The sequence below is a fragment of the Brachybacterium sp. GCM10030252 genome (assembly GCF_042666535.1).
Classification (GTDB): domain Bacteria; phylum Actinomycetota; class Actinomycetes; order Actinomycetales; family Dermabacteraceae; genus Brachybacterium.
In genome coordinates this window covers 57,494-102,725 of record NZ_JBHTDM010000033.1, presented here as the reverse complement: position 1 = coordinate 102,725, position 45,232 = coordinate 57,494, and the positions used below count along the sequence as shown (strand labels likewise).

Annotated in this window: 49 protein-coding genes and 1 tRNA gene (1 of these 50 only partly in view); 46 read left to right on the top strand and 4 right to left on the bottom strand. The window is 68.5% G+C overall.

Translation table 11 applies throughout. The features are described 5' to 3' along the window. Positions 1 to 94 precede the first annotated feature (94 nt). Positions 95 to 1,186, top strand: coding sequence for a lactonase family protein (locus tag ACFQRJ_RS14975; protein WP_377020016.1), 1,092 nt, complete (start codon positions 95 to 97; stop codon positions 1,184 to 1,186). Positions 1,187 to 1,336: 150 nt separating this feature from the next. Beyond that, on the top strand, positions 1,337 to 2,635 hold the full coding sequence (gene galK, locus ACFQRJ_RS14970; protein ID WP_377020015.1) for a galactokinase: 1,299 nt from the start codon (positions 1,337 to 1,339) through the stop codon (positions 2,633 to 2,635). 201 nt (positions 2,636 to 2,836) lie between these two features. On the opposite strand, the gene ACFQRJ_RS14965 is transcribed toward galK, so the two are convergent. Continuing rightward, a complete protein-coding gene (locus ACFQRJ_RS14965; protein ID WP_377020014.1) occupies positions 2,837 to 3,916 on the bottom strand; it encodes an adenosine deaminase in 1,080 nt (359 codons plus the stop codon). Continuing rightward, a complete protein-coding gene (locus ACFQRJ_RS14960) occupies positions 3,913 to 5,148 on the bottom strand; it encodes a pyridoxal phosphate-dependent aminotransferase (RefSeq protein WP_377020013.1) in 1,236 nt (411 codons plus the stop codon). Before ACFQRJ_RS14960 ends, ACFQRJ_RS14965 begins: the two co-directional genes overlap by 4 nt. A 245-nt stretch (positions 5,149 to 5,393) precedes the next feature. Here ACFQRJ_RS14960 and ACFQRJ_RS14955 point away from each other — a divergent pair. The 14 genes from ACFQRJ_RS14955 to tuf all read left to right on the top strand — a co-directional run bounded on the left by ACFQRJ_RS14955 (position 5,394) and on the right by tuf (position 24,674). Continuing rightward, positions 5,394 to 5,466 (top strand) — tRNA-Trp (locus ACFQRJ_RS14955). A 63-nt stretch (positions 5,467 to 5,529) separates the two neighbouring features. Then, positions 5,530 to 5,802, top strand: a complete 273-nt coding sequence (gene secE, locus ACFQRJ_RS14950; protein ID WP_377020012.1) for a preprotein translocase subunit SecE — start codon at positions 5,530 to 5,532, stop codon at positions 5,800 to 5,802. Positions 5,803 to 5,877: 75 nt separating this feature from the next. Continuing rightward, a complete protein-coding gene (gene nusG, locus ACFQRJ_RS14945) occupies positions 5,878 to 6,786 on the top strand; it encodes a transcription termination/antitermination protein NusG (RefSeq protein ID WP_377020011.1) in 909 nt (302 codons plus the stop codon). A gap of 189 nt (positions 6,787 to 6,975) precedes the next feature. Continuing rightward, complete coding sequence (gene rplK, locus ACFQRJ_RS14940) at positions 6,976 to 7,407, top strand: 50S ribosomal protein L11 (protein WP_377020010.1); 432 nt, start codon at positions 6,976 to 6,978, stop codon at positions 7,405 to 7,407. Between the two features lie 4 nt (positions 7,408 to 7,411). Next, entirely contained in the window at positions 7,412 to 8,131 is a 720-nt protein-coding gene (gene rplA / locus ACFQRJ_RS14935; RefSeq protein WP_377020009.1) for a 50S ribosomal protein L1, read from the top strand. Between the two features lie 464 nt (positions 8,132 to 8,595). Beyond that, positions 8,596 to 9,111 carry a 50S ribosomal protein L10 gene (gene rplJ / locus ACFQRJ_RS14930; RefSeq protein ID WP_377020008.1) on the top strand — a complete coding sequence of 172 codons (516 nt, stop codon included), beginning with the start codon at positions 8,596 to 8,598 and terminating at the stop codon, positions 9,109 to 9,111. A 145-nt stretch (positions 9,112 to 9,256) separates the two neighbouring features. Continuing rightward, on the top strand, positions 9,257 to 9,643 hold the full coding sequence (gene rplL / locus ACFQRJ_RS14925; protein WP_377020007.1) for a 50S ribosomal protein L7/L12: 387 nt from the start codon (positions 9,257 to 9,259) through the stop codon (positions 9,641 to 9,643). Positions 9,644 to 10,229: 586 nt separating this feature from the next. Next, positions 10,230 to 13,718, top strand: a complete 3,489-nt coding sequence (gene rpoB, locus ACFQRJ_RS14920; RefSeq protein WP_377020006.1) for a DNA-directed RNA polymerase subunit beta — start codon at positions 10,230 to 10,232, stop codon at positions 13,716 to 13,718. A gap of 124 nt (positions 13,719 to 13,842) precedes the next feature. Then, complete coding sequence (locus tag ACFQRJ_RS14915) at positions 13,843 to 17,727, top strand: DNA-directed RNA polymerase subunit beta' (RefSeq protein WP_377020005.1); 3,885 nt, start codon at positions 13,843 to 13,845, stop codon at positions 17,725 to 17,727. Positions 17,728 to 18,317: 590 nt separating this feature from the next. Next, entirely contained in the window at positions 18,318 to 19,562 is a 1,245-nt protein-coding gene (locus ACFQRJ_RS14910; RefSeq protein WP_377020004.1) for a resuscitation-promoting factor, read from the top strand. A 714-nt stretch (positions 19,563 to 20,276) separates the two neighbouring features. Continuing rightward, positions 20,277 to 20,651 carry a 30S ribosomal protein S12 gene (gene rpsL, locus ACFQRJ_RS14905; protein WP_377020002.1) on the top strand — a complete coding sequence of 125 codons (375 nt, stop codon included), beginning with the start codon at positions 20,277 to 20,279 and terminating at the stop codon, positions 20,649 to 20,651. Further along, complete coding sequence (gene rpsG, locus ACFQRJ_RS14900) at positions 20,651 to 21,121, top strand: 30S ribosomal protein S7 (protein ID WP_377020000.1); 471 nt, start codon at positions 20,651 to 20,653, stop codon at positions 21,119 to 21,121. Before rpsL ends, rpsG begins: the two co-directional genes overlap by 1 nt. 90 nt (positions 21,122 to 21,211) lie before the next feature. Next, positions 21,212 to 23,359, top strand: coding sequence for an elongation factor G (fusA, locus tag ACFQRJ_RS14895; protein ID WP_377019999.1), 2,148 nt, complete (start codon positions 21,212 to 21,214; stop codon positions 23,357 to 23,359). A gap of 127 nt (positions 23,360 to 23,486) precedes the next feature. Next, positions 23,487 to 24,674, top strand: a complete 1,188-nt coding sequence (gene tuf, locus ACFQRJ_RS14890; protein ID WP_377019998.1) for an elongation factor Tu — start codon at positions 23,487 to 23,489, stop codon at positions 24,672 to 24,674. 335 nt (positions 24,675 to 25,009) lie between these two features. On the opposite strand, the gene ACFQRJ_RS14885 is transcribed toward tuf, so the two are convergent. Next, a complete protein-coding gene (locus ACFQRJ_RS14885; RefSeq protein WP_377019997.1) occupies positions 25,010 to 26,053 on the bottom strand; it encodes a general stress protein in 1,044 nt (347 codons plus the stop codon). A 214-nt stretch (positions 26,054 to 26,267) separates the two neighbouring features. Between ACFQRJ_RS14885 and ngcE the strand changes: the two genes are divergently transcribed. From ngcE to rpsQ, 14 genes are all read left to right on the top strand, one after another. After that, positions 26,268 to 27,722, top strand: a complete 1,455-nt coding sequence (ngcE, locus tag ACFQRJ_RS14880; protein WP_377019996.1) for an N-acetylglucosamine/diacetylchitobiose ABC transporter substrate-binding protein — start codon at positions 26,268 to 26,270, stop codon at positions 27,720 to 27,722. After that, the gene (locus ACFQRJ_RS14875; RefSeq protein ID WP_377019994.1) at positions 27,722 to 28,702 is read left to right on the top strand and encodes a carbohydrate ABC transporter permease; all 981 of its coding nucleotides are present in this window, start codon (positions 27,722 to 27,724) and stop codon (positions 28,700 to 28,702) included. Before ngcE ends, ACFQRJ_RS14875 begins: the two co-directional genes overlap by 1 nt. Beyond that, on the top strand, positions 28,699 to 29,607 hold the full coding sequence (locus tag ACFQRJ_RS14870) for a carbohydrate ABC transporter permease (protein ID WP_377019993.1): 909 nt from the start codon (positions 28,699 to 28,701) through the stop codon (positions 29,605 to 29,607). Before ACFQRJ_RS14875 ends, ACFQRJ_RS14870 begins: the two co-directional genes overlap by 4 nt. 406 nt (positions 29,608 to 30,013) lie before the next feature. After that, on the top strand, positions 30,014 to 30,322 hold the full coding sequence (gene rpsJ / locus ACFQRJ_RS14865) for a 30S ribosomal protein S10 (protein WP_038371325.1): 309 nt from the start codon (positions 30,014 to 30,016) through the stop codon (positions 30,320 to 30,322). 11 nt (positions 30,323 to 30,333) lie between these two features. After that, entirely contained in the window at positions 30,334 to 31,014 is a 681-nt protein-coding gene (gene rplC, locus ACFQRJ_RS14860; RefSeq protein WP_377019991.1) for a 50S ribosomal protein L3, read from the top strand. 5 nt (positions 31,015 to 31,019) lie between these two features. Then, positions 31,020 to 31,799: a 50S ribosomal protein L4 gene (rplD, locus tag ACFQRJ_RS14855; RefSeq protein ID WP_377019990.1), complete on the top strand. Its 780-nt coding sequence runs from the start codon at positions 31,020 to 31,022 to the stop codon at positions 31,797 to 31,799. After that, the gene (gene rplW / locus ACFQRJ_RS14850; protein ID WP_377019989.1) at positions 31,796 to 32,098 is read left to right on the top strand and encodes a 50S ribosomal protein L23; all 303 of its coding nucleotides are present in this window, start codon (positions 31,796 to 31,798) and stop codon (positions 32,096 to 32,098) included. The genes rplD and rplW overlap by 4 nt, the downstream gene beginning before the upstream one ends. A gap of 46 nt (positions 32,099 to 32,144) precedes the next feature. Next, positions 32,145 to 32,981 carry a 50S ribosomal protein L2 gene (rplB, locus tag ACFQRJ_RS14845; protein ID WP_377019988.1) on the top strand — a complete coding sequence of 279 codons (837 nt, stop codon included), beginning with the start codon at positions 32,145 to 32,147 and terminating at the stop codon, positions 32,979 to 32,981. A gap of 18 nt (positions 32,982 to 32,999) precedes the next feature. Further along, on the top strand, positions 33,000 to 33,281 hold the full coding sequence (gene rpsS / locus ACFQRJ_RS14840; RefSeq protein WP_377019987.1) for a 30S ribosomal protein S19: 282 nt from the start codon (positions 33,000 to 33,002) through the stop codon (positions 33,279 to 33,281). A gap of 50 nt (positions 33,282 to 33,331) precedes the next feature. Continuing rightward, entirely contained in the window at positions 33,332 to 33,685 is a 354-nt protein-coding gene (gene rplV, locus ACFQRJ_RS14835) for a 50S ribosomal protein L22 (RefSeq protein WP_377019986.1), read from the top strand. A gap of 10 nt (positions 33,686 to 33,695) precedes the next feature. After that, on the top strand, positions 33,696 to 34,550 hold the full coding sequence (gene rpsC / locus ACFQRJ_RS14830; protein WP_377019985.1) for a 30S ribosomal protein S3: 855 nt from the start codon (positions 33,696 to 33,698) through the stop codon (positions 34,548 to 34,550). A 5-nt stretch (positions 34,551 to 34,555) separates the two neighbouring features. Continuing rightward, positions 34,556 to 34,975, top strand: a complete 420-nt coding sequence (gene rplP / locus ACFQRJ_RS14825) for a 50S ribosomal protein L16 (RefSeq protein ID WP_377019983.1) — start codon at positions 34,556 to 34,558, stop codon at positions 34,973 to 34,975. Further along, complete coding sequence (gene rpmC, locus ACFQRJ_RS14820; RefSeq protein ID WP_377019982.1) at positions 34,975 to 35,208, top strand: 50S ribosomal protein L29; 234 nt, start codon at positions 34,975 to 34,977, stop codon at positions 35,206 to 35,208. Before rplP ends, rpmC begins: the two co-directional genes overlap by 1 nt. Positions 35,209 to 35,228: 20 nt before the next feature. Continuing rightward, entirely contained in the window at positions 35,229 to 35,564 is a 336-nt protein-coding gene (gene rpsQ / locus ACFQRJ_RS14815; RefSeq protein WP_377019981.1) for a 30S ribosomal protein S17, read from the top strand. Positions 35,565 to 35,911: 347 nt separating this feature from the next. Here the strand turns inward: rpsQ and ACFQRJ_RS14810 are convergent, their stop codons facing one another. Beyond that, positions 35,912 to 36,436: a hypothetical protein gene (locus ACFQRJ_RS14810; protein ID WP_377019980.1), complete on the bottom strand. Its 525-nt coding sequence runs from the start codon at positions 36,434 to 36,436 to the stop codon at positions 35,912 to 35,914. Between the two features lie 405 nt (positions 36,437 to 36,841). On the opposite strand from ACFQRJ_RS14810, the gene rplN reads away from it, so the two are divergent. The 16 genes from rplN to rpsM all read left to right on the top strand — a co-directional run. After that, positions 36,842 to 37,210 carry a 50S ribosomal protein L14 gene (gene rplN, locus ACFQRJ_RS14805; RefSeq protein WP_193116799.1) on the top strand — a complete coding sequence of 123 codons (369 nt, stop codon included), beginning with the start codon at positions 36,842 to 36,844 and terminating at the stop codon, positions 37,208 to 37,210. Between the two features lies 1 nt (position 37,211). Next, on the top strand, positions 37,212 to 37,598 hold the full coding sequence (gene rplX / locus ACFQRJ_RS14800) for a 50S ribosomal protein L24 (RefSeq protein WP_377019979.1): 387 nt from the start codon (positions 37,212 to 37,214) through the stop codon (positions 37,596 to 37,598). After that, positions 37,598 to 38,167, top strand: coding sequence for a 50S ribosomal protein L5 (gene rplE / locus ACFQRJ_RS14795; protein ID WP_377019978.1), 570 nt, complete (start codon positions 37,598 to 37,600; stop codon positions 38,165 to 38,167). Before rplX ends, rplE begins: the two co-directional genes overlap by 1 nt. Position 38,168: 1 nt before the next feature. Further along, complete coding sequence (locus ACFQRJ_RS14790) at positions 38,169 to 38,354, top strand: type Z 30S ribosomal protein S14 (protein WP_377019977.1); 186 nt, start codon at positions 38,169 to 38,171, stop codon at positions 38,352 to 38,354. A 71-nt stretch (positions 38,355 to 38,425) separates the two neighbouring features. Continuing rightward, the gene (gene rpsH, locus ACFQRJ_RS14785) at positions 38,426 to 38,824 is read left to right on the top strand and encodes a 30S ribosomal protein S8 (protein WP_377019976.1); all 399 of its coding nucleotides are present in this window, start codon (positions 38,426 to 38,428) and stop codon (positions 38,822 to 38,824) included. Between the two features lie 19 nt (positions 38,825 to 38,843). Then, positions 38,844 to 39,386 (top strand): 50S ribosomal protein L6, encoded by a 543-nt coding sequence (gene rplF / locus ACFQRJ_RS14780; RefSeq protein ID WP_377019975.1) that lies wholly within the window; start codon positions 38,844 to 38,846, stop codon positions 39,384 to 39,386. Positions 39,387 to 39,388: 2 nt separating this feature from the next. After that, the gene (rplR, locus tag ACFQRJ_RS14775; RefSeq protein ID WP_377019973.1) at positions 39,389 to 39,775 is read left to right on the top strand and encodes a 50S ribosomal protein L18; all 387 of its coding nucleotides are present in this window, start codon (positions 39,389 to 39,391) and stop codon (positions 39,773 to 39,775) included. Positions 39,776 to 39,812: 37 nt separating this feature from the next. Beyond that, positions 39,813 to 40,508: a 30S ribosomal protein S5 gene (gene rpsE / locus ACFQRJ_RS14770; protein ID WP_377019971.1), complete on the top strand. Its 696-nt coding sequence runs from the start codon at positions 39,813 to 39,815 to the stop codon at positions 40,506 to 40,508. Continuing rightward, a complete protein-coding gene (rpmD, locus tag ACFQRJ_RS14765) occupies positions 40,505 to 40,687 on the top strand; it encodes a 50S ribosomal protein L30 (RefSeq protein ID WP_377020017.1) in 183 nt (60 codons plus the stop codon). The genes rpsE and rpmD overlap by 4 nt, the downstream gene beginning before the upstream one ends. 4 nt (positions 40,688 to 40,691) lie before the next feature. After that, positions 40,692 to 41,183, top strand: a complete 492-nt coding sequence (rplO, locus tag ACFQRJ_RS14760; RefSeq protein ID WP_377019970.1) for a 50S ribosomal protein L15 — start codon at positions 40,692 to 40,694, stop codon at positions 41,181 to 41,183. Positions 41,184 to 41,337: 154 nt separating this feature from the next. Further along, a complete protein-coding gene (gene secY, locus ACFQRJ_RS14755) occupies positions 41,338 to 42,642 on the top strand; it encodes a preprotein translocase subunit SecY (RefSeq protein ID WP_377019968.1) in 1,305 nt (434 codons plus the stop codon). Further along, positions 42,639 to 43,268, top strand: coding sequence for an adenylate kinase (locus tag ACFQRJ_RS14750; RefSeq protein ID WP_377019966.1), 630 nt, complete (start codon positions 42,639 to 42,641; stop codon positions 43,266 to 43,268). The genes secY and ACFQRJ_RS14750 overlap by 4 nt, the downstream gene beginning before the upstream one ends. Next, entirely contained in the window at positions 43,265 to 44,101 is an 837-nt protein-coding gene (gene map / locus ACFQRJ_RS14745; protein ID WP_377019965.1) for a type I methionyl aminopeptidase, read from the top strand. The genes ACFQRJ_RS14750 and map overlap by 4 nt, the downstream gene beginning before the upstream one ends. A 304-nt stretch (positions 44,102 to 44,405) precedes the next feature. Beyond that, positions 44,406 to 44,627 (top strand): translation initiation factor IF-1, encoded by a 222-nt coding sequence (infA, locus tag ACFQRJ_RS14740; RefSeq protein WP_010532507.1) that lies wholly within the window; start codon positions 44,406 to 44,408, stop codon positions 44,625 to 44,627. Between the two features lie 21 nt (positions 44,628 to 44,648). Further along, on the top strand, positions 44,649 to 44,762 hold the full coding sequence (gene rpmJ / locus ACFQRJ_RS14735; RefSeq protein WP_010532506.1) for a 50S ribosomal protein L36: 114 nt from the start codon (positions 44,649 to 44,651) through the stop codon (positions 44,760 to 44,762). A 310-nt stretch (positions 44,763 to 45,072) separates the two neighbouring features. Continuing rightward, a protein-coding gene (gene rpsM / locus ACFQRJ_RS14730; protein ID WP_377019964.1) for a 30S ribosomal protein S13 crosses the window boundary here: on the top strand, positions 45,073 to 45,232 show its 5' portion. It continues 215 nt past the right edge of the window; 160 of the gene's 375 nt are visible here — the first part of the coding sequence; its start codon is at positions 45,073 to 45,075; its stop codon lies beyond the right edge, outside the window.

Below are 45,232 nucleotides of genomic sequence, written 5' to 3'. Positions count from 1 at the left end.
GGCCGTCGAACGGCTCGCATCCTAGGCCATGCACCCGCCGGGACCGAGTGGTCACGACCCTACCGAACAAGGCCGCACTAAGGAGGGTCCCCCAGTGAGCATCCCCGCACTGATCGCCGTCGGCTGCTACTCCCGGAGCGGCACCGGCCGGGGCCCCGGTCTCGAACTGCTCCGGCTGACGACCGAGGGAACCGGCGTCCCCGGCGGAGCGGACGGTGCCCCGGCGCTGACGGTCGAACGCGGGGCGAGTGTGGAGCTGCCGGATCCGTCCTTCGTGCTGTGGAGCCCGGACGGGACGCTCCTGTATGCGGTGCTCGAGACCGATCCGGCCCGCGTGGTGGCGGTGCGCGTAGGGCAGGACGGCCGCAGCGCCGACGTCGTCGCTGATCATCGGCTGGCGGCCGCCGGTGGCTGCCACCTGGCCTTCGGGCGCTCCCCGTCGACCCTGCTGGTGGCCGGCTACGGCTCCGGCACCGTCGAGACCGTGCGCCTGGACGCCGAGGGCCTGCCCGTCGAGTCGGTCGACCGCGATGACCACCATTCCCTGGCCGACGGCGGCCGGCCGCACCCCCACCAGGTGGTGGCGCTTCCCGGCACCGACCTCCTGGCCGTTCCGGATCTCGGCCTGGACCGGGTGTTCCTCTATCGCCAGGACTCCACCGGAGAGGTCGACCTGGCGGGCGAGATCCCCCTGCCGCGCGGCAGCGGCCCGCGCCACCTCGCGCCCGACCATGAGTCCGAGCAGCTGCACATCTCGTGCGAGCGCTCCGGCATGATCGCGACCGCGGTGCGACGGGACGTCCCGGCCGAACGCCCCGGCGCGTCGGCTCCGCAGGGTGCGACGCGCGAGTGGAGCGTGCGCTCGAGCACCGCCGCCAGCGGCCGGGAGGGTGACAACGCGCTCTCGCACGTGGAGCTGTCGGCCGACGAGTCCGTGCTGCTGGTCGCCAATCGCGGGCCGGACACCGTCTCCGCGCTGTCGCTGGCCCAGATGCGGCCGCAGCTCGTCTCGGAGATCGAAGTCGGGGCGCACCCGCGCCACTTCACCCGGCTCGGCGACCTGGTGCTGGTCGCTGCCCAGGAGAGCGACCGCATCGACGTGCTGCGCCTGGAGCGGGACGAGCTCTCCGTGGCCGGGGACCCGATCCCCGCGCCGTCGGTGGCCTGCCTCGCGCTCAGGCCCTGACAGCGGCCGCGGCCGCTGCTCACGCGCGTGAACCTCACGCGCTGACGAGGGCCGCCGACGCCCCGGGGGTTACACTTTCGGTCGCCGTGCCGGGGCCTACCGCGCGGTATGGCCAGTGCCCCGGCCCTCAAGAGTTCCGGAAGGAAGACGATGACCTCTGCCGCAGACGCCGGCACCGCCGAGACCCTGACCGAGGGCGCCCGATCCGTCGGCGCCCGAGCGGCGGACTCCACGGCCGACGGATCCGCCGCGGTCGTGCTGTCCGCCGCCCCCGATCGCACCGAGGCCGCCGAGCGGGCGGAGTCGCTGTTCCTCGAGTCCTTCGGATACCAGCCCGACGGGGTCTGGTCGGCGCCCGGACGCGTGAACATCATCGGCGAGCATGTCGACTACCAGGACGGGCTGTGCCTGCCGATGGCGATCTCGCACCGCTGCTACGCGGCGGCCGCCCGGACGCCCACCGACCGGGTGCGCCTGCGCTCCGCTCAGGACGATCGGGTGCTCGATATCGACGCGCGCGACCTCGAGCCGGGAGCGATCGACGGCTGGCCGGCGTACGTCGCCGGCGTGCTGTGGGCCCTGCGGCCCTACATCTCCGGGGCCACCACCCAGGGCATGGATGTGATGATCGACGGCCAGGTGCCGCTCGGTGCGGGACTGTCCAGTTCCGCCGCGCTCGAATGCGCTGCGGCGGAGGCCATCGAGGCGCTGCTGAGCCTGGGGACCGGTCCGCTGGATCGGGTCAAGGCCGCCATCACCGCCGAGACCTCCTTCGCCGGGGCGTCCACGGGCGGGCTGGATCAGTCCGCCGCGGTGCTCTCCCATGCCGGCCACGCCCTGTTCCTGGACTGCCGTGACTTCTCCACCCGGGCCGTGCCGTGGGACCTCGCCCAGCAGGGCCTCGCGCTGCTGATCACCGACACCCGCGCGGAGCACTCCCATGTCGATGGCGAGTACACCGCGCGCCGCGCGGACAGTGAGCGCGCCGCCGAGGCCCTGGGGGTGGCGACCCTGCGTGAGGCCGATGCCGGTCGGCTCGAAGAGCTGCTGCCGCGCATCGAGGACGAGGTGGTCCGTCGCCGTGCCCGCCACTCCATCACCGAGATCCAGCGGGTCAAGGACTTCGACGCACTGCTCGCCTCCGGCACCGTGCGCGAGAACGTGGCCGAGCTGGGCCGGCTGCTGAATGCCTCCCACGATTCCCTCCGTGAGGACTATGAGGTCACCGTCGCCCAGCTCGATGTCGCGGTCGACGCGGCGCGTGCGGCCGGTGCCCACGGCGCCCGCATGACCGGCGGCGGTTTCGGAGGGTCGACGATCGCCCTGGTCGAGGCCGACGAGGCCCAGAGCGTGGCCGAGGCGATCGCGGCAGCGTTCGCCGAGCGCGGGTTCACCGCCCCGGAGTTCTTCCTGGCCCTGCCGTCCGAGGGCGCCGGCCAGGACCGCTGAGCTCTCCGGGGCCGGCCAGGGCCGCTGAGCTCCCCGGGGCCGGCGGCGCCCGTCTCCCTGCGGGTCCATTGCTCCCCGCGGGCCCATCCCGGTTCTTTCTCCGGGCCTATTCCGGCGGCCGGATGGGTTGGGTTCCGATACGTTCCACTCAGCTGGTACGGATCGGAACCCAACTGGGTCGAGGCCTCGGTCGGGTGGAGGTCAGGCCCGGTCGGGCGGGTCGCCTCCCGGCCAGTCACCCTCCGGCCGTACGCCCTCCAGCCAGTCGCGCACGCCGGCCAGGAGCCGCGTGCGGGTCGCGTCGTCCGCGCCCGAGAGCCTGATGGAGGCGGCGGCGAGATCGGCGAGCTCGGGGTCGGAGAGCCCGACGGCCCGGGCGGTCTCGTACTGGTCCAGGAGGCGGGAGCCGAACAGCAGGGGATCGTCGGCCCCGAGGGCGACCTGCGCTCCGGCGTCGACCAGCTGCCGCAGCGGCACATCGCCGGGCTCGGCGACGACACCGAGCGACGCGTTCGAGGCGGGGCAGACCTCCAGGCCGATATCGGCCTCGACGATGCGCTCGAGCAGGCGAGGGTCCTCGGCCGCACGCACCCCGTGGCCGAGACGATCGGGAGCCAGGTGCTCCACCACCTCCTGGACGTGGTCCGGTCCCAGCAGCTCCCCGCCGTGGGGCACCGAGAGCAGCCCGGCTCCGCGGGCGATGCGGAACGCCGGCCCGTACTCCTCGGTGGTGCCGCGGCGCTCGTCGTTGGAGAGGCCGAAACCGATCACTCTGCCCGCGTGACGCGCGGCGAGGCGCGCGAGGGTTCGGGCGTCCATGGGGTGCCGGGTACGGGAGGCGGCGACGATGATCCCGATGCTCACTCCGGTCGCCGCTTCGGACCGCTCCGCCTGGTCCAGCACGATCTCCATCGCCGCGGTGAGCCCACCGACGAACGGCGCGTAGCTGGTGGGATCGACCTGCAGCTCCAGGCGTCCCGAGCCCTCGGCGGCATCGTCCTGCGCCGCCTCGTGGATGATCCGGCGCATGGCGTCCTCGCCGTCGACGACGGCACGGGCCGCGTCGTACTGCCGCTGGAAGCGGAACCAGCCGCGGTGGGTCGGCTCGACCTGCAGTGCCACCTCATCGGTCAGTGACCGAGGCAGCAGGATCCCGCGCTCGCCGGCGAGGTCCCGCAGGGTCGAGGTGCGCATCGACCCCGTGAAGTGCAGGTGCAGATGCGCCTTCGGCAGAGCGGCGAGGTCGCGCGGGGTGCCCTCGTCCGGGCCCGCGGGGCTCACTCGGACAGCAGCGCGGCCAGACGGTCGATGCCCTCGGCGAGGTCGTCGTCGTTCAGTGCGTAGGAGAAGCGCAGGTGGCCGGGGGCCCCGAAGGCCTCGCCGGGAACGGCGGCGACCTCCGCCTCCTCCAGCATCACGGTCGCCAGCTCGGTGGACGTGGTGACCTGCCTGCCACGGATCTCGCGGCCGAGCACGCCGGAGACGTCCGGGAAGGCGTAGAACGCCCCGGTGGGGGTGGGCACGGTGAAGCCCGGCACGGCCGCCAGCTTCTCGACGATGGTGCGGCGGCGACGGTCGAAGGCCTCGCGCATGCGTTCGACGGGCTCCGTCGGCCCGGTCAGTGCGGCGATCGCGGCGCGCTGGGCGATGTTGTTGACGTTGGAGGTCAGGTGGGACTGCAGATTGCCGGCCGCGGCGACGACGTCCCGCGGCCCGACCATCCAGCCCACGCGCCAGCCGGTCATCGCGAAGGATTTCGCCACTCCGCCGAGGATCACGGTGGTCTCGGCGAGTTCGGGGACCGCCGCGAGGATCGAGGTGAAGGCGACGCCCTCGTAGGTGAGGTGCTGGTAGATCTCGTCGGTGATCACCCACAGCCCGTGCTCCAGGGCCCAGGTGCCCAGCTCGCGCAGCTGCTGCTGGGTCATGACCGCGCCGGTCGGGTTCGACGGGGAGCACACGACGATCGCGCGGGTGCGCTCGGTGCGGGCCGCCTCGAGCTGAGCGATCGTGGGCACGTAGCCCTGGTCCGCGCCCGCCAGGACCGGCACGTCCGCGGCCCCGGCCAGGCGGATCGCCTCGGGGTAGGTCGTCCAGTACGGGGCCGGCAGCAGCACCTCGTCGCCCGGGTCCAGCAGCGTTGCGAAGGTCTGGTACACGGCCTGCTTGCCGCCGTTGGTCACGAGGGTCTGGGCCGGCTCGACGGTCAGACCGGTGGAGGCGGAGACGCTCTCGGCCAGGGCCTGCCGCAGCGCCGGCAGGCCGACGGCGGGGGAGTAGCGGTGGTTGACCGGATCCGATGCCGCCTCGATGGCCGCGTCGACGATGTGCCGGGGGGTGGGGAAGTCGGGCTCGCCGGCGCCGAAACCGATGACCGGGCGCCCGGCGGCCTTGAGCTCCTTGGCCTTGGCGTCGACCGCGAGGGTGGCCGACGGGGCGATCGCGCCGACCCGCTGCGAGATGCGGGCGCGCTGAGGAGTGCTGGCAGAGGTGGGGACGTCGTCGGTGATCACCCGCCTATCGTGGCAGAGCTCTCCCCGCGGTGCCAGGTCGCCCGAAGTGTGGATCACCGGCGATGGCGGGCTGCGCGAGTCGGCTCTGCGGCCCGGGCGCAGCGGTGCCGAGCCGTGGGCCGATGTGATCTGGCGCGGGCGGATTCGCACAGGGTCGCCCCGGCTTGTATGCTGATCGCTGGTCAGATTCGTGCCCGTTCTTCGAGGCGGTACGGACCAACCTCACGGGGGACTTTCCCGCGTGGAGGGCAGTGGCGCAATTGGTAGCGCAGCGGTCTCCAAAACCGCAGGTTGCAGGTTCGAGCCCTGTCTGCCCTGCCGGCCCGGTCGGGTCCGCCCGGCCGGATACGGATGACCTCGAGGAGATCGGACAGTCCAGACGTGAATTCCAGCCAGAACGCCCCGTCGGCGCCCACCAGCGGCGACGCCCAGGGCTCCGGGTCCAGCAACCCGTTCGTGGCAATCGGTCTGTTCATCCGCCAGGTCATCGCGGAGCTCAGGAAGGTCGTCGTCCCGACCCGTAAGGAACTGGTCGTGTACTCGATCACGGTCCTGGTGTTCGTGATCGTGATGATCCTGCTGATCTTCGGCCTCGATGCCGGATTCAGCTGGCTGTCCCGGACTGCGTTCTCGTCTCCCGACGCGGGAGTCTGAGCGGGTCCGCGCCGAGCAGCACGCCGCACCGCGCCCGACCATTCCACAGCCGTCAGGAAGGCAGGTTCCCCGCTGATGAGCGACCAGACCTCATCCCCCGAAGAGTCCTACCAGGACGTCGACGACTCCCTGTCGTTCTCGTCGTCTCCCGAGACCGACGCAGCGCCCCAGGCGGCTGACGCCGAGGCGCAGAGCTCCGAGGCCGAGCTCGCCGAGGATGCCTCTGTGGATCAGCAGGCTCCCACCGAGGAGGGTGAGGACGCCGCGGAGACGGCCGCCGACCCGGACGACGGCGACGCCGAGCCGGCCACCGGTGACGAGGCCGCGGAGTCCGAAGCGCCCCAGGAATCCGAGGACTCCGAGGAATCCGAGCAAGAGGACCCGCTGGTCGAGCTGAAGCGTCATCTGCGCTCCGCTCCCGGCGAGTGGTACGTCGTCCATTCCTACTCCGGCCACGAGAACCGCGTGAAGTCCCAGCTCGCGACGCGTACCGAGACCCAGGACATGGAGGACTACATCTTCGAGGTCCAGGTCCCGATGGAGGACGCGACCGAGGTCAAGAACGGCCAGAAGAAGATCGTCCGCCGGGTGCGGGTGCCCGGGTACGTGCTGGTGCGCATGGACCTGACCACCGAATCGTGGCGTGTGGTCCGCGACACCCCGGGCGTGACCGGCTTCGTCGGCAACGCGACCGACCCGACGCCGCTGAGCTTCGACGAGATCTACTCGCTGCTGGAGCCCTCCGTCGGCCTGCCGGAGAAGAAGCGCTCCTCGGGCGGCACTCCGAGCAAGCCCGCCGCCGCGCAGAAGATGCCCGATTTCCACGTGGGCGAGTCCGTCACCGTCATGGACGGTCCGTTCGAGACCATGCCGGCGACGATCTCCGAGATCCACGCGGAGACGCAGAAGCTCCAGGTGCTCGTGTCCATCTTCGGGCGCGAGACCCCGGTCGAGCTCGGCTTCGATCAGGTCACCAAGATCTGATCGGACCCGTTCGGCGCCGCGGCCTGCGCCGCGGCAGTACGACCAGGATCACCCTTGATCCCGGTCGACGCCGACGCGACGTGCAGGTAGCGTCGCACCGGACCTGACGCCGCCCCCGGCGCGCCCAGGTCCTCGCAGTGGGAGGAGCATGATGAGCTCCGCCCGGACCACGACACAGAGAGAAGAGCAATGGCTCCCAAGAAGAAGATCGCGAGCGTCATCAAGCTCCAGATCCAGGCCGGCCAGGCCACACCTGCGCCGCCCGTGGGTCCCGCGCTCGGCGCTGCCGGCGTGAACATGATGGAGTTCGTCAAGGCGTACAACGATGCGACCGCCGATCAGCGCGGCAACATCATCCCGGTCGAGATCACGGTCTACGAGGATCGCTCGTTCACCTTCATCACGAAGACCCCGCCGGCCGCTGAGCTCATCAAGAAGGCCGCCGGCCTCCAGAAGGGCTCGGCCACTCCGCATACGGACAAGGTCGGCACGATCACCCAGGCTCAGGTCCGCGAGATCGCGGAGACCAAGATGCCTGATCTGAACGCGAACGACATGGATACCGCGGCGAAGATCGTCGCCGGGACCGCTCGTTCCATGGGCATCACGGTGGAGGACTGACGAGATGGTATTCCGTAGCAAGGGTTACAAGGACAGCGCGGCCAAGGTCGAAGCGGGCCGCGAGTACTCGCCGCTGGACGCCCTGCGTCTGGCCCAGAAGACCTCCCCGGCGAAGTTCGACGCGTCCGTCGAGGTCGCCATGCGTCTGGGCGTCGACCCGCGCAAGGCCGATCAGATGGTCCGCGGCACGGTCAACCTGCCCAACGGCACCGGTAAGACCTCCCGCGTCATCGTCTTCGCGACCGGTGCGCAGGCCGACGCGGCCCTCGAGGCCGGGGCCGACGAGGTCGGCGACGACGAGCTCATCGAGAAGGTCGCCGGCGGCTGGACCGACTTCGACTCGGCCGTCGCCACGCCGAACCTGATGGGCAAGGTCGGTCGACTGGGCCGCGTGCTCGGCCCCCGCGGCCTCATGCCGAACCCCAAGACCGGCACGGTCACGATGGACACCGCCAAGGCCGTGTCCGACATCAAGGGCGGCAAGATCGAGTTCCGCACCGACCGTGCAGCGAACCTGCACTACCTGATCGGCAAGGTCTCCTTCACCGATCAGCAGCTGGTCGAGAACTACGTCGCCGCCCTCGATGAGATCCTCCGGCTGAAGCCGTCCTCCTCGAAGGGCCGCTACATCTCGAAGATCACCGTGTCCACCACCATGGGCCCGGGCATCCCGGTCGACGTGAACCGCACGCGCAACCTCCTCGAGGACACCGACGAGGCCTGATCCGGCAGTCTGATCGGGCCTGATCGAGCTCCTGCGAGCTTGTGGCCGGTCGGAGATCAGTCAGTCCGGTCCGGCACGGCCGGCCCGTCGCGCCATAGTTCGGCACCTGGGATTCATGCTCACTCGAGCATGCGTCCCAGGTGCCGAACTGCATTCGTGGGGCGGTGCTGTGAGGCACTTCGCTCCACGCGGGGTAGTGGCTCGCGCCGCGTCCCGGTAGTCTGTAGGCACCGAAGACCGCCGGTCGTCGCCCTCGACCCCGAGAGCGACCGAAGAAATCCCGCACGGGATGGCCTGCGCAGGTGTAGAAGCGACCTCGCACGGTCGTGCCCATCCGGTATGTGCCGGAGCCCTCGCGGCGCGGGCATCACGTGCGAATGAGGCCTCGACACCTGCGTGTCGAGGCCTTTTCCGTGCCTGAGGACGACTTCACCCGTCGGCGAGAGACCTCTGGAAGGAGGGCCATGGCGAATCCCGACAAGGTGGACGCCGTCTCGGAGATCGCGGATCTGTTCCGCGAGTCCGATGCCGCCGTCATCACCGAATATCGCGGGCTCAGCGTGGGGGAGCTCCAGGAGCTCCGCCGCTCACTGGGTTCCGAGACGACGTACGCCGTGGTGAAGAACACGCTCACGGAGATCGCCGCCCGCGAGGCCGGCATCACCGCTCTCGATGGCACGCTCAGCGGTCCGACCGCTATCGCCTTCATCAAGGGTGAGCCGGTGGAGCCTGCGAAGGCTCTGCGTGACTTCGCCAAGACGCACGACAGGCTCGTGATCAAGTCCGGTCTCTTCGAGGGCAAGGCGCTCTCGAAGGAGGACGTCCAGAAGCTCGCGGACCTCGAGTCCCGCGAAGCGATGCTGGCCTCGGCCGCCGGCGCCATGAAGGCGTCGCTGTCCAAGGCTGCCGCAACGTTCGCCGCGCCGCTGTCCAAGACGGCACGCGCCGTGGACGCACTGCGCGCCAAGCAGGAGGCCTGAGGCCCTCGGGCCCCACGCTTCCGCAGTCCGCAGCCTCAGGGCTGCACCCGGAGCCCCTGAGCGGGGCACCGGACCGCAAGACCTGGCGCAGTGCGCCGCCTTACACCGCAGGGACCACGTCCCGCTTACAGGAAGGAACGCCACCATGGCGAAGCTCAGCAACGACGAGCTCATCGAGGCTTTCAAGGAAATGTCCCTCATCGAGCTCTCCGAGTTCGTGAAGCAGTTCGAGGACGTCTTCGACGTCACCGCCGCCGCTCCCGCGGCCGTTGCCGCCCCGGCCGGCGGTGGCGGCGAGGCTGCACCCGCCGAGGAGGAGAAGGACGAGTTCGACGTCATTCTCGATTCGGCCGGGTCCGCCAAGATCGCCGTCATCAAGGAGGTGCGCGCCCTGACCTCCCTCGGTCTGAAGGAGGCCAAGGCGCTCGTCGACGAGGCCCCCAAGCCCATCCTCGAGGGCGTCAAGAAGGACGACGCCGAGGCCGCCAAGGAGAAGCTCGAGGAGGCCGGCGCGACCATCAGCCTCAAGTGATCACCGGCGCTCGCCCTGGCGAGCGCCTGGCTTGAGGGCGGTCTCACCGCCTGCAGACTCGCTCTGCTGCCCGAAGGGCCGTCCCGCTTCCGCGGGGCGGCCCTTCGTCGTGCCTGCGGTCCACGCGCTCACGCGCTGCGTCGGCGCGGCCGCGACGTGCGGCCGCGGAGTGCGACCGTGCGCCCGCGTGGCGCGACCGCGCGACACGAGACCCCCGCATCGCGCGCGGCCTGCTTGACTCCGGCGGGATTTGCGTCCATTCTGTCTGCCGTACGGAGCTGTTCCTGCCGCATGCGCCCCGCTGAGCCGAGCTCGCGGAGGCCGGTCGAGCCAGACGGGCAGGAGGCACCGGACGAAAATTTCCGCGCCAGGCATATAGCGGCCGACGCGGATGGACCGGCCACGTCGCGGGCCTTGTGTCCATCCGCGATTTTGTGTATGCTCAGTCCTTGCGCTGCGCGTCGCCCGTAGGTTCTGCTGCTCTGCTCGTCTTCGACGTCATTGTTGGCTGCTCTGCCTGCTCCACTGCCCTGACGGGTGTTCGCCGCGCCTGGGATTCCGTCATCGGCCTGTGGAAGGACCCCCCTTGGCTGCCTCGAGCACCGATCGCACCACCGACATCGCACTTCGCACCGCCTCCCCTCGCGTCACCTTCGCGAAGCTCGGCGACCCCATCGACGTTCCGGATCTGCTGAGTCTGCAGACCACCTCGTTCGACTGGCTGCTGGGCAACGAGCGCTGGCAGGAGCGTGCCGCCGAGGCCGCTGCCGCCGGTCGCGAGGACGTCCCGCAGAGCTCCGGGCTCGCGGACATCCTCGAGGAGATCTCTCCTATCGAGGACTTCGCGGGCAACATGTCCCTCTCCTTCCGGGACCACACCTTCGACGACCCGAAGTACACGGTCGAGGAGTGCAAGGAGAAGGACCTCACCTACGCCGCTCCGCTGTACGTCATCGCGGAGTTCATGAACAACGAGACCGGTGAGATCAAGACCCAGACGGTCTTCATGGGCGAGTTCCCGCTCATGACCGACAAGGGCACCTTCATCATCAACGGCACCGAGCGCGTCGTCGTCTCGCAGCTGGTCCGCTCCCCGGGTGTGTACTTCGAGGAGAACGTCGACAAGACCAGCGACAAGCACGTCTTCAGCGCGAAGGTCATCCCCTCGCGCGGCGCCTGGCTCGAGTTCGAGGTCGACAAGCGCGACCAGGTCGGCGTGCGCATCGACCGCAAGCGCAAGCAGTCGGTGACGACCCTGCTGCAGGCACTGGGCATGTCCCACAGCGACATCCTCGAGGAGTTCGGCGAGTTCGAGTCGATGCGCTCGACGCTGGAGAAGGACCGCATCTCCTCGCAGGACGAGGCGCTCATGGACATCTACCGCAAGCAGCGCCCGGGCGAGCCGCCCACGCGCGATGCGGGCGAGGCCATGCTCAACAACCTCTACTTCAACGCCAAGCGCTACGACCTCGCGAAGGTCGGTCGCTACAAGATCGGCAAGAAGCTCGGTCTCGAGGGCAGCCTGTCGGAGTCCACCCTCCGCCTCGAGGACATCGTCGCCACGATCAAGTACATCGTCGCCCTGCACGACGGCGTCGGGGAGTACACCAGCTCCGCCGGGAAGGCCGTGCGCGTCGAGACCGACGACATCGACCACTTCGGCAACCGTCGCATCCGTGCGGTGGGCGAACTGATCCAGAACCAGATCCGCACCGGTCTCTCCCGCATGGAGCGCGTCGTCCGCGAGCGCATGACCACGCAGGACGTCGAGGCGATCACCCCGCTCACGCTGATCAACATCCGGCCCGTCACCGCGGCGATCAAGGAGTTCTTCGGAACCTCCCAGCTCTCGCAGTTCATGGACCAGAACAACCCGCTGTCGGGCCTGACCCACAAGCGTCGCCTCTCGGCGCTCGGCCCGGGCGGCCTCTCCCGTGACCGCGCCGGCATGGAGGTCCGCGACGTCCACCCGTCGCACTACGGCCGCATGTGCCCGATCGAGACCCCTGAGGGCCCGAACATCGGCCTGATCGGCTCGCTGGCGACCTTCGCGCGGATCAACCCGTTCGGCTTCATCGAGACCCCGTACCGCAAGGTCGAGGGCGGCCTGGTCACCGACGAGATCGTCTACCTCACGGCGGACGACGAGGACCGGCACATCATCGCCCAGGCCAACGCCAAGATCGGCGAGGACGGGCGCTTCGTCGAGGACCAGGTGCTGGTGCGTCTGGCCGGCGGCGACCCCGACCTGGTCGATGCGGCCGACGTCGACTACATGGACGTCTCCGCGCGTCAGATGGTCTCCGTCGCCACCGCGATGATCCCGTTCCTCGAGCACGACGATGCCAACCGCGCCCTCATGGGCGCGAACATGCAGCGCCAGGCCGTGCCGCTGCTCCGCGCCGAGATGCCGCTGGTCGGCACCGGTATGGAGCGTCGCGCAGCGGTCGACGCGGGTGACGTGGTCGTCGCCGAGAAGGGCGGTGTCATCGAGGAGCTCTCGGCCGACCTCGTCGTCGTGATGGCCGACGACGGCACCCGGCAGACCTACCCGATCGGGAAGTTCCAGCGCTCCAACGCCGGCAACTCCTACAACCAGCGCGTGCTGTTCGACGAGGGTGACCGCGTCGAGGCCGGCTCGATCCTGGCCGACGGTCCCTCGACCGACCAGGGCGAGCTCTCGATGGGCAAGAACCTGCTGGTCGCCTTCATGTCGTGGGAGGGCCACAACTACGAGGACGGCATCATCCTGTCCTCGCGGCTGGTCCAGGACGACGTGCTCACCTCGATCCACATCGAGGAGCACGAGGTCGACGCCCGCGACACCAAGCTCGGCAAGGAGGAGATCACCCGGGACATCCCGAACGTCGGCGACGACGTGCTGGCCGATCTCGACGAGCGCGGCATCATCCGCATCGGCGCCGAGGTGGAGCCGGGCGACATCCTCGTCGGCAAGGTGACCCCGAAGGGCGAGACCGAGCTGACCCCGGAGGAGCGCCTGCTGCGCGCCATCTTCGGTGAGAAGGCCCGCGAGGTGCGCGACACCTCGCTGCGCGTTCCCCACGGCGAGTCCGGCACGGTCATCGGTGTGCGCGTGTTCACCGATGACGAGGACGGCGACATCCTCCCCACCGGTGTCAACGAGATGGTCCGCGTCTACGTGGCCCAGAAGCGCAAGATCACCGGCGGCGACAAGCTCGCCGGCCGCCACGGCAACAAGGGCGTCATCGCGAAGATCCTGCCGGTCGAGGACATGCCGTTCCTGGAGGACGGCACCCCGGTCGACATCATCCTCAACCCCATGGGCGTGCCCGGCCGCATGAACATCGGCCAGGTCATGGAGACCCACCTGGGCTGGATCGCGAAGTCCGGCTGGGACCTCGACCCCGAGGACGAGGTGTCGGCCGAGCTTCCCGAGGCGGCTCTGCACGGCGAGCCCGGCACCCCTGTGGCCGTCCCGGTCTTCGACGGCCTCTCGGCCGAGGAGGTCACCGGCCTGATCGCCAATCACAGCCCCAACCGGGACGGTGTGCGGATGGTCAAGGAGGACGGCAAGGCGCAGCTGTTCGACGGTCGCTCCGGCGAGCCGTTCCCGGAGCCGATCTCCGTGGGCTACATGTACATCCTGAAGCTCCACCACCTGGTGGACGACAAGCTGCACGCGCGGTCGACGGGCCCGTACTCGATGATCACGCAGCAGCCGCTGGGCGGTAAGGCCCAGTTCGGCGGCCAGCGCTTCGGTGAGATGGAGGTGTGGGCCCTCGAGGCCTACGGCGCCGCGTACGCCCTGCAGGAGCTGCTGACGATCAAGTCCGACGACATCTCCGGCCGCGTCAAGGTCTACGAGGCGATCGTCAAGGGCGAGAACATCCCGGAACCGGGTATCCCGGAGTCCTTCCGCGTGCTGCTGAAGGAAATGCAGTCGCTGTGCCTGAACGTGGAGGTGCTCTCCAGCGACGGCACCGCCCAGGAGGTGCGCGAGAGCGACGAGGAGGTCTTCCGGGCCGCCGAGGAGCTCGGGATCGACCTGTCCCGCCGGCCCCACGAGGGCGTCGGCTCCATCGAAGAGGTCTGAGCGACGGGAACCCGGGAGCGCGCAGCGGTCGCAGGAATCCCCGCACCTGCAGCGCCTCCCGGACCCCTCCCTCGGCCCCCCGTTCCCTCAGACCCCACGACTTCCGATCGAGAGAAGGACACCTGTGCTCGACGTCAACACCTTCGATGAGCTGCGCATCGGCCTCGCCACCGCCGATGACATCCGCGGCTGGTCCCACGGCGAGGTCAAGAAGCCGGAGACCATCAACTACCGCACCCTGAAGCCCGAGATGGACGGCCTGTTCTGCGAGCGCATCTTCGGCCCCACCCGGGACTGGGAGTGCTACTGCGGCAAGTACAAGCGCGTGCGCTTCAAGGGCATCGTCTGCGAGCGCTGCGGCGTGGAGGTCACCAAGTCCTCCGTGCGCCGTGAGCGCATGGGTCACGTGGAGCTCGCCGCTCCCGTCACCCACATCTGGTACTTCAAGGGCGTTCCCAGCCGTCTGGGCTACCTGCTCGATCTCGCGCCGAAGGATCTCGAGAAGATCATCTACTTCGCCGCGTACATGATCACCGCGGTGGACGAGCAGGCCCGCCACGAGGACATGCCGGAGCTGCAGGCCCGTTTCGACCTGGAGATCAAGGAGCTCGAGAACGAGCGCGACTCCGCGATCAACCAGCGTGCCGTCTCCGCCGAGAAGGACCTCGCCCAGCTCGAGGAGGAGGGCGCCAAGGCCGACGCGAAGCGCAAGGTCCGCGACTCCTCCGAGCGCGAGCAGTCCCAGATCCGCAAGAAGTACGACGCCGAGATCGCTCGCGTCACCGCGGTGTGGGAGCGCTTCAAGTCCCTGAAGGTCGCCGACCTCGAGGGTGACGAGCAGCTCTACCGTGCGATGAAGCTGCGCTACGGCACCTACTTCGAGGGCGGCATGGGCGCCGAGGCGCTCCAGAAGCGCCTGCAGGACTTCGACCTCGAGGGGGAGGCCCAGGCTCTCCGCGAGGTCATCGCCAACGGCAAGGGCCAGAAGAAGGCCCGCGCCCTGAAGCGCCTCAAGGTGGTCTCCGCCTTCCGCTCGACCACGAACTCGCCGGCCGGCATGGTCCTGGACTGCGTCCCGGTCATCCCCCCGGATCTGCGTCCGATGGTGCAGCTGGACGGTGGCCGTTTCGCGACCTCCGATCTCAACGATCTGTACCGTCGCGTGATCAACCGCAACAACCGCCTCAAGCGGCTGCTGGACCTCGGGGCTCCCGAGATCATCGTGAACAACGAGAAGCGCATGCTGCAGGAGTCGGTCGACTCGCTGTTCGACAACGGCCGGCGCGGCCGTCCGGTCACCGGACCGGGCAACCGCCCGCTGAAGTCGCTCTCGGACATGCTCAAGGGCAAGCAGGGGCGTTTCCGTCAGAACCTGCTGGGCAAGCGCGTGGACTACTCGGCGCGCTCGGTCATCGTCAACGGCCCGCAGCTGAGCCTGCACCAGTGCGGCCTGCCCAAGGGCATGGCGCTGGAGCTGTTCAAGCCCTTCGTCATGAAGCGCCTGGTCGAGCTCTCGCACGCGCAGAACGTGAAGGCGGCCAAGCGGATGGTCGAGCGGGCGCGTCCGGAGGTCTGGGACGTCCTCGAAGAGGTCATCACCGAGCACCCGGTGCTGCTGAACCGTGCCCCGACCCTGCACCGTCTGGGCATCCAGGCGTTCGAGCCGCAGCTCGTCGAGGGCAAGGCCATCCACCTCCACCCGCTCGTGTGCGCCGCGTTCAACGCGGACTTCGACGGTGACCAGATGGCTGTCCACCTGCCGCTGTCGGCCGAGGCCCAGGCCGAGGCCCGCATCCTGATGCTGTCCTCGAACAACATCCTCAAGCCCTCGGACGGCCGCCCGGTCACCATGCCCGCGCAGGACATGGTCATCGGTCTGTACCACCTCACCACCGTGCGCGAGGACGTCCCGGGCGCCGGGCGCTCCTTCGCCTCGGAGGCCGAGGCGATCATGGCCCATGATCGCGGCGAGCTGCACCTGAACGCCCCGGTGAAGATCCGCTTCACCGACATCGTTCCCGGCAACGACTGGGAGGCCCCGGAGGGGTGGACCGAGGGTGACCCGATCACCCTGGAGACCACTCTGGGCACCGTCTACTTCAACGAGGCGCTGCCGGAGGACTTCCCGTTCGTCCAGGGCCAGGTCGGCAAGAAGCGTCTGGGCGGCATCGTCAACGCGCTGGCCGAGAGCTACGACAAGGGTCAGGTCGCCGCGTCGCTGGACGCGCTGAAGTCCTACGGCTTCTCCTGGTCGACCCGCTCTGGTGCCTCCTTCGCGCTCTCGGACGTCGTCACCCCGCCGAACAAGGCGGAGATCGTCGCCCGCTTCGAGGCCAAGGCCGCCCAGGTCCAGGAGAACCGGGACCTCGGTCTGGTCTCCGAGGCCGAGCGCAACATGGAGCTCATCGACATCTGGACCGAGGCGACCAACGAGGTCGACAACGCCATGCGTGAGAACTTCGAGTCGACCAACACCATCTACCGGATGGTGGACTCGGGCGCCCGCGGCAACTGGATGCAGATCCGCCAGATCGCCGGCATGCGCGGCCTGGTGAACAACCCCAAGGGTGAGATCATCCCGCGCCCGATCCTCTCCAACTACAAGGAGGGGCTCTCGGTCCTGGAGTACTTCATCGCCTCGCACGGCTCCCGCAAGGGCCTGGCGGATACGGCGCTGAAGACGGCACAGTCCGGCTACCTCACCCGTCGTCTGGTCGACGTCTCGCAGGACGTCATCGTCCGCGAGGACGACTGCGGCACCACCAAGGGCCTGGTCATCCCGATCGCGGTCGAGGAGGCCGGCGCGCTGCGCACCCACGAGCACGTGGAGTCCACGGCGTACGGACGCGTCCTGGCCACTGCGGCCATCGGCGCCGACGGCGAGGAGGCGGCCCCGGCCGGCTTCGAGGTGGGCGACGTCCAGATCGAGCAGCTGGTCGCGGCCGGCGTGCGCGAGATCAAGATCCGCTCGGTGCTGACCTGCGATTCGGCAGTGGGCACCTGTGCCCAGTGCTACGGCCGCTCGCTCGCGACCGGCCAGCTGGTCGACATCGGCGAGGCCGTCGGCATCGTCGCGGCCCAGTCCATCGGTGAGCCCGGCACGCAGCTGACCATGCGTACGTTCCACTCCGGTGGTGTGGCCAGCGCCGACGGCGACATCACCCACGGTCTGCCCCGTGTCCAGGAGCTCTTCGAGGCCCGCACCCCGGCCGGCTTCGCGCCGATCACCGAGTTCGCGGGTCGCGCCGAGATCGAGGAGAACGACAAGCAGCGCCGGATCACCGTGACGCCGGACGACGGCTCCGACCCGGTCACCTACACGGTCTCCAAGCGTGTGACCCTGCTGATCGGCGACGGCGACCATGTCGCGGTCGGCCAGCAGCTCACGCAGGGCTCGGTGGACCCGAAGCAGGTCCTGCGCATCCTCGGCCCGCGCGCCGTGCAGCAGCACCTGGTCGACGAGGTGCAGAAGGTGTACATCTCGCAGGGCGTGGACATCCACGCCAAGCACATCGAGGTCATCGTGCGCCAGATGCTGCGTCGCGTGACGATCATCGAGTCCGGTGACACCGACCTGCTGCCCGGCGACTTCGCCGAGCGGGTCGCGTTCGAGCGCGAGAACCGCCGGATGCTCGCCGAGGGCGGGCAGCCCGCCTCCGGTCGTCCGGAGCTGATGGGCATCACCAAGGCGTCCCTCGCGACGGACTCGTGGCTGTCGGCGGCCTCCTTCCAGGAGACCACCCGCGTGCTCACCGAGGCCGCCCTGAACCGCAAGAGCGACTCGCTCATGGGGCTCAAGGAGAACGTCATCATCGGCAAGCTGATCCCCGCCGGGACCGGCCTGTCTCGGTTCCGCCGCATCGCGGTGGAGCCGACCGACGAGGCCAAGGCGCAGATGTACCAGGTGCCCGGATACGACGAGCTGGACTTCTCCGGCTTCGGTCAGACCGGTGCGGTGAACCTGGACGACATCGACTACGCCGATCCGTTCCGCACGGATTTCCGCTGAGTCGCTGACGGCTGCGGCGTCGTTGCGCTGAGGACCCTGCGGGGGTGCCCGGCGGACCGGCCCGCGTGACCGGCATGAGGGGCGGTCCCACTTCGGTGGGGCCGCCCCTCGTCGCGTCCGGGGACCCAGCGGAGCACTGTGCGGGCTGCGCAGTCCCTCCTGAGCCCGGCGTGGGCGTCGACGACGGGAACCGGGTTCGCGGGACCCGTGGGCGGGACCCGTGGGCGGGACCCGTGGGCGGCCCCGTGGGCGGCCCCGTGGGCGGCTCACGTGGGCGGATCCCGTGGGCGGGACGCGTGGGCGGGACCACGCGGCGCAGAGCCGACGGCCCGCCCGGCGTGACCTGTCGGACCCGGAAGTTCACGTGCGGGTAAAGACCTCTTGGGTGGGAGCCCAAACCCTCGTCGAACGCCTTCACAGCAGGCGAAAAGGACGAAACGATGGGTCCTGGCAGTTCCCGTGCGACCTTCCCCCGCTGCGCTTCGCCCCCGAACGCGCGCTCGTGCCGGAACGCCCGTGCCCCGCTCGGGGCACTCGCGCTCAGGCAACGACTGCCGCCCCGCTGTGGCGGCCGAGGAACAGGTGGAACAGTGAAGAAGACTCCGTGGATCATCGCGGCTGCGACCGCGGCCGTCGTCGGCGTCGGCGGCGGCGGAACGGCCTATGCCGTCTCCAACGAAGCCGCCGTGACGGTGTACGGCGAGCAGCAGCAGGTGCGTACGTTCAGCCCCACCGTCGCCGAGCTGCTCGAGGCCCAGGGCATCGAGGTCAAGGACACCGATATGGTCGTGCCCGGTCTCGGTGAGCAGGTCACTGACGGTATCGAGATCCAGATCATCGAGCGCACGCCGGTCACCGTGAGCATCGATGGCGAGGAGCAGGAGCTGCTGACCACCGGTGACACCGTCGCCGACGTGCTCGAGGAGGTCGACTACGACGCCGACGGCGCCGCCGTGACCCCGGCCCCCGAGACCGAGCTGTCCGAGGTGGAGGACGGCATCGACGTCGTCACCGCGAAGACCGTGACCTTCGTCGGCCAGCGCGGCCAGGACACCTTCACGATCGCTGCGAAGACGGTCGGCGAGGCGATGGAGCGTCTGCTCGGAGACATCGAGGACACCGACACGAGCGAGCCCGGCCGGGACACGGCTCTCGAGGACGGGGTGACGGTCCAGGTCACGCGCGTCCGCGAGGAAGAGCGGACCGAGACCGAGGAGATCCCGTTCGAGACCAAGACGGTTGAGGACGACGAGCTGCTCGAGGGCAAGACCAAGGTCACCACCGAGGGCAAGAAGGGCTCCAAGGAGAAGGTCTACGCCGAGAAGACCGTCGACGGGGAGGTCACCGAGTCCGAGCTGGTCTCGGAGGAGGTCGTCACCGAGCCGGTCACCGAGGTCATCGCCGAGGGCACCAAGCCGGCCCCGGAGCCCGAGCCCGAGCCGGAGCCCGAGAGCGACACCGAGGAGAAGTCGAGCAGCTCCGACTCCTCCGACGAGGCGAAGGAGCGCTCCGGCAGCAAGTCCAGCCGCAGCTCGGAGCGCGAGGAGAACGACGGGAACACCGGCGCGTCCGCACCGTCGGTGTCCTCCGGCTCCGTGTGGGACCGTCTCGCCCAGTGCGAGTCCGGTGGTGACTGGTCGATCAACACGGGCAACGGCTTCTACGGAGGCCTGCAGTTCACGAAGTCGACCTGGCGCGCGTTCGGTGGCGGCAAGTACGCCTCCTCGGCGCACCTGGCCACCCGCGAACAGCAGATCGAGATCGCCAAGAAGGTCCAGGCCGGCCAGGGCTGGGGCGCATGGCCGTCCTGCACCGCGAAGCTCGGCATCCGCTGACCCGAGGCGTCACGGCCGGTTCGCCCGAGACCGGCAGCACATCACGAGCGCGCCGCGAACTCCTCGCGGCGCGCTCGTGGTCTGTCGAGGCCGCCCGCGTCGGCGCCCATCTGCTAGGGCGCCCGCGTCGGCGCCCACCTGCTATGGCGCCCGCAAAAAGATGGTCGCCAGCGTCGGGTCACCCCCATTTTCGGACGTGCACCTGCGCTCACGGCCATTTTGTGGTGGGAGAAGCCGAGGCAGGCCGCCGCGCGCGCTGAGGCGTGCCCTCATCCCGGTGCCACCCCCGGGCGCCGGACCCTCCCGCGCCGTCACGAGCCGTGATGTGATCTGCGTCGGAACCAGGCACAAGCTTTGACCGCATGCACGCGGCCTCAGTAGACTGCCGTTGCGTCCGGAGTGCCCTCTGGTCGTGACCCGGGACGAGATCCGCGAAAACCCTTCGGGGCAGCCGCGGATTGGTGTCCCCCGCGAGGAGCGGATCCTTGCGGCGTGCCCGATTTACGGAACCGGCGGCCATGCCCGGCCCCGTCCCGCGGGCGCCGATCACGGTCCTTCCGGACGCCCGTCGGGTGCCATCACTCGTCGGGCGGGTCGAACCGCTGACCATCCTCGGGCATGGGGACGGCGATTCGGGTCGCCGACCGTGCGAGCGGTCGAAGAAGTCGATCCGTCGGTGCGAACAGCGCCGATGGCTGAACAGAAAGAGAAGCTGTGCCCACAATCCAGCAGTTGGTGCGCAAGGGGCGGGACGCCAAGTCCACCGCCTCGAAGACGCCCGCGCTCAAGGGTTCGCCCCAGCGCCGCGGCGTCTGCACGCGCGTCTACACCCAGACTCCCAAGAAGCCGAACTCGGCACTGCGCAAGATCGCGCGTGTGCGCCTCTCGAGCGGCATCGAGGTGACCGCCTACATCCCCGGCGTCGGCCACAACCTGCAGGAGCACTCCATCGTGCTCGTCCGCGGCGGCCGTGTGAAGGACCTGCCGGGCGTGCGCTACAAGATCGTGCGTGGCTCCCTCGACACCCAGGGCGTGCGCGGCCGTCAGCAGGCCCGCTCCCGCTACGGCGCGAAGAAGGAGAAGAAGTAATGCCTCGTAAGGGCCCCGCTCCCAAGCGCCAGCTGGTCGTCGACCCCGTCTACGGCTCGCCGATCGTCACCCAGCTCATCAACAAGATCCTCCTGGACGGCAAGAAGACCGTCGCCGAGGGGATCGTCTACGACGCCCTCGAGGGCTGCCGTGCCAAGAACGACCAGGATCCGGTCGTGACCCTGAAGAAGGCGCTGGACAACATCCGTCCCAGCCTCGAGGTCCGCTCCCGCCGCGTCGGCGGTGCGACCTACCAGGTCCCGATCGAGGTCAAGCCGGGCCGTGCGACCACGCTGGCGCTGCGCTGGCTGGTCAGCTACTCCCGCGCGCGTCGTGAGCACACGATGACCGAGCGTCTGATGAACGAGATCCTCGACGCCTCCAACGGCCTCGGCGCCGCTGTCAAGCGTCGCGAGGACACCCACAAGATGGCCGAGTCCAACCGGGCCTTCGCCCACTACCGCTGGTGAGTTCCGGTGGGGTCCGTCCCGTGCGGGCGGACCCCACCGACTGCCCTCCGGCACGTCGACCAGCTCCCGTTCTGCAGAAAGGCATAGCCCGTGGCACTCGCAGTGCTCAGTGACCTCACAAAGGTCCGAAACATCGGCATCATGGCCCACATCGATGCCGGTAAGACCACCACGACCGAGCGCATCCTGTACTACACCGGGGTCAACTACAAGATCGGTGAGACCCACGACGGCGCCGGCACGATGGACTGGATGGAGCAGGAGAAGGAGCGCGGCATCACCATCACGTCCGCCGCGACCACCTGCTACTGGCACGACAGCCAGATCAACATCATCGACACCCCGGGCCACGTCGACTTCACCGTCGAGGTGGAGCGCTCGCTGCGCGTGCTCGACGGTGCGGTCGCCGTGTTCGACGGCAAGGAGGGCGTGGAGCCCCAGTCGGAGACCGTGTGGCGCCAGGCCGACAAGTACGACGTCCCGCGCATCTGCTTCGTCAACAAGATGGACAAGCTCGGCGCCGACTTCTTCTTCACCGTCCAGACGATCATCGACCGTCTGAAGGCCAAGCCGCTGGTGATGCAGGTGCCGATCGGCTCGGAGAGCGACTTCAACGGCATCGTCGACCTGGTCGAGATGAAGGCCTACGAGTGGCCCGAGGTCTTCCCCGAGGACATGCCCAAGTTCGGCAAGAAGAAGGGCGACGCTGCTCTCGGCCAGTACCAGGTCGAGATCCCGATCCCCGAGGACGTCCAGGACACGGTCGACGAGTACCGCGCCAAGCTGGTCGAGGACGTCGCCGAGAGCTCCGAGGAGCTCATGGACAAGTACCTCGAGGAGGGCGACCTCACCGTCGACGAGCTCAAGTCCGGTATCCGGGCCCTGACCGTCAACTCCGAGGCGTACCCGATCTTCCTGGGCTCCGCGTTCAAGAACAAGGGCGTCCAGCCCATGCTCGACGCGGTCATCGACTACCTGCCCTCCCCGCTGGACGTGCCCCCGATGGTCGGCCACAAGCCGGGCGACGAGGACACCGAGCTGACCCGTAAGCCCGACTGGGACGAGCCCTTCTCCGGCCTCGCCTTCAAGGTCGCCGCGCACCCGTTCTTCGGGACGCTGACTTACGTGCGCGTCTACTCCGGCCAGGTCAAGACCGGCGAGCAGATCCTCAATGCCACCACCGGCAAGAAGGAGCGCGTCGGGAAGCTGTTCCAGATGCACTCGAACCAGGAGAACCCGGTCGAGGAGGCCTTCGCGGGCCACATCTACGCGTTCGTCGGCCTGAAGGACACCACCACCGGTGACACCCTGACCGACTCGTCGAACCCGATCCAGCTCGAGTCCATGAGCTTCCCCGACCCGGTCATCAACGTGGCCATCGAGCCCAAGACCAAGGGCGACCAGGAGAAGCTGGGCGTGGCCATCCAGAAGCTCGCCAAGGAGGACCCCACCTTCCAGGTGGAGCTGGACGAGGAGACCGGCCAGACGGTCATCAAGGGCATGGGCGAGCTGCACCTCGACATCCTCGTGGACCGCATGCGCCGCGAGTTCAAGGTCGAGGCCAACATCGGCAAGCCCCAGGTGGCCTACCGCGAGACGATCAAGCGCACGGTGGAGAAGTACGACTTCACCCACAAGAAGCAGACCGGCGGCTCCGGCCAGTTCGCGAAGGTGCAGATCACCTTCGAGCCTCTGACCGATGCCGAGGAGGGCGTGTTCTACGAGTTCGAGAACAAGGTCACCGGCGGTCGCATCCCGCGCGAGTACATCCCGAGCGTGGACGCGGGCATCCAGGACGCGCTGGAATCCGGCATCATCGCCGGCTACCCGGTGGTCAACGTCAAGGCCAGCCTGATCGACGGCGCCTTCCACGACGTCGACTCCTCGGAGATGGCGTTCAAGATCGCCGGCTCCATGGCTGCCAAGGAAGCCCTCCGCCAGGCGAAGCCCGTGCTCCTCGAGCCGGTCATGAGCGTCGAGGTCCGCACTCCGGAGGACTACATGGGAGAAGTCATCGGCGACCTGAACGCGCGACGCGGTCAGGTGCAGTCGATGGAGGACGTGAGCGGGATCAAGGCCATCCGTGCTCTCGTCCCGCTGTCCGAGATGTTCGGGTACGTCGGCGACCTGCGGTCCAGGACCCAGGGGCGTGCGATGTACACGATGCAGTTCGACAGCTACGCGGAGGTCCCCTCCAGCATCTCGGAAGAGATCGTCGCGAAGACCCGGGGCGAGTGAGAAGCCGAGGGAACGGGTAGGCTCCTTCTCCTGTTCCCCCGCGCTTCCATCGGACCTCCGTCCTCGTGGACGGAACCCGATCCCGATCCAGAAGTACCACGATAAGAAGTCCTAGGAGGACACCACCATGGCGAAGGCCAAGTTCGAGCGGAACAAGCCGCACGTCAACATCGGCACCATCGGTCACGTCGACCACGGCAAGACCACGCTGACCGCTGCGATCTCCAAGGTCCTGTACGAGCAGTACCCGGACCTGAACGAGCGTCGAGACTTCGATCAGATCGATAACGCGCCGGAAGAGAAGCAGCGCGGCATCACGATCAACATCTCGCACATCGAGTACCAGACGGAGAAGCGTCACTACGCGCACGTCGACGCTCCCGGCCACGCCGACTACATCAAGAACATGATCACCGGTGCGGCCCAGATGGACGGTTCGATCCTCGTGGTCGCCGCCACCGACGGTCCGATGGCGCAGACCCGCGAGCACGTGCTGCTCGCCCGCCAGGTCGGCGTGCCCTACATCGTCGTCGCCCTGAACAAGGCCGACATGGTGGAGGACGAGGAGATCCTCGAGCTCGTCGAGATGGAGGTCCGCGAGCTGCTGGCTTCCCAGGACTTCGACGAGGACGCCCCCGTCATCCAGGTCTCCGCGCTCAAGGCCCTCGAGGGCGACGAGAAGTGGGTCAAGTCCGTCCAGGACCTGATGGCCGCTGTGGACGACAACGTTCCGGATCCGGAGCGCGACATGGACAAGCCGTTCCTCATGCCCGTCGAGGACGTCTTCACCATCACCGGTCGCGGCACCGTCGTCACCGGCAAGGTCGATCGCGGCAAGCTCGCCATCAACTCGGAGGTCGAGATCCTCGGCATCCGTGAGGCGCAGAAGACGATCGTCACCGGTATCGAGATGTTCCACAAGCAGATGGACGAGGCGTGGGCCGGCGAGAACTGCGGTCTGCTCCTGCGCGGTACCAAGCGCGAGGACGTCGAGCGCGGCCAGGTCGTCGTGAAGCCGGGCACCATCACCCCGCACACGAACTTCGAGGCGCAGGTCTACATCCTCTCCAAGGACGAGGGCGGGCGTCACAACCCGTTCTACTCGAACTACCGCCCGCAGTTCTACTTCCGCACCACCGACGTCACCGGCGTCATCACGCTGCCCGAGGGCACCGAGATGGTCATGCCCGGCGACAACACCGAGATGTCGGTCGAGCTGATCCAGCCGATCGCCATGGAGGAGGGCCTCGGCTTCGCCATCCGTGAGGGTGGCCGCACCGTGGGCTCCGGCCGGGTCACCTCGATCCAGAAGTGATCTGCGCGGGGGAGACCCCGTTGCGGTGAGGCGGCCGTGCACACGGTCGCCGCATCATCCAGAAGGCCCCGGACCGGGTTGACCGGTCCGGGGCCTTCTGCATGCCCGGCTGTCCGTGCCGTCCCCGGCCCCGGTTCCGCCGGGCTTCGCGCGGTGGGTGTCTGCGTCCCGAGGCCGCAGATGAGACTGGGAGGCCATACCCCGTCGGTCCGGAAAGCGGTGGGTGGTCACGTCCTGCCGGTCACAGCGTCCTGCCGGTCACAGAAGAGCCCCTGGCCCGCCGCTAAGCGGGGCAGGGGCTCTCGTCGGTGGAGGAGGCCGATCGGCACGTCAGCTCAGCGCTCCGAGCTGCCACGCTCCTGGTTCTCCTGCGCCTCCTGCCCGTGCTCCGGCGGCCGGTCGGCATCGAACTGGCCGTAGCCGCGGCCGCCGGCGGCGTCGAACTGCCCGGCGTCCGGCTGCGGGACCCCGTACTCCTCACCGGACGCGGCCTGTGTCTGCGGAGCCTGGCCGGACCCGGCCTCACCCTGCACGGACTCGCCCTGCATGGACTGGCCGTGCATCGGAGTGCCGGCGGGCTGGCCGAAGCTGGGGCGGCCGCTGCGGGAGCGGCCCTCCGCGGTCGGCTGAGGCGCTGCGGCCGGAGCCGGCTGACCGTAGGTGGGGCGGGAGCGCCCGCCGGGCTGCGGTGACCCTGGCTGCTGGGCGTCCGGCTGCTGGGAGCCCGACGGCGGGCCTGCGGCCTGTCCGGGCCCAGGGTGCTGCGGCGAGGGCTGCTGCGGGGAGGGCTGCTGCGGGGACTGCCAGGACTGGCCGTACCCGGCGGCCGGCGGCGTCTGACCGCCGTGCCCGGGCAGTGCGGTGGCCGGCGACTGCGGCGCCGCCGCGGGGGAGGCGCCGGTCTCGGCCAGCAGGCGGCGCGCCTGATCAGCGTGCTTGTGCTCGACCAGGAGCTCGTACTGCATCGGGATCGTGGCGGTCATGGAGGTGAAGTCCCGCCGGCCACCGGTCATGGCGTACCCGATCACGGCCCACACCGTGAAGAACACGATGCCCATCAGGATGCTGGTCAGGATGACCATGACGTTGCTGGGCGTGATCAGCATCAGCAGCAGTCCCAGGAACAGGCCCATCCACAGTCCCGACAGCACGCCCTGGCCCACCACGCGGCCCCAGGTCTTGCGTCCCGTGACGCGCTCCATGAGCTTGAGATCGGTGCCGACGATCAGGGTGCTCTGGACGGGGAACTGGTTGTCGGCGAGGGTGTCGACGACGGACTGCACTTCCTGGTACGTGCTGTAGACACCGAGGGACCGCGGGTACTCCAGGTCGTACAGGCGCGCGGTCAGGGGGGAGGCGGTGTGCGGTGGCTGACTCATGGCCCCACGGTAGAACAGGGGGCCGCGCCCGGGCTGAAGCTTGTCCGAACGGTCGCTGGACACGTCAGGGCGTGCGTCGGTGGCATCACCGGGGCGGAGCAGCCGATTACGATCGGGACTCGCTCCGAGCGTATGAGGCTCACGTCACACGCGCTGTGGGTATGGTCCGTGCCACTGCATCACGTCCCTGACACCACTCGACGAAGAGGCCACGATGAACGACTCCGAGAGCTCCTCGCTGGAGACCCCGCTGGACCGCCTGGGCGCCTCGCGCCGTCGGTTCCTCGCACTCGCTTCCTCCGGTACCGGTGCGGCCGCGCTGAGCGCCTGCGCCGCGGGCGGCGGCGGGGGAGACGATGACAGTGGCGGTGCTGCCCCGGAGGGCGGTGGGGACGTCAGCGACGACAACCCCTTCGGCGTCGCGGGCTCCGACCCCGTCGAGGTGATCGTCTTCGACGGTGGCTACGGGGACCAGTACGCCGTCGATGCGGGGGAGAAGTACTCCGAGCTGTACCCCGACGCCGAGGTCGACGTCAGCTCGACCGTGAACATCCAATCCGACCTCCAGACCCGGTTCATCGGCGGGGACCCGCCGGACCTGTTCGACAACGCCGGTGCCCAGTCGATGAACGCCAGCGCTCTGATCTCCGAGGGCAGCATCGCCGACATCGGCGCCCTGATCGAGGCACCGTCGCTGGATGGCGGCACCGTCGGGGAGTCGCTGCTTCCCGGCGTGCTGGATCCGGGCACGTACTCCGGCACGGTCTACGCGATCAACTACGTCTACGAGATCTTCGCCCTGTGGTACTCGGCCAGCCAGTTCGAGGAGAAGGGCTGGGAGCCGCCCCGCACGTGGGACGAGGTGATGACCATCGCCGAGGCCGCGGCGAGCGAGGACCTGGCGATGTTCCCCTGGGGTGGTCAGAACGCCGCGGACTACTACCACGAGCTCGCGCTGTCGATGGCGATCAAGGAGGCCGGCCCGGACCTGTCCCGCAAACTCGACCTGCTCGAGGACGATGCCTATCACCAGGACGCCGTCGTCGCCGCCTTCACCGCCATCGAGGACGCTGTCTCGGCCGGCTACTTCATGGCCGGCGGGGCCGGGATCCAGCACACCGAGGCCCAGACCCAATGGGTCACCGGCAATGCCGTCATGTACCCGTCGGGGTCCTGGATCGAGAACGAGCAGGCCGGTGTCACGCCCGAGGACTACCGGATGACGGGTGTGCCGGCTCCGATGCTCACGGACGCCGCCGCCATGGGCGAGGCCGCGGTCCACGGCACCGCCGGCGAGCCCTTCTTCGTACCCGCCGAGGCCGCCAACGGCGCCGGGGGCATGGAGTTCCTGCGCATCATGCTGTCGAAGCAGCAGTGCCAGAACTTCTCGGAGATCACGTCCTCCATGACCGTCGTCAAGGACACCATTCCCGAGGACGCCTTCGGCTCCACGGCGCTCGCTTCGGTCAACGAGATGATCACGGCTGCCGGCGAGGACGTCTTCAACTACAACTTCGCTGCCTGGTACAACATGGGCACCGTGTTCAAGCCGCTGTGGGCGGAGTTCCTCAACGGCGACATCACCGCCGACCAGGCCATCGAGCGGTCGCAGGCCGCCATCGACGAGGTCCGCGAGGACGAAGGTATCGAGAAGTTCGACGTCGAGTGATGGCAGCGGTCCCCACCTCCGCGCCCCCGGCGGGCCCCAGGCGCTCGCGGGGGGCGCGGAACCGCCTCACCCCCGGTCGGCTCCTGTTCTTCGCACTCTTCCTGGGCCTGCCGCTGCTGGTCTACGTGCTGTTCGTGGTCTCCCCGTTCCTGCAGGCGTTCTACTACTCGCTGACCGACTGGCGCGGCCTGTCCCAGGCTCCGCGATTCATCGGGCTGGACAACTACGTCTCCCTGTTCCAGGACCCGGGATTCCGCAGGGCCCTGGCCAACAACCTGATCTACATGATCGTGCTGCCCACGATCACCATCACGCTCGCCTTCGCGCTCGCCGTGCTGGTCACCGTGGGCGGGGACAGCCGCGGCCGGATCCAGGGCATCCGGGGCGCCACCATCTATCGGGTGGTCAGCTTCTTCCCCTACGTGATCCCCGCGGTCGTCGTCGGCATCCTGTTCGCCTTCATCTACTCGCCCAACGGCGGCCTGCTCAACGGCATCCTCAACGTGCCGCTGGGTCTGTTCGGCCAGGAGGTGCACATCGGCTGGCTCGGTGATCGGCGATTCGCGCTCGCCGCGATCATCGCGGCCGTGGTCTGGAGCCTCGTCGGTTTCTACATGGTGCTGTTCGTCGCCGCCATCAAGTCGGTCCCGGCCGAGGTCATCGAGGCGGCCCGCATCGACGGGGCGGGGCGCCTGCGCCTCGCGGTCGGCGTCATCCTGCCGATGGTGCGGGAGAACGTCTCCACCGCCGCCGTGTACATGGGGATCCTGGCGCTGGACATGTTCGTCTACGTCAGCGTCATGACGCCCACCGGCGGCATCGGCAAGAGCACCGACGTGGTCTCGCGCCTGCTGTACGAGACGGCCTTCACCAGCTCGCAGTTCGGGCGCGCCTCGGCGATGGGCGTGGTCATGGCGCTGCTGACGATGCTGATGGCCGTGATCGTGCTGTTCTCCACCCGGGAGAGGGAGCGCCGATGAGCACCGAGACCCCGACGCAGAACGCCCCGTCGGCCCCCGATCTTGCCGTGCCCGCCTCGCGGCGGACGAAGCGCACGGGCGGCGATCGCGCCTTCGGCATCCTCGCGCAGACGATCCTGGCCGCGTGGGCGCTGGTGGTGGTGCTGCCGCTGATCTGGACGGTCTTCAGCTCGTTCAAGACCTCGCGCGGCATCCTCGCCTCCCCGTTCGCGCTGCCCGAACGGCTGAACCTCGACAACTTCGTGCGGGCGTGGGAGCAGGCGGGCATCGGCCGGTTCTTCGGGAACACGGTGCTCGTGGTCGGCTGCGCCCTGGTGCTGGTGATGCTGCTGGGAGCGATGTGCGCCTACGTGCTCGCGCGCTACGAGTTCCCCGGCCGGCGGATCATCTATTACGCCCTGATCGCGGGGCTGACGTTCCCGCTCTTCCTGGCCGTGGTGCCGCTGTTCTTCATCATGGAGTCGATGCAGATCCGGGGCACCTACTTCGGGCTGATCATGGCCTACGTGGGCTTCGCCCTCCCGTTCACGGTCTTCTTCCTCTACGCCTTCTTCCGGCAGCTGCCCGAGGAGATCTCGGAGGCCGCGGCGATCGACGGGGCGGGGGATTTCCGCACCTTCTTCCAGGTGATGCTGCCGATGGCGGGCCCCGGGATGGCCAGCGTGACCATCTTCAACTTCCTCGGGCTGTGGAACCAGTTCCTCATCCCCGTGGTGCTCAACACCGACCGCGACAAGTTCGTGCTCGCCCAAGGCCTCGTCAACATGCAGGCCCAGCAGGGCTACAACTCGGACTGGGCGGCGATGTTCGCCTCCGTGACGATCACGATCCTGCCGGTGCTGATCGTCTACATGATCTTCCAGCGTCAGCTGCAGGGCGGGATGGACCCCAGCACGAACAAGTGACCGCCTCCGCGCTGGACGTCGGGCGCCGCGCCGTCGACGAGGCCCGACGTCATCCTGCTCCGCCGACGGGCGCGATGCCCGTGTGACCGGGTGCACCCGGGGTCCTCTTGTGGCCTCGAGTGCGCGTCTGGCAGACTGTTCGAGTTGTCTGCGCGGGCCGACATGCCCGGTTCCGTTCTCCATGGTCTCCGGATCACGGCGAATGATCACCGGATGAGGTCCGTCCCGAGGATGCGAACGATGCACCTGCATCGAGTGCGCATCGTCAGAGGGAAGAAGTCGCAGAAGCAGCCGATCCTCGGTGGCCGAACGCTGGATTCTTATGTCCCGCGGAGGCCGACACGCCCGTCCTCGGGTGCCGGGGTCGGGTGCATCCATGCCAGACGAAGAAGAGAGACAGGACGCCATGGCGGGACAGAAGATCCGCATCCGGCTCAAGTCGTACGACCACGAAGTGATCGACAGCTCGGCGCGCAAGATCGTCGACACGGTCTCCAGCGCGGGCGCGACTGTTGTGGGCCCGGTGCCGCTGCCGACCGAGAAGAACGTGTTCGTCGTCATCCGGTCGCCGCACAAGTACAAGGACTCCCGTGAGCACTTCGAGATGCGCACGCACAAGCGACTGATCGACATCGTCGATCCCACGCCCAAGGCCGTGGACTCGCTCATGCGCCTCGATCTGCCGGCGGACGTCAACATCGAGATCAAGCTCTGAGGCAGGTGGACATGAGCAACGAACTGACGGGTCAGAGCGCCCGCCCCGTGTCCGGCGTGCTCGGCACCAAGCTCGGCATGACCCAGGTCTGGGACGAGAACGGAAAGCTCGTCCCCGTGACCGTCGTGCAGACCGGTGCGAACGTCGTCACCCAGATCCGCTCCGTCGAGAACGACGGATACGACGCCGTGCAGATCGCCTACGGGCAGATCGATCCGCGCAAGGTCTCGCAGCCGCTGCGCGGCCACTTCGACAAGGCCGGCGTGACCCCGCGCCGTCACCTGGTCGAGCTGCGCACCGCTGACGCCACCGACTACTCGCTGGGTCAGGAGATCGACGCGTCGATCTTCGAGGCCGGCCAGAAGGTCGACGTCGTCGGCACCTCCAAGGGCAAGGGCACCGCGGGCGTCATGAAGCGCCACGGCTTCGCCGGTGTCGGTGCCTCCCACGGTGCGCACCGCAACCACCGCAAGCCCGGTTCCATCGGCGGCGCCGCCACGCCCGGTCGCGTCTTCAAGGGCCAGCGCATGGCCGGCCGCATGGGCAGCGCCCGAACCAGTGTCCAGAACCTGACCGTTCACGCGGTCGACGTCGAGAAGGGCCTCGTGCTCGTCAAGGGTGCCGTTCCCGGCCCCAAAGGCGGGCTCGTGCTGGTCCGCTCGGCCGTCAAGAGCCCCGCGAAGGAGGCCTGAGCCCGATGGCAGCGAATCTGACTGTCGACGTGCTCGATCCGGCCGGCACCAAGTCCGGCACCGTCGAGCTGCCCGCGTCGATCTTCGACGTGCAGACCAACGTGCCCCTGATCCACCAGGTGGTCGTCGCCCAGCAGGCGGCGTCCCGTCAGGGCACCCACAAGGCCAAGACCCGCGCCGAGGTGCGTGGCGGCGGCAAGAAGCCCTGGAAGCAGAAGGGCACCGGTCGTGCCCGTCAGGGCTCCCTCCGCGCCCCGCAGTTCACCGGTGGCGGCACCGTCCACGGCCCCGTCCCCCGCGAGTACAGCCAGCGCACCCCGAAGAAGATGAAGGCTGCCGCTCTGCGCGGTGCCCTCTCGGATCGGGCCCGCAACGGCCGCGTCCACGTGGTCTCGTCCCTCCTCGACGGCAATGCGCCGTCGACGAAGGCCGTCCGCACCACCCTGTCCCACGTCTCCGACCGCCGGCACGTGCTGGTCGTCGTGCGTCGTGACGACGACCTGGGCGCGCTGAGCTCGCGCAACCTGCCCACCGCGCACGTCCTGTACGCGGACCAGGTGAACACCTACGACGTCATGCTCTCCGACGACGTGGTCTTCACCGCCGGTGCGCTGGAGGACTTCGTCGCCCAGGCCACCGTGTCCCTGCCCACCTCGTCCTTCGCCGCGGCGAAGAACGCGTCGTCGGCCCCGGCCGCCGCCGCGCAGGAGGCCCCGGCCTCCGACGACGAGGACGGCGCCCAGGCCGCTGAGGCCGCCGAGCCCGCCAAGGAGGAGTCGAAGTGACCGTGCTGAACAAGGATCCCCGCGACGTCCTGCTGGCCCCGGTCGTCTCCGAGAAGAGCTACGGGCTGATGGACGAGGGCAAGTACACCTTCCTGGTGGACGCCCGCGCCAACAAGACCGAGATCAAGATCGCCGTCGAGTCCATCTTCGACGTCAAGGTCTCCTCGGTGAACACGATCAACCGTCAGGGCAAGTCGCGCCGCACGCGCTTCGGGACCGGCAAGCGCAAGGACACCAAGCGCGCCGTGGTCACCCTGACTGACGGAGCCATCGACATCTTCGGAGGGTCGGTCGCCTGAGGCGGCCGATATCCGAGGAGCCGAAGAGAGTCTGAGGGAAACCCACATGGCAATTCGTAAGAGCAAGCCGACCACGCCCGGTCGTCGCGGCTCGAGTGGCGCCGACTTCGTCGAGGTCACCCGCGACACCCCTGAGAAGTCGCTGGTCCGCCCGCTGTCCAAGTCGGGCGGGCGCAACAGCAACGGCCGCATCACCTCCCGTCACCGGGGCGGCGGCCACAAGCGTGCCTACCGTGTCATCGACTTCCGTCGCCACGACAAGGACGGCGTCGGTGCCAAGGTCGCACACATCGAGTACGACCCCAACCGCACCGCGCGCATCGCGCTGCTGCACTACACCGACGGCGAGAAGCGCTACATCCTCGCCCCGGCGAAGCTGCGTCAGGGCGACTGGATCGAGAACGGTCCGGAGTCGGACATCAAGCCCGGCAACAATCTGCCGCTGCGCAACATCCCGCTGGGCACCGTGATCCACGCGATCGAGCTGCGCCCCGGCGGCGGTGCCAAGATCGCCCGCAGCGCCGGCGCCTCCGTGCAGCTGGTCGCCAAGGAAGGACCGTACGCGCAGCTGCGCATGCCGTCCGGCGAGATCCGCAACGTCGATGCCCGCTGCCGCGCCACCATCGGTGAGGTCGGCAACGCGGAGCAGTCCAACATCAACTGGGGCAAGGCCGGCCGCATGCGCTGGAAGGGCAAGCGCCCTCACGTGCGTGGCGTCGTCATGAACCCCATCGACCATCCGCACGGCGGCGGCGAGGGCCGCACCTCCGGTGGTCGGCATCCGGTGTCGCCCTGGGGTCAGCCCGAGGGCCGTACCCGGCGACCCGGCAAGGAGAGCGACAAGCTCATCGTGCGCCGCCGCCGGACCGGCAAGAAGCGCTGATAGGGAGAACCACAGACTATGCCTCGCAGTATCGCCAAGGGCCCGTTCGTCGACGATCACCTCCAGAAGAAGGTGGACGCTCAGAACGAGAAGGGCACCAAGAACCTCATCAAGACCTGGTCGCGTCGTTCGGTCATCACGCCGGACTTCCTCGGCCACACCTTCGCAGTGCACGACGGCCGCAAGCACGTCACGGTGTTCGTCACCGAGGCCATGGTCGGCCACAAGCTCGGCGAGTTCGCTCCCACGCGGACTTTCAAGGGCCACGAGAAGGACGACAAGAAGGGCCGCCGCCGCTGACCTCGGTCACGCGGCAGCACCATCAGCAATCCGAAGAAAGCAGGACAGCAATGGAAGCCAAGGCGCAGGTGCGGTACCTCCGCATGTCGCCCATGAAGGCTCGCCGCGTTGTGGACCTGATTCGTGGCAAGAGCACGGCCGAGGCCCTGGACACCCTGCGGTTCGCCCCGCAGGGAGCCAGCGAGCCCGTCCTCAAGCTCGTCGAGTCCGCGATCGCCAACGCGCGGGTGAAGGCAGATCAGGCGGGGGAGCGCTTCGATGAGCGCGAACTCGTCGTCTCCTCCGCATTCGTCGATGAGGGCCCGACCATGAAGCGGTTCCAGCCGCGCGCACAGGGTCGAGCCTTCCAGATCAAGAAGCGCACCAGCCACGTCACCGTGGTGGTCGCTCCCGTGAACAAGTAAGGAGTCCCGAATGGGCCAGAAGGTCAATCCGAACGGGTTCCGCCTCGGGATCACCACGGAGCACAGCAGCCGGTGGTTCGCCGACTCCTCCAAGGAGGGTCAGCGTTATCGCGACTACGTGAAGGAAGACGTCGCGATCCGCAAGCTCATGTCCAAGGGGCTCGAGCGCGCCGGCATCTCCAAGGTCGAGATCGAGCGCACCCGTGATCGTGTCCGCGTCGACCTCCACACCGCCCGCCCGGGCATCGTCATCGGGCGCCGGGGTGCCGAGGCCGAGCGTCTGCGCGGCGAGCTGGAGAAGCTCACCGGCAAGCAGATCCAGCTGAACATCCTCGAGGTCAAGAACCCCGAGAACGACGCTCAGCTGGTCGCCCAGGGCATCGCCGAGCAGCTCGCCGCCCGCGTCTCCTTCCGTCGTGCGATGCGCAAGGGCATGCAGTCCGCGCAGCGCGCCGGCGCGAAGGGCATCCGAGTGGCCGTCTCCGGCCGCCTCGGCGGCGCCGAGATGAGCCGCAACGAGTTCTACCGCGAGGGGCGCGTGCCGCTGCACACCCTCCGCGCGAACATCGACTACGGCTTCTACGAGGCCCGCACCGCCTTCGGCCGCATCGGCGTGAAGGTGTGGATCTACAAGGGCGACGTCACCGCCAAGGAGCTCGCGGCCCAGGCCGCCACGCAGGGTCCCCGCTCCGGCGGCCGCGGCCCCCGTGCCGAGCGCCCGCGCGGCCGTCGCAACGAGCGCAACGCCAACGCCCGTCGTGAGGGTGGCAGCACCGAGGGAGCAGCCCAGGCTGCCGCTCCGGCCGCCGCCCCCACGGAGCAGCCGGCGTCCGCTCCCGCACAGCAGTCCGGAACGGAGGCCTGAGCGACATGCTGATCCCCCGCAGGACCAAGCACCGCAAGCAGCACCACCCGACCCGCAGCGGCATGGCCAAGGGCGGCACCGAGCTGGCGTTCGGCGACTACGGCATCCAGGCGCTCGCGCCGGCCTACGTCACCAACCGTCAGATCGAGGCGGCACGAATCGCCATGACGCGCTACATGAAGCGTGGCGGCAAGGTGTACATCAACATCTACCCCGACCGGCCGCTGACCAAGAAGCCTGCCGAGGTCCGCATGGGCTCCGGTAAGGGTTCGGTCGAGTGGTGGGTCGCCAACATCAAGCCCGGCCGTGTCCTCTTCGAGGTCGCGGGCGTGTCCGAGGAAGTGTCCCGCGAGGCGCTGCGCCTGGCGATGCACAAGCTCCCCATGAAGTGCCGCATTCTGAGCCGAGAGGGTGGTGACATCTGATGGCAGCGACCAAGCTCACCGCCGATGAACTGGACAAGCTGGACGACGCCAAGCTGGCCGACGAGCTGGCGAAGGCGAAGGACGAGCTGTTCAAGCTCCGTTTCCAGTCCGCCACCGGTCAGCTCGAGAGCTCCGGCCGCCTGCGGTCCGTCAAGAAGGACATCGCACGGATCTACACGATCCTGCGCGAGCGCGAGCTGGGCATCCGACAGGCGCCCGGCGCCGCCGAGTGACCGCGAAGCGAGGAACAGACATGACTGAGAACAGCAAGGCCGAGGCCCCGGCCGTCGACGAGGTCGAGGTGCTCGACAAGGAAGGCGCGCACGCGTCGTCCCATGAGCGCCCGTACCGCAAGACCGTCCGCGGCTTCGTGGTCTCCGACAAGATGGACAAGACCGTCGTCGTCGAGGTCGAGGAGCGCGTCAAGCACGCTCGCTACGGCAAGGTCACGACCAAGACGAGCAAGTTCAAGGCCCACGACGAGGAGAACACCGCCGGTATCGGCGACCGTGTCCTCATCATGGAGACCCGACCGCTCTCCGCCTCCAAGCGGTGGCGCCTGGTCGAGATCCTCGAGCGAGCCAAGTGATCCAACGGTCCTGGTGACCGCAGCAGGATCGACGTGAAGGGTCGGCCTTCCCCCTGGGGGAGGCCGGCCCTTTCGCTATACCCGGGGCCGCTGCGTCAGGGGCTGGCGTGTCCGGGCTGCTGCCGGAGTCCGCTGCGCCCGGGCCCGCCCGTCGGGCGCTCCGGTACGTCGCGCCTCCGTTCCACTGATTCGTCTCGTCACTGCAACGGATCAGTGGAACGAGCCCGCGTGTCGCCGGACGGTCGTCGCCCGAGTGCCCGTATACGGCAGTGGTGGTGGCCGAGGGACGGATCAGGCGCGCGTGAGACGGTCAGGCGCGCGCGGGTCGGGTCAGGAGCGCGAGACGCTCAGGCGCGCGTGAGACGGGTCAGGAGCGCGCCCGCGTAGGCGTCCTCAGCATGAGGTGCCCGGACCTCGCGCAGGCCACCGGCGTCAGCATCGGCACCGAGTGCAGTGCCAGTGCCAGTGCCAGTGCCGGCGCCAGCGCCAGGGTCAGCGTCGGTATCGGTGCCAGGTGCAGCACCGCTGCCAGGGTCGGCGTCGCCCGCCGGCGCGAACCTCACCACGTAGGCGCCCGACTGCTCCCGGTGCAGCGACACGAAGGCGTCGCCGAGCGCATCGCGGAGCTGCTCCTCGCGGGGAATCCAGATGGCCTCGTGCTGCTCGACCGTGTCCAGCGCCCACTCGGTGGTGCCGTTGAAGCGGAAGACATGCTGGCCCGACCGGCTGATGCCCCGCTCGACCACCATCGGGGAGAGCATGAACGCCTCGTCGCGCAGCAGCTCGGTGTCGATCGAGAACAGGTCGCCGTCCGCCGGTTCCCAGGGCAGCCCCGCGTCCTTGAGTCGTCGTGCCACATCGATGTCGATCATGGATCGAGTGTAGGGGCGGCGGGAGAGCAAGCCCACACCCTTCGCAGGGCTCGCATGGGGTGACAGCGACTGCTGCGGGGACGTAGTCTTGAACGGTTGCCGGACGACCATGCCCACCAGCCCTCGCGGTGAGTGCGGGATCGGGAGTCCGCGGCAGGATCCGGAAGCACCAGATCCGTCCTCGCCGGAGACCTCGCACGAGAAGCGAACGCTGAGGCGTTCTCCACGCTAGTGCCTGAGTCCGGCCGAGGGTTTTTTGGTGCCCGGAGCCCGCCGCCGGTGATGCTCATGGCCACGTTCGTGACCTGGGCGGACGTCCGGGCATGGTCCATATTCCGTTCCGCCAGGCTCGGCCGGCCCGCTCCCGCGGACCGGAAGAGAACCGGTGAGACGATAGGAGAACGAGTGATTCAGCAGGAGTCGCGACTGAAGGTCGCCGACAACACAGGTGCCAAGGAGATTCTCTGCATCCGTGTTCTCGGTGGCTCCGGTCGCCGTTACGCCAGCATCGGCGACACCATCGTGGCGACCGTCAAGGACGCCATCCCCGGTGGCAACGTCAAGAAGGGCGATGTCATCAAGGCTGTCGTCGTCCGTACGTCCAAGGAGCGTCGGCGCGCCGACGGGTCCTACATCCGCTTCGACGAGAACGCGGCGGTGATCCTCAAGGCCGATGGCGAGCCGCGCGGAACGCGCATCTTCGGCCCCGTCGGGCGCGAACTGCGCGACAAGCGCTTCATGAAGATCATCTCGCTGGCACCGGAGGTGCTGTGACATGGCAAAGATGAAGATCAAGAAGGGCGACCTCGTCCAGGTCATCACCGGCCGCACGAGCGACGCCGACAAGGTCGCCGCACGTGGCCTCGAGGCCGGCGACAAGGGCAAGCAGGGCCGCGTCCTGCAGGTGTTCCCCGATACCGAGCGCGTGCTCGTCGAGGGCATCAACCGCCGCACCCACCACATCAAGCCCAACCAGGCCGGTGGCGCGGGCGGCATCGAGCAGCGCGAGGCCCCCATCCACATCTCCAACGTGGCTCTGGTCGACCCGGAGGACAACAAGCCGACCAAGGTCGGCTACCGCGTCGAGACCCTCGAGCTCGAGAACGGCCGCTCCAAGCAGGTGCGCGTCCGCTTCGCCAAGCGCTCCGGGAAGGACATCTGATGAGCGAGACTGCTATCCAGGCGCCCACCCCGCGCCTGAAGGCCCGGTACAACGAGACCATCAAGGCGGAGCTGACCGACCAGTTCGGTTACGAGAACGTCATGCTGGTGCCCGGTCTGACCAAGATCGTCGTGAACATGGGCGTCGGCGACGCCGCTCGCGACTCCAAGGTCATCGACGGCGCCGTGCGCGACCTCGCCGCCATCACCGGACAGAAGCCGCAGGTCACCAAGGCCCGCAAGTCGATCGCGCAGTTCAAGCTGCGTGAGGGAATGCCGATCGGTGCGCACGTCACCCTCCGTGGCGCTCGCATGTGGGAATTCCTGGACCGGCTGCTGTCGACCGCTCTGCCGCGCATCCGCGACTTCCGTGGTCTGTCGCCGAAGCACTTCGACGGCAACGGCAACTACACGTTCGGCCTCACGGAGCAGGTCATGTTCCACGAGATCGACCAGGACAAGATCGACCGCGTCCGCGGTATGGACATCACGGTCGTGACCACCGCGAAGACCGACGACGAGGGACGCGCGCTGCTGAAGCTGCTCGGCTTCCCCTTCAAGGAGAACTGATATGGCCAAGACAGCCCTGATCAAGAAGTCGGAGCGCAAGCCGAAGTTCGCCGTGCGCGCTTACTCCCGGTGCCAGCGTTGCGGCCGCCCGCACTCCGTGTACCGCAAGTTCGGCCTCTGCCGAGTCTGCCTTCGCGACATGGCTCACCGTGGTGAGCTCCCCGGCGTCACCAAGAGCAGCTGGTAAGGACTACCGCCAGAGGTCCCGGGGCACAGCGATGATGCCGCGGGAAACCAGGTGAGGAAGAAGCAACAGACATGACCATGACCGACCCGATCGCGGACATGCTCACGCGCATCCGTAACGCCTCAGGGGCGTACCACGAGAGCGCGTCCATGCCGTATTCGAAGTTGAAGAGCCGTATCGCGGACATCCTGAAGGCCGAGGGCTACATCCTCGGCTGGCACGAGGAGGAGGCCGAGGTGGGCAAGAAGCTCGTCCTCGAGCTGAAGTACTCCGACAGCCGTGAGCGCGCCATCTCCGGGGTGCGCCGCGTCTCGAAGCCCGGCCTGCGTGTGTACGCGAAGTCCACCAATCTGCCCAAGGTCCTCGGCGGCCTGGGCGTGGCGATCCTGTCCACGTCCTCCGGCCTCCTGACCGACCGGCAGGCAGCCAAGAAGGGTGTAGGTGGGGAAGTCCTCGCCTACATCTGGTGAGCGGGAGAGGAGAAACACTATGTCCCGCATCGGAGTCCGCCCGGTTCCCGTTCCGGCGGCCGTGCAGAACGTCACCATCGAAGACCGCATCGTCACGGTGACCGGTCCCAAGGGCGAGCTGAAGCACGTCGTGCCCGAGCCCATCGCCGTCGAGCGCGATGAGTCCGGCGCCATCGTGGTGAGCCGCCCCGACGACGAGCGCGAGAACAGGTCGCTTCACGGCCTGACCCGCACTCTCATCAACAACATGGTCCTCGGCGTCACCGAGGGCTTTACGAAGAAGCTGGAGATCGTGGGCACGGGCTACCGTGTGACCGCGAAGGGCACCGACCTCGAGTTCGCCCTCGGCTTCTCCCACCCCGTCGTGGTGAAGGCGCCCCAGGGCATCACCTTCACCGTCGAGACCCCGAGCAAGTTCTCGGTCAGCGGCATCGACAAGCAGCAGGTGGGAGAGGTCGCCGCGAACATCCGCAAGATCCGTCGGCCCGAGCCCTACAAGGGCAAGGGCGTGCGGTACGCGGACGAGACCGTGGTGCGCAAGGCCGGAAAGGCTGGTAAGTGATCATGGGTTACGCACTCAAGCACACCAAGGGCAAGCCCGGCAGCCGGCTGCGTACGCGCGGCCGTCGCCACCTGCGCGTCCGTCGTCGTGTCATCGGCACGCCCCAGCGTCCGCGTCTGGTCGTCACCCGTTCGGCCCGTCACGTCTTCGTGCAGGTCGTCGACGACGATGCTGGCGTCACGCTGGCGTCGGCCTCGACCATGGAGGCCGACCTGCGCGCCGCCTCCACCACGAAGTCGGACAAGGCCCGCACCGTCGGCGCCCTGGTCGCCGAGCGCACCAAGGCAGCCGGGATCGACTCCGTCGTGTTCGACCGCGGCGGCAACAAGTACCACGGTCGCGTGGCCGCCGTCGCCGACGGCGCTCGCGAGGCCGGCCTGGCGCTGTGATCACCCCCCGGACACAGGACGAGAAGAGGATCTGAATATGGCTGCACAGCAGCGGAACAATGGTCCCGCGGCCTCCGGCCGGCGGGGCGACAACTCCACCAACACCAGCAGCAGCTCCGATGATCGCGGAGGCCGTCGCAGCGACGACCGCGGCGGTCGTCAGGGTCGCGGGCGCGGTCAGGACGCCGAGAAGTCGGCATTCCTCGAGCGCGTCGTGAGCATCAACCGCGTCTCCAAGGTCGTCAAGGGCGGCCGTCGCTTCTCCTTCACCGCCCTCGTGGTGGTCGGGGACGGCGACGGAACCGTCGGAGTCGGCTACGGAAAGGCCAAGGAGGTCCCCTCGGCGATCTCCAAGGGTGTCGAGGAGGCGAAGAAGAACTTCTTCCGCGTCCCGCGCATCCAGGGCACCGTCGTGCACAAGGTCCAGGGTGAGGATGCGGCAGGCGTCGTCCTGCTGCGTCCCGCCGCCCCGGGTACCGGTGTGATCGCCGGCGGTCCGGTCCGCGCCGTGCTCGAGTGCGCCGGAGTGCACGATGTGCTCTCCAAGTCGCTCGGCTCGACCAACGCGATCAACATCGTGCGGGCCACCGTCGACGCGCTCAAGCAGCTCGAGGAGCCGGAAGCCGTGGCCGCGCGCCGCGGTCTCGCGGTCGAGGACATCGCCCCGGCGGCTCTCCTGCGGGCCCAGGCCGAAGGCCGCGCCGCGGCCCGCGCCGAGAAGGTGGGTGCCTGATGCAGATCAAGGTCACCCAGGTCCGTTCCGACATCGGCGGCAACCAGACCCAGCGTGCCACCCTGCGCGGCCTCGGCCTCAAGCGCATCGGTGACACGGCGGTGAAGGACGACCGCCCCGAGATCCGCGGCATGATCCGCGCCGTCACCCACCTGGTGACGGTCGAAGAGGTGGACTGACTCCATGAACGACACCGAGAACAAGAGCGCCGAGAGCACGGGACCCGCTTCCGGCTCTCCGCTGAAGCTCCACGACCTGCGCCCCGCGCCGGGCTCCAAGACCCGTCGCACCCGCGTCGGCCGTGGTGAGGCTTCCAAGGGCAAGACCGCCGGTCGCGGCACCAAGGGCACCAAGGCCCGCAACCAGGTGCCGTTCGGCTTCGAGGGCGGGCAGATGCCGCTGCACATGCGGCTGCCCAAGCTGCGCGGCTTCACCAACCCCTTCCGCGTCGAGTACCAGGTCGTGAACCTGGCGACCCTGCAGGAGCTGTTCCCCGAGGGCGGCACCGTGACGGTCGAGGACCTCGTCGCCCGGGGCGCCGTGCGCAAGAACCAGCCCGTCAAGGTGCTGGGCACCGGCGACGTCAGCGTCAAGCTGGACGTCACCGCACAGAAGTTCTCCGCCTCGGCGGAGCAGAAGATCGCGGCGGCTGGCGGGTCCGTCACCACCGCGTGAGTCATTTTGACGGGGCACCGCGGCGCAGAATAATCTGTGCCGCGGTGCCCCGTCGTCATATCGGGGCCGGTCCGAAGGCCGTACGACACACACGGCACCGGGACGGACCGGGACGTCCAACGGTCCTGTCCCCGGACCTCCAGGAGGGAAACTGGTGAACTCGTTCGTGCGCGCGCTGCGCACCCCCGAGCTGAGGAACAAGATCCTCTTCACGCTCGGCATGATCGCGATCTACCGTCTCGGTGTCTTCATCCCCACCCCGGGATTCGACTACACCAACGTGATGGTGTGCGCAGATCAGGCCATGACGGGGCAGGGCGCCAACGTGATGGGCATGGTCAACATGTTCTCCGGCGGCGCGCTGTTGCAGCTGTCCATCTTCTCGCTGGGCGTCATGCCCTACATCACGGCATCGATCATCGTGCAGCTGCTGCGCGTGGTCATCCCGCGGTTCGAGGCCCTCCACAAGGAAGGGGCCTCGGGCACCCAGAAACTGACGCAGTACACGCGGTATCTGACCATCGGTCTGGCCGTGCTGCAGGCGACCACCATCATCACGCTGGTCCGTTCCGGGCAGTTCTTCGTCGGCTGCCAGCTCGAACTGGTGCCCGATCAGTCGATCCACACCCTGCTGCTGATGGTCGTGACCATGACGGTGGGCACCGTCCTGATCATGTTCATGGGCGAGATGATCACCGAGCGCGGCATCGGCAACGGCATGTCGCTGATGATCTTCTCGTCGATCGCGGCCTCGTTCCCCTCCGCCATGGCGCAGATCTGGGAGCTGCAGGGCTGGCTCGTATTCGCCCTGGTGATCCTGGTGGCGCTGCTGGTCATGATCGGCATCGTCTTCGTCGAGCAGTCCCAGCGGCGCATCCCGGTGCAGTACGCCAAGCGCATGGTGGGACGGCGCATGTACGGCGGCACCTCGACCTACATCCCGATCAAGGTCAACCAGGCCGGCGTCATCCCGGTCATCTTCGCGGCCTCGATCCTCGCGCTGCCGCAGATGGCCGCGTCCTTCGGCAGCCCGGAGTCCGGGTGGGTCCAGTGGATCAACGCCCACCTCGTGATGGGCGCATCGTTCTCCTGGATCTACGCCCTGGTCTACGTGGCCCTGATCGTGTTCTTCGCGTTCTTCTACGTCTCGATCACCTTCAACGCGGAGGAGATCGCCGACAACATGAAGAAGTACGGCGGATTCGTGCCCAATGTGCGCGCCGGCAAGCCCACCGACAACTACCTGCGGTACGTGATCAATCGGATCCAGACCCCCGGCGCCATCTACCTCGCGGTGATCTCGCTGATCCCGCTGTTCGCACTCGTCTACCTCGGTGCCTCGCAGAACTTCCCGCTCGGCGGGGTCTCGGTGCTGATCATCATCGGCGTCGGCCTCGACACCGTGAAGCAGATCGATGCGAAGCTCCAGCAGCACCACTACGAAGGGATTCTCCGGTGACCAGCCCCGACCTCTCGACCGACCCCACCGCGACGCAGGACGACGGCGGCCAGGCCGCCCGCCGGCTGCTGATCGTGGGCCCGCCCGGGGCGGGCAAGGGCACCCAGGCCGTGCGCATCGCCGAGGAGCTGTTCATCCCGGCGATCTCCACCGGGGACATCTTCCGCGCCAACGTCTCGCAGGAGACCGAGCTCGGCGTGCTGGCGAAGTCCTACATGGATGCCGGTGAGTACGTTCCCGACTCCGTCACCAACGACATGGTCCGCTCCCGTCTGGCCGAGGCGGATGCCCGGGACGGCTTCCTGCTGGACGGCTACCCGCGCACCCTCGACCAGGTCGAGGCGCTGGACTCGATCCTCACCGAGCTCGGCACCGCGCTGGACCTGGTGCTGCTGCTCGAGGTCGAGACGGACGAGGTCGTCGGCCGCCTGCTCGCCCGCGGGGCCGAGCAGGGCCGCAGCGACGACACCGAGGAGACCATCCGGCGCCGCCTCGACGTCTACGCGGAGCAGACGGCACCGCTGATCGACGTCTACGACTCCCGCGGCCTCGTGCGCCGCGTGGACGGCTCGGCGCCGATCGACGAGGTCACCGTCGCGCTGCGGGAGGCGCTCAGGGCACGATGAGCATCCTCCCCGAGCGGGTGGAGCTGAAGACCCCCGAACAGATCCTGGTGATGCGGCGCAGCGGGCTGCTGCTGGACCGTGTCCACGCGATGCTCGAGGAGAACATCCGCCCCGGCATCACCACGGCCGAGCTGGATCGTCTCGCCCACGAGATGATCCGCGACGAGGGGGCCACACCGAACTTCCTCGGCTACCACGGGTTCCCCGCGACGCTGTGCATCAGCGTCAACGAGATCGTCGTCCACGGGATCCCCGGCCCGCGCCGGCTCGCCGAGGGCGACATCGTCTCCATCGACGGTGGTCTGATCATCGACGGCTGGCACTCCGACGCCGCCCGCACCCACATCGTGGGTGCCCCGCGCTCGGTGGGGGACGAGGACCTGGTCCGGATCACCCGGGAGGCGCTGTGGGCGGGTATCGCCGCGCTCGCCTCGGCCGACCGGGTCGGTGACGTCGGCGCAGCCATCGAGGACCACGTCACCGAGGCGGCGGGGGAGTCCCTCGCCCACCTCGAGGGCTTCGGCGGGCACGGCATCGGGACCGCCATGCACCAGGCGCCCGACGTCATGAACTACCGCACCCGCTCCCGTGGGTCGCGGGTGAAGGCGGGCATGTGCCTGGCCATCGAGCCGATGCTGATCCAGGGCTCGGGAGACTGGGTGCTGGAGGACGACGACTGGACGGTGCGGGCCACCGGGGGCGGCCGGGCCGCCCACGCCGAGAACTCCGTGGCCGTGACCGATGAGGGTCTGCTCGTCCTGACGGAGGCCGACGGCGGCGCTGCCGAGCTCGCCCGGCGCGGCATCGTCGCCGCCCCGGATCCCCTCGCGTAGTGATGGGCATCATCACGGGGACTATCGCGGTTCCCGGAAAGGCCGTGTAGGCTGGTCGATCGGGTGTGCTCCGCGCGCGATGTCCATCGTGTGCTGTGGCCCGGCGCTGTCCGCAGCGCCGTCGCGCAGTCCCCGTCGTGCTGACGTCGTCGACCGGCTCCTGCCGTGTGGCCGGTGAGGCCGACGGCGCGCTGGTGGCGCCACCCTCATCGACCACCGTACTCGTCACCCGACGGGCGGTGCGCAAGAGACGATAATGCGGAACTCGACCCCCGGTCCGCCGGTGGCGAGAGATTGGGGAGGCATGGCGAAGAAGGACGGCGTGATCGAAGTCGAGGGCACGGTCACGGAGGCGCTCGCGAACGCGCGCTTCCGCGTGGAGCTCGACAACGGGCACAAGGTGCTCGCGCACATCTCCGGGAAGATGCGCCAGCACTACATCCGTATCCTTCCCGAGGACCGCGTGGTCGTCGAGCTGAGCCCCTATGACCTCGACCGGGGCCGCATCGTCTACCGCTACAAGTGATCGTCCCGGGAGAAGGAAGCTATGAAGGTCAAGCCGAGCGTCAAGCCGATCTGTGACAACTGCAAGGTGATCCGTCGCCACTCGCGCGTCATGGTCATCTGCTCGAACCCGCGTCACAAGCAGCGTCAGGGTTGAGCGCCGTGCTGCGAGGAGGAGGGGCCGACGAGGAACGAGTCGTCCCCGAGACCGAGCGGCACGAGCTCAGCACCGCACAGCAGGGCTGAACGGAGCACGTCGTTCGTCCCGACGACTGTCGTGACATCGCCGCCCCTGAGCGGCCGCCCTGCGTGCAGGGCACCGTCCGGGACACCGGACACACACAAGTAAAGAGTCGACACCACCGGCCCACGGGCCGGCCACCCGCAGTACGGAGGCTGCGGCGTCCCGGGAACAGACCCGAGGACGAGGTGTCGGATCAGGCCTCCGAGACAGTAGGAGAATGCACATGGCACGTCTGGTGGGAGTCGACCTCCCGCGCGAGAAGCGCCTCGAGGTCGCCCTGACGTACATCTTCGGCGTGGGACGCACCCGCGCCCTGGAGACCCTGGCCGCAACCGGCGTCTCCGGTGACAAGCGCGTGCGCGAGCTGACTGACGACGATCTCG

What these genes read in the sequence shown, in the direction of transcription:
- rplF (WP_377019975.1), top strand. Translation starts at nt 38,844, where the DNA reads ATGTCCCGCATCGGAGTCCGCCCGGTTCCCGTTCCGGCGGCCGTGCAG.
- rplJ (WP_377020008.1), top strand. Translation starts at nt 8,596, where the DNA reads ATGGCGAATCCCGACAAGGTGGACGCCGTCTCGGAGATCGCGGATCTG.
- rpmC (WP_377019982.1), top strand. Translation starts at nt 34,975, where the DNA reads ATGGCAGCGACCAAGCTCACCGCCGATGAACTGGACAAGCTGGACGAC.
- ACFQRJ_RS14790 (WP_377019977.1), top strand. Translation starts at nt 38,169, where the DNA reads ATGGCCAAGACAGCCCTGATCAAGAAGTCGGAGCGCAAGCCGAAGTTC.
- rpsJ (WP_038371325.1), top strand. Translation starts at nt 30,014, where the DNA reads ATGGCGGGACAGAAGATCCGCATCCGGCTCAAGTCGTACGACCACGAA.
- rplC (WP_377019991.1), top strand. Translation starts at nt 30,334, where the DNA reads ATGAGCAACGAACTGACGGGTCAGAGCGCCCGCCCCGTGTCCGGCGTG.
- rpsS (WP_377019987.1), top strand. Translation starts at nt 33,000, where the DNA reads ATGCCTCGCAGTATCGCCAAGGGCCCGTTCGTCGACGATCACCTCCAG.
- ACFQRJ_RS14810 (WP_377019980.1), bottom strand. Translation starts at nt 36,436, where the DNA reads ATGATCGACATCGATGTGGCACGACGACTCAAGGACGCGGGGCTGCCC.
- rplA (WP_377020009.1), top strand. Translation starts at nt 7,412, where the DNA reads ATGGTATTCCGTAGCAAGGGTTACAAGGACAGCGCGGCCAAGGTCGAA.
- infA (WP_010532507.1), top strand. Translation starts at nt 44,406, where the DNA reads ATGGCGAAGAAGGACGGCGTGATCGAAGTCGAGGGCACGGTCACGGAG.
- rplX (WP_377019979.1), top strand. Translation starts at nt 37,212, where the DNA reads ATGGCAAAGATGAAGATCAAGAAGGGCGACCTCGTCCAGGTCATCACC.
- rpsH (WP_377019976.1), top strand. Translation starts at nt 38,426, where the DNA reads ATGACCATGACCGACCCGATCGCGGACATGCTCACGCGCATCCGTAAC.
- rpsC (WP_377019985.1), top strand. Translation starts at nt 33,696, where the DNA reads ATGGGCCAGAAGGTCAATCCGAACGGGTTCCGCCTCGGGATCACCACG.
- ACFQRJ_RS14875 (WP_377019994.1), top strand. Translation starts at nt 27,722, where the DNA reads ATGGCAGCGGTCCCCACCTCCGCGCCCCCGGCGGGCCCCAGGCGCTCG.
- ACFQRJ_RS14870 (WP_377019993.1), top strand. Translation starts at nt 28,699, where the DNA reads ATGAGCACCGAGACCCCGACGCAGAACGCCCCGTCGGCCCCCGATCTT.
- rplP (WP_377019983.1), top strand. Translation starts at nt 34,556, where the DNA reads ATGCTGATCCCCCGCAGGACCAAGCACCGCAAGCAGCACCACCCGACC.
- map (WP_377019965.1), top strand. Translation starts at nt 43,265, where the DNA reads ATGAGCATCCTCCCCGAGCGGGTGGAGCTGAAGACCCCCGAACAGATC.
- galK (WP_377020015.1), top strand. Translation starts at nt 1,337, where the DNA reads ATGACCTCTGCCGCAGACGCCGGCACCGCCGAGACCCTGACCGAGGGC.
- rplO (WP_377019970.1), top strand. Translation starts at nt 40,692, where the DNA reads ATGAACGACACCGAGAACAAGAGCGCCGAGAGCACGGGACCCGCTTCC.
- nusG (WP_377020011.1), top strand. Translation starts at nt 5,878, where the DNA reads ATGAGCGACCAGACCTCATCCCCCGAAGAGTCCTACCAGGACGTCGAC.
- rpsG (WP_377020000.1), top strand. Translation starts at nt 20,651, where the DNA reads ATGCCTCGTAAGGGCCCCGCTCCCAAGCGCCAGCTGGTCGTCGACCCC.
- tuf (WP_377019998.1), top strand. Translation starts at nt 23,487, where the DNA reads ATGGCGAAGGCCAAGTTCGAGCGGAACAAGCCGCACGTCAACATCGGC.
- rpsE (WP_377019971.1), top strand. Translation starts at nt 39,813, where the DNA reads ATGGCTGCACAGCAGCGGAACAATGGTCCCGCGGCCTCCGGCCGGCGG.
- rplD (WP_377019990.1), top strand. Translation starts at nt 31,020, where the DNA reads ATGGCAGCGAATCTGACTGTCGACGTGCTCGATCCGGCCGGCACCAAG.
- rplR (WP_377019973.1), top strand. Translation starts at nt 39,389, where the DNA reads ATGGGTTACGCACTCAAGCACACCAAGGGCAAGCCCGGCAGCCGGCTG.
- ngcE (WP_377019996.1), top strand. Translation starts at nt 26,268, where the DNA reads ATGAACGACTCCGAGAGCTCCTCGCTGGAGACCCCGCTGGACCGCCTG.
- ACFQRJ_RS14885 (WP_377019997.1), bottom strand. Translation starts at nt 26,053, where the DNA reads ATGAGTCAGCCACCGCACACCGCCTCCCCCCTGACCGCGCGCCTGTAC.
- rplB (WP_377019988.1), top strand. Translation starts at nt 32,145, where the DNA reads ATGGCAATTCGTAAGAGCAAGCCGACCACGCCCGGTCGTCGCGGCTCG.
- rpsQ (WP_377019981.1), top strand. Translation starts at nt 35,229, where the DNA reads ATGACTGAGAACAGCAAGGCCGAGGCCCCGGCCGTCGACGAGGTCGAG.
- rpmJ (WP_010532506.1), top strand. Translation starts at nt 44,649, where the DNA reads ATGAAGGTCAAGCCGAGCGTCAAGCCGATCTGTGACAACTGCAAGGTG.
- rplV (WP_377019986.1), top strand. Translation starts at nt 33,332, where the DNA reads ATGGAAGCCAAGGCGCAGGTGCGGTACCTCCGCATGTCGCCCATGAAG.
- rplE (WP_377019978.1), top strand. Translation starts at nt 37,598, where the DNA reads ATGAGCGAGACTGCTATCCAGGCGCCCACCCCGCGCCTGAAGGCCCGG.
- rplK (WP_377020010.1), top strand. Translation starts at nt 6,976, where the DNA reads ATGGCTCCCAAGAAGAAGATCGCGAGCGTCATCAAGCTCCAGATCCAG.
- rplL (WP_377020007.1), top strand. Translation starts at nt 9,257, where the DNA reads ATGGCGAAGCTCAGCAACGACGAGCTCATCGAGGCTTTCAAGGAAATG.